A 55,835-nucleotide genomic window follows, 5' to 3' on the forward strand; every position below is an offset into this window, starting at 1 on the left:
GAAGGGGGTCCCTTTTGCACGCCGATAGGGGGTCCTTTTTGGACGCCGATTGACACATCCGCAGCAACCGAGGTTGTCGATGCTCTGAGCCACGAAGCGGCGGAGCTAGAGGCATTTCACTCCAACTACGCGATGAAGGCCCGCACAGGGGCTGCGTACGGGGTCGCGGACGCGCACTTAGAACAGGCGCTGATGGACTTGCGCCTGTTGCTGAGCGAAAGCGAAGAAGAGGCTTGGCAAGCAGCACAAGATAGGTGGCGTGAGTACCGCACGGCGCTCGAAGTCTGCGCTGCGCTAGAGTTTGAAGGCGGCACTCACGCCTCACTCGCTCAGATGATGGCGGGACTGAGCGAAACCGAGCGCCGCACTTTGGAAATACGCGCTCAGATAGAAGAGCGCTCTTCCTGCTGACAAACGTGTATGATGAGCCGTCGGGGCCGCAGAAAGGGCATGCGCCGCTCTCGTGGTGCCACAGGTAAGAAAGAAGCTCTTGGTCGGGGCGACAGGATTCGAACCTGCGACCCCCACACCCCCAGTGTGATGCGCTACCAGGCTGCGCTACGCCCCGACCGAGCGGCGGCCATTACGCGTGGGCGCGCGGGGATGCAAGCGAATGTGTGGCGGTACCGTCCGAGCGGAGCGGAAGGCGAGCCATGCCGCTCTGCCCGCCCGCACGATGCCTGTCCTTAGCCGCCGATCAGGTTGCGCCAGTGCTGGCCGTCCCAGGCGTCGATTCTCATCGCCGAGGGCGCGTGCGCGCGCAGCGCGCGGCCGAATGCCTTTTGGTGGTCGGCCTGGCCATGCGCGGCCAGCGCCTCGGGCGACGACCAGCGCTCGGCAACGCGGACGAGATCGGGGTCGGCGGCATCGAAGGCGAAACTATATTCCTCGCAGCCGTCCTCGGTCAGCACGGTCGCGACATGATCGGCGAGGAGCTTCGCGGCCTTCGCGCCCTCACCCTCGCCCAGCTTGATCGTACCCATCACCAGGATCGTCATCGGCTTGTCCTCTCCGGTTCGGCGCGTGTCCGCCGCCCTTCGCAAACGGGCATATCGGTGCGCGCCGGTTGCGCCAACCCCCGCCTGATGGTAGCGGCCGAGACTTCCTGCGCGTGGGGCTTCCTCACGCGCACCCCCGGTTTTGCATGGAAACGATGCTCATCTCCCCAGCTTACGCGCAGGCAGCCGGCGGCGCCGCATCCGCGAACGGCGCGCTCGGCGGCATTCTCGGCCTGGCGCCCCTGTTCCTTATCTTCATCGTCTTCTACTTCTTGATGATCCGGCCGCAGCAGGCGCGGGTGCGCAAGCTGCAGAACGCGGTCGCGGCGGCGAAGAAGGGTGATTCGGTCGTCACCGCGGGCGGGCTGGTCGGCAAGATCACGCGCGTCGAGGATGCCTTCGTCGAAGTCGAGATCGCGCCCAACACCCGCGTGCGCGTGGTGAAGGCGACGCTGGCGGAGATCACGCCGCTCGGCTCCAAGCCCGCCAACGACTGAGCGGGATACACGACGATGCTCGATTTCCCGCGCTGGAAGGTCGTCTCGATCTGGGCGTTCCTGGCCGTCTTGGTCGCACTCGCGATCCCGAGCGTGGTGCCGGGATTGAACGCGCGCCTGCCGGTCAAGATACCGACGATCAACCTGGGGCTCGATCTGGCAGGCGGCAGCTACCTCCTGCTCGAGGCCGACACCAACGACGTTGCGGCGACGCGGGTCGAGGCGATGCGCGAGCAGGTGCAGACCGAAATGCGGCGCCAGAACCCGCGGATCGAGATCGGCGACATCTCCAGCCGCGGCGGGCAATTGTCGTTCCTGCTGCGCGACCCCACCCAGGTCGACGCCGCGCGCGAGCGGTTGCTGTCGATCACCGGCGGCGGCGCGGGCATGACCGGCCAGCGCGAGTGGGACATCCAGGTCGTCGACACTAGCCGTTTCGTGCTGACGCCGACGCAGGCGGGCCTCGCGCAGGCAGTCGACCGCGCGATGCAGGATGCGACCGAGGTCGTGCGCCGCCGCATCGACGAACTGGGCACGCGCGAACCGACGATCATCCGTCAGGGGTCGAACCGCATCGTCGTGCAGGTGCCGGGGCTGGGCAATCCGCAGGCACTGAAGGACCTGCTCGGCAAAACCGCCAAGCTCGAGTTCAAGCTGGTCGACGTCAACGCCGACCCGGCGCAGCTCGCCAAGGGGCAGGCGCCGGCGGGCAGCCAGGTGCTCCCCTATCCGAACAATCCGCAGGGCGTGCCCTTCATCGCGGTGAAGCGCTCGGCGATCATCACCGGTGACATGCTGTCGGACGCGCGGCAGGAGTTCGACCAGCAGACCAACGCGCCGCAGGTGTCGATCACCTTTGACGCGCAGGGCGGCCGCCGGTTCGCGCGCACGACGCAGGAGAACGTGAACAAGCCGTTCGCGATCATCCTCGACAACAGCGTCATCTCCGCGCCGAACATCAACGAGCCAATCCTGGGCGGGCGCGCCGCGATCAACGGCGGGTTCACGACCGAGAGCGCCAACGCGCTCGCGATTGCGCTGCGCTCGGGCAAGCTGCCGGTCGCGTTGAAGGTGGTCGAGGAATCGACCGTCGGCCCCGATCTGGGCAAGGATTCGATCCGTGCGGGCATCATCGCTTCCGCGGTCGCGGTCGCGCTGGTGGTCGCGTTCATGCTGGTGACCTACGGCCGTTTCGGCGCGTATGCGAACCTCGCGGTCGTCATCAACGTGTTCGTCATCCTGGGCGTGCTGGCGCTGATCGGGGGCACGCTGACGCTGCCGGGCATTGCGGGCTTCGTGCTGACGATCGGCACCGCGGTCGACGCCAACGTGTTGATCAACGAGCGCATCCGCGAGGAATTCCACCGCGGGCGCAGCGTCGTGCAGTCGATCGAGCTCGGCTACAAGGAAGCGAGCCGGACGATCTTCGAGGCGAACGTGACCCACGCGATCTCGGGCATCATCATGTTCCTGCTGGGCTCGGGCCCGGTGAAGGGGTTCGCGGTGGTGCTGCTGATCGGCATCGCGACCAGCGTGTTCACCGCCGTCACCTTTACCCGCATGCTTGTCGCCGGTTGGGTGCGCCGCACCAAGCCCAAGACGATCAACATTTGAGCCGGGCGGACCCATGAAACTCCTCAAGCTCGTCCCCGACAATACCAACATCGATTTCGTGCGGCTGCGCGGGATCGCCTTCGGGCTGACGCTGCTGCTCAGCGTGATCGCGGTCGGGCTGACCGCGTACAAGGGGCTGAACTTCGGCGTCGATTTCGAAGGCGGCCTGATGATCGAGGAGCGGTTCGCGACACAACCGCCGATCGACCAGGTCCGCAGCGTCATCGAGCAGCAGAACGTCGGTGATGCCAACATCCAGCCGATCGGCGACGGCACCACGCTGTCGATCCGCCTGCCCGTCCAGTCGGGCGGCGACGAGGGCGCGACCAATGCCGCGGTGAAGAAGGTCGAGGCCGCGCTCGCCGCCAAGTTCCCGGGCGCGACGTTCCTGCGTTACTCGACCGTGTCGGGCAAGGTATCGGGCGAGCTGGTGCGCAACGGCGCGATCGCGATCGTGCTCGCGATCCTGGGCATCGGCCTGTTCGCGATCTTCCGCTTCGAATGGCAGTTCGGCGTGTCGACGATCGTCGCGATCGTCCACGACCTGCTGATGACGCTCGGCTTCTTCGCGCTGACGCAGTTCGAGTTCGACCTGAACATCGTCGCGGCGGTGCTGACCATCATCGGCTACTCGATCAACGACAAGATCGTGATCGACGACCGCATCCGCGAGAACATGCGCCGTTATCGCAAGATGGAAATGCGCGAGATCATCAACCTGTCGGTCAACGAGACGCTGCCGCGCACCGTCATGACTTCGGTGACGATCCTGCTTGCGCTGGGCGCGCTGCTGTTCCTCGGCGGGCACGTGCTGCGCGGGTTCACCGCGGCGATGATCCTGGGCATCTTCGTCGGCACCTATTCGTCGATCTACGTGTCGTCGTCGCTGCTGATCTCGCTCGGCCTGCGCGCCGAGCCCGAGGGCGGCGCAGCACGGCCGGGACGTGGCGGCATGGAGAATGCCGAGCGCGTCGGCCCGCGCAACTGACGCTGGCGGGTAGCGGGCGATGGTGACGCGGGGCGGCGGATCGATGCGAATGGACCGCGCCGGCGCGGCGGGTCCGCTGATCCGCGCGATGGGGCCGAACGGCTTTCGTGTCGACGAGAACGTGTACACCGCGCTGACGCTGACCCCGACGCGCGCCGACGGCTGGTCGCCGCCGCCATTGGCCGAGCTGACCGAGGGTGATCTCTCCGCAATCCTGGCGGGCACGCCCGAGTTCGTGCTGCTCGGCACCGGCGCGAACCTGGCGCGGCCGCCGCGAGCGCTGATCGCCGCGCTGGAGGCGCGCGGGATCGGAGTCGAGCCGATGGACAGCCGCGCCGCCGCGCGCGCCTGGGGCGTGCTGCGTGCCGAGGACCGACAGGTGGTGGCGGCGCTCTACCCGATCGACGCGTGAGCCGCCGCCGCTCGCGGCGGGTATGGGACAGACGCGGGTAATTGTGGCACGATCGGGGCGCGCTCGAACGTTTCTACGGTCGCGTCGACCCGAGCCGCTCGTTGATCAGACCCGTCGATGATCGGCGATCAGCCGCGATAGATGGTCGTAGAGTGCCTCGGTGTTGGCGGCCCAGGTAAACCGCTCGGCATGACGCCGGACTGCTGACGGTGCGGGCGGGTCGGCGAGCAGGCTGCGCAGCACCTCCGCGAACCCCGTCGGGGTGCGCGCGACGATCCGACCTGCCGCCCTGTTAGTCACCACCTCGCGTGCGCCGCCGGCGTTGGGGATGACGATCGGCGTCCCGCAGGCGAGCGACTCGATCCAGGCATTGGCGAGCCCTTCCGACGACGAGGCGAGCGCGGTCGCATCGGCAGCGGCGAGCCAGCGCGGCAGATCGGCGTGCGGCACGCTGCCGAGCAGGCGGACGCGTTCGCCCAGGCCGCGCTCGGCCACCAGCCGCTCGAGCCGCGCGCGCTCCGGCCCCTCCCCCGCGATCGCGAGCGTGACGCCGGGCAGGTCGGCCAGCGCGTCGATTACGATGTGGTGCCCCTTGCGCGGGATCAACGCGCCGACCGACACGACCAACGCCTGAGAAACGCCGAGATCGCGTTTCGCCGCGTCGCGGTCGGCAGGTGCGAAACGGTCGAGGTCGACGCCGGTATGATGAACGCGAATGCGCGGCGCGGGCAAGCCCAGCGCCACCATGTCGTCGCGCATCGCCGCGCTGACCGCGAGCAGACCGTCCGCCTGCTGCCCGGCGCGCCGCACCAGGGCAGCAGTCGCAGAGGCGCGGCCCCAATGGTGGATGTCGGCACCGCGCGCCTTGATCGAGACGGGCACGCCGTAGCGCCGCCCGAGCGCGACTGCAGCGGGGCCGTCGGGAAAGAAGAAGCTCGCGTCGATCACCTCGAATGCGAAGTCGTCGCGGATGCGATCAAGAATTGGACGCAGCGCGCGCGCGAGGGCCGCGGCGTGGAAGCGGCCCGCGGTCGCCGGCACGGCGACGAAGCGCGGTCGTTCGACCGGCAACCCGCGCCAGATCTCACGCCGCGGTAAAGCGGCGAGTGCACGGTAGTGCGGGTGGCGCGACAGCGGCCACGGCGGCAGGCCGACCGGTGCGACGACGCGCAGGTCCACCGCCGGGTGCGCGGCGAGCCCGAGGGTCTGGCGTTCCACGAACACGCCGAAATTGGGTCGGGTCGCATCGGGGAACAGGGTGGAGAGCGTGAGGACGCGCATGAGGGCTCGTCTAGCGCGGGCGGGTTAACACGGCGGTATTGGCGCGGTGGTCGGGCGTCAGACGCCGTTGCGGCAACGACGATGCCGAAGAGTGCATCAGTCCTGAATGTTGGAATGGGCCGCGGTAATGGCGAAGGTCAAGGCGTTGATCTGAGATGCGATTTCACACGATCTGGTGAGAACAAAGTCGTTCGCGGGTCAGGCCTACCCACCGCGAGCTTTTGCCGGGGACGAAGGTCGACTCTGGATCGTCCGGCTCATCAACACGGCCATCACCCGACCGTGAACGCGAAAGGCCCGGACGTTTCCGCCCGGGCCCTCGGTTACAGCATCGATGCGCTTACTTGTTCTGGTAAGTGCCCGAGAAGCTGCTGTTCAGGTTGGTGTCGGTGCTGCTCGAGGCCGAGGTTGACGACGCGCTGGTGCCGGTCGTGCCGGTGCTGCCCGTTGACGAACCCAGCGTCGATGAGCCCTGCCCACCCATGGTCTGGCCCGACGTGCTCTCACCGCTGCCGTAGCCGGTCGCGGACGACGATTGCGAGCGCTGGCCGGTGCGGTCGCTGGTGCGATCACCGTAGCCGAACATCGCCTGCTTGTTCTCTTCGTCGCGCCACTGCTTCTTGGCCTCGTCCGCGGTCTTGGACAGTGTCACCTTCTTGTCCTCGACCGACTGGATCCAGCTCGACGGGATCGAGTGGTGCTGGCCGCCCGCATCGACGTCGTTCTTGGTCAGCAGGATGCGGTCACCGCGCACTTTGTCGACGGTGCCGACGTGACTGCCGTCCGAGCCGACGACTTCGGCATGTTCCTTCACCTTGTCGAGCGAATCGCGCTGCGTCTGGCGGTTGGTGCGCCACGAGCTGAATTCGTTCTGGAACTTGGTGCGGTTCTCGCTGCGATACTCATCATAATCGCGGTCGAGCGCCGCGATCTGGCCCGAACGCCAGTGATGATAGTCCGAGTCGCGATCGCTCGATCCGCGCTGGTTGTACTCGCGCTCGTCGTAGCGGTTGTCCATCTCGCGGCGACGCTCGGCGTCCTCGTCACCGAACCACGAGCGGACCTCGTCGCCGGCGCGCGCGAAGAAGCCGCGGTCCTGATAATCATAGCCCTGCGGCGCGCGGCCGTAATTGCCACCACGCTGCGAGTCGCCGCGGTCGTTGCCGCCGTAGCGGTTCTGCTCGTCGCGGCCGTAGCTGCGGCTGCGATTGTCGTCGTCCCAGTGCTTGCGATCGCCCACGTCGACAAAACGGCGTCCGTCCGAGCCGTAGCTGCCATGATAGTCGCTGCTGGCCGAACCATATTGGTTCGACTGGCCGTAGTCCGAGCGGCCGTACTGGCTCGATTGGCCGTACTGGCCCGACTGGCCGTACTGATTGGACCGGCCGTAATCCGATTGGCCGTAGTTCGAACGCCCGCTGTTCGAGCGGCCATAGTCCGACCCGCCGTAGTTCGAGCTGCCGTAGCTGGAGCGGCCATAGTCCGAACGGCCATCGCGTTCGTCGCGGTCGCGATTATAGTCGCGCGCGTAACCGGCGTTGCCGTATTCGCGCTGGCCGTACGAGCTCGACCCGTACGAACCCGAGCCATAACGGTCGTTGTTGCCGCGATCGTTCCGGTCGTTCCGGTCGTCGTCACGGCCCAACATGCCGGCCGACTGATAGTCGCGCGCGCTCGAATAGCTGTGCTGGCGACCCGAGCCATAGTCACGGCCATAGTCCTGCGTTTCGTCGCGATTGTAATAATCGCCCTGCGGGTTGGTGCCGCGCGGGTAACGTTCGTAGCCCATTAGGTCCTCCTTGCTGGACAGCAACGCGCCGGTTGTCTGCGTCGTATGCAAGGGCAGAAAGTCTCGGATCGGAGCTTCGTTCCTGCCGTTTCGGCCACGTAACGGGCACTCGTCGCATGCCGCGCTCGTTTGATCCACATCAAGAATGCTTATTGACCGAGGTTAGCGGGGCGTCGGGTGCTCACACGCCCTTGCGCACGGCGCGGCATCCCCCGATGTTGCGCAGTGGAAGGAGCGTGCATGATCGTCGCAGGGCTGCGGACACCGACAGGCGGTTACATCCGTCCATCACGCCGTCTGTGCGACGAGGCGCGACGATGAGCGGGCATCCGACCCGCGACGCGGTTATGAGCACCGATCTGCCGCCTGCAATCCCCGCCGCGACGCTGGTGATCTTCCGCGACTTCGACCAGGGCCCGCCCGAACTGCTGATGGTGGAACGCGCGCAGAAGATGGCGTTCGCGGCCGGCGCGATGGTGTTTCCGGGCGGACGCGTCGATCCCGGCGACGAAGCGATGGCACGCGCGCTGACGCCGGGTGACGTTGAAGAGACGGCGGCACGGGTCGCGGCGATCCGCGAGACGATCGAGGAAGCCGGACTGCCGATCGGCCTAGCCCAGATGCCGACGCGCGACACCTTGGCGCAGATGCGGCAGGCACTCCACGCGGGCAGGCCCTTCGCCGAGGTATTACGGAACGCGGGCGTCACGCTCGATCTCGACCGGCTGGTGCCGTTCGCGCGCTGGCGTCCGGCGCACCGCCACATGCGGATCTTCGATACGCGTTTCTATCTCGCGCGGCTGCCGGCCGACGCGCCGGGCGCGAGCGTCGATCGTACCGAAAACGTGCGGCTCGCCTGGGCGAGCGCGCAAGCCGTGCTGACCCAGGCCGATGCCGGGCGGCTGTCGATCATCTTTCCCACCCGCCGCAACCTGGAGCGGCTGGCGCAGTTTGCATCCTTCGACGAGGCGGTCGCGCATGCCCGCGCGACGCCGGTGCGCGTCGTGACGCCGTGGGCCGAGCAGCGCGAGGGAGAGGAACGGCTCTGCATACCCGAGGACCTCGGCTACCCGGTGACGTCGGAGGCGATCGACCAAGCGCTGCGGGGGTGAGTGCGGGCGCGCGAGTGATCCGCCGCACGCGCCATGCGCTCCGCACGCTGGTGGTCATCGGCGTGATCGGGCTGTTCGCGTTGGTCACGTGGGGCGTGCTGCGCGGGCGACCGCAGGACCTGCCTTGGACACCGCTCGACCTGGCGCAGCCGATCGGCGTGTTCACCGGGCGAAAGCTGACCGCATTGGGTGAGGATTTCGGCGCGTGTCGCGCGCTGCTCGACCGCGCGGGCGTGCGCTACACCGCGCTGCCACCGCGCGACGACGGCGCGCGTTGCGGATATAGCGACGCGGTGCGCTTCACCGGCGGCGGCGCGCGTGACCTCGCCTATACACCCGCCGGGCTCGGCATCGCCTGCCCGGTCGCCGCGGCGCTCGCCAAATGGGAGTGGGACGTGGTGCAGCCCGCAGCCGAGCGGCAGTTCGGGACTCGGATCGCGTCGATCGAGCATTTCGGCAGCTATTCGTGCCGGCGCATCTACGGGCGCGACGCGGGCAATTGGAGCGAGCATTCAACCGCCGACGCGGTCGACATAGCCGGGTTCCGGCTGGCGAATGGGCGGCGCGTGACCGTGGCGCGCGACTGGAACGGTGGAGAGAGCGAGACCGCGCGGCAAGATGCGGCGTTCCTGCGCGAGGTTCGTGACGGCGCGTGCCGACTGTTCGCGACGGTGCTGTCGCCCGACTATAACGCCGCGCATCGCGATCACTTCCACCTCGATCAGGCGAACCGCGACGCGGCTGGTTGGCGCGCGTGCCGGTGACTGCGATCACACTCGACGCGCGCGGTTGGCAGGAGTTTCGCGACATCTACGCCGCCCTACTTCCCGCGCTCGGCGCACCCGACTGGCACGGCCCCAATCTCGACGCGGTATACGATGCGCTCGTCGCGGGACATTACCGCGTGGCGCCGCCGTTTGTGGTGACGATCCGCGAGGTCGACGCGGCGAGCGCGGCGGTGCGCGCCTATCTGCCGCGGCTCGTCACCGTGTTCGACGATGCGCGCGCGCAATATGGCATTGACGCGCGACTGGTGCTCGCGTGAGCGATCAGTGGAGCGGCGCGCCCGCCTCGACCTTCTCGACCCAGTGCGGGAAGAACGCGGGTTGGCGCGATGACCAGCCCGACGCGGTCGCGGCGGCCTCGCTGATCGATTGCAGCAGCTTGCGGCGCAGTTCCGGATGGAGGTGCGGCAGCGCCGCCGCCGAGCAGAAGGCCGCGGGCAGCCACGGCCGCACGCGCGCGCCGATCAGCCGCTCGTAGAGGAAACGGTAAGCGGCAAAGCTGAGCAGCCGCCCCTGCCCCAGATCGAACGCCGAGGTGACGACGAGGGGGGCGAGGAACGGCTCCACCGTGTCGAGCCCGCTGTCGTCGGGCACCGCGGCGCGCAGATCGTCGAGCCGGCGGTAGTGACGCGCCTGCGCGCGGATCGAAGCCGCCTCGACCACGTCGCGCGACCAACGCAGCATCGCGTCCTGCCGGTCGAGCCCGACATCCAGGCTGCGCCGGATGTAGCGCTGCGTCGCCGCCGGGAAACTCGCGAATTCCTTCATCTCTGCCAGCGTCATCGCGCCTTCCGCCGGCTTCATCCTCGCGCTCATCGCTCAACCCCGCCCGATCACCCATGCCATGCGGGGCATCATGCGCCAGGATGGTTAACGCCAGCCTTAACGATACGTGCGCCGCGTCATAAATCCATCATGTGCGATGCCGCAGCGCAACATAAATGCGGTAAAACGAGCGGCCGGTTATCTTTAATTGTCCTACGCTGGGTCGCGCGAGCAACAGTGATCGTCGGAGATGTCACCGCAAACGAAAAAGGGCCGGCGCGGCGCCGACCCTTCCTCGTACCAAATCGGGCGCGGTCAGGCGTCGCGCTGGCGCTCGGCCTCTTCCGCGGCGTCGAAGCCCGACGAGGCTGGGGGCTCGTCCTTGCGACCGGGGATCGTCGACGAGATCGGATCAGACGCATCCATCGATTCGTCGAGACCCTCGTCGAGCTTGGCATCCTCGTTCGACGGGTCTTTTTGCAGCCGCTTGTTGATCATCTTGTCCTGGCCGGCATCCTGGCGCGCGTCCTTGCTACCACCCGCATTGCCTGCCTGCGTCCCCTGGTCCGGGGCCACCGACATGCTGTCGAGCGCGCGATCGTCGATCGGGTTATCGGACACCTGAACCTCCATCCATGTTTCGACACAACAACGACGTGCGCGCCCGCCTGTTCCTAGAGGCGGGTCACCGTCACGCGCTGCTGCTGGAGCCAGGCGCTGCCGAAGATCGTCATGAACGCGATGTCGGTCGCGTCGCGCCCGACGCAGACGCGCGCGATCTCGTCCGGGTGCGCCATTCCGGTCGGGTCGACCAGCCGCCACGCGCCGCCGAGCCACAGTTCGACCACCGCGTGGAAATCGGGCGGGTCGACGCCCGGCGCATAAGCGGCGACGCAGCGCGCCGGGATCTCGCCCGCGCGCGCCAATGCGACGAGCAGGTGCGCGTAATCGCGGCACACCCCGCGCCGCTCGGCAAAGGTGTCGAGCGCGCTGCTGCGCCCGTCGCTGCCCGCGCCGTCATAGTCGAGATTGCCGCGCACCCAGTCGGTCAGCGCGACCGCGAGATCGCCGCCGCGCAGGAAATGGTCGAAGCGGTGCGACTCGCAATATCGGCTGGGAAGCAGATAGGGGATCGTTTGCGGCGGCAGCAGCGCGGCCGGGGTGTGCGGCATCGCCGCGAGCGAGGGCGTGACGCGGTCGATCCGCACCACCGCACGGTAATGCGCGACGAGCCGGTATTCGGCGGTCGCCCAGGTGCGCTGACCGATCCCCTCCTCGCCCGCGACCGCGCGGATCGGATGATCGCTCTCGATGATCAGCGACTGTTGTTCGAGCCGCTGGTCGGGGAGTGCCGCCGCCTCGATCTGGAGCAGCACGTCGGCGCGCTCGGGAAAGCCGTAATCGAGATAAGCGTCGATCGAGAGGCGCACGCAGATGATCTTTCAAAGGTAGGCGCACAACAAACGGGCCCGGCGGTTGGCCGCCGAGCCCGCACATCTTTATTCCGCTGCTATGCCTGGATCAGTCGCGGCCGGAGCCGAACAGACGCAGGATGAACAGGAACATGTTGATGAAGTCGAGGTACAGCGTCAACGCGGCGAGCACCACGGCCTTGGACACCAGTTCACCGTGGCCCGCGACCTGGAAGTACATGCTCTTGGTCCGCTGCGTATCATAGGCGGTCAGCCCTGCGAACAGCAGCACGCCGACCAGCGAGATGAGGAGGCCGAGCGGGCCCGAGTTGACGAACATGTTGATCAGGCTGGCGACGATCAGGCCAACCAGACCGATGATCAGGAACGTGCCGAACGCCGACAGGTCACGCTTGGTGGTGTAGCCGTAAAGGCTAAGCGCCGCGAAGCCCGCGGCGGTCGCGAAGAACGCCTGCGCGATCGCGACCGGCGAGTAGACGAGGAAGATCGTCGACAGCGACAAACCCATCGCAACCGCGAAGCCCCAGAACATCGCGCGCAACTGGCCCGAGCTGAAGCGGTTCTGCCCGAAGCTCATCGCGAACACGAAGGCGAGCGGGGCAAGCACGATCACCCAGCGCAGCGGCGTCTGGAACACGGCCGCGGCATAGCCCGACAGTGCGAAGCCCAGCGCGACGATGCCCGTCAGCAGCACGCCCGAGGTCATGTAGTTGTAAACAGACAGCATGTACGACCGGAGACCCGCGTCGTAGGCGGCGTCCCGCGTACCGGCCTGCGCCGCCCCGAAACGGGCGGTAGAGGACCGAGGGTCCGACCAGTTTGCCATTGTCAATTCGCTCCTTCGTCCGGCATGGAACACCGGATCAACGTTGAATATCGCGCGCGGGCTCCGTCTTTTCAAGCGAGCGCCGGGCTCCATCCCGCCGATGGCAACGGTTCGTTACATGCCCGGCGATCGCGCCCGCTGGAGGGACCATGCACCGCCTGTTCGTCGCCTTGCGCCCGCCCCCCGACATCCGCGACGCACTGGTCGACGTCATGGACGAACTGCCCGGCGCGCGCTGGCAGGACGAGGAGCAGTTGCACGTCACGCTGCGCTTCATCGGCGAGGTCGAGCGACCGCAGGCGGAGGATATCGCGGCTGCGCTGGGCACCGTGTCCGCGCCCGTGGTCGAGGCGCGGGTCGACGGGGTCGGCACGTTCGACCGGCGCGGGCGCGTCGACACCTTGTGGGCGCGGATCGTGCCGGCCGAACCGCTCGCCGCGCTCCACCGCAAGGTCGATCAGGCGCTGGCACGCGCGGGCGTCGCACGCGACGAACGGCGCTACCTGCCGCATCTGACGCTGGCGCGGTTCGGGCGAGGAAGCAGCGACGCGGGCGCGATCGCGCGCTGGGTCGCGGGCCATGCCGCGCTGACGACCGCCGCGTTCACGCTGCCGCATCTGATCCTGTACGAGAGCCACCTGGGCCATGAAGGCGCGCGCTACGAACCGGTGGTGCGCTGGCCGCTGGCGCCTGGCGTCGACGCCCGCTAGGCTCGCGATCAAACGACGCAAAGGGGTTGGGGATGGCGGGGCCAACAGCAACGGGGCCGCAAATGGCGGCCGAGGTTCGCCAGAGCGAGGTGCGCGCGACCGGTTACGCCTGGTACGTGCTGGCGCTGCTGTTCGTCGTCTACATCCTGAACTTCGTCGACCGGCAGGTGATCTCGATCCTGGCCGAGGACATCAAGCGCGACCTGCACCTGAAGGACGAGGACCTGGGATTCCTCTACGGCACCGCCTTCGGCGTGTTCTACTCGCTGTTCGGCATCCCGCTCGGGCGATTGGCGGACAGTTGGTCGCGCGTGCGGCTGATGACGATCGGGCTCGGACTGTGGTCGACGATGACTGCGCTGTCGGGCTTTTCCTCGTCGGGCGCACAACTGACCGCGGCGCGGATCGGCGTCGGTGTCGGCGAGGCGACCGCGTCGCCCTCGGCCTATTCGCTGATCTCCGATTATTTCCCCAAGAAGCTGCGCGCCACCGCGCTGTCGATCTACTCGGCGGGCATCTACGTCGGCGGGGGATGCTCGCTGTTCATCGGCGGCGCGATCGTGCAGCGCTGGAATGCGGCCTACCCGACGGGAGGCCCGCTGGGGCTGGTCGGGTGGCAGGCGGCGTTCCTCGCCGTCGGGCTGCCGGGGCTGGTGCTGGCGGTGTGGATCGCGACCCTGCGCGAGCCGATCCGCGGCGCGGTAGAAGGCCTGCCCGAGCCCGAGCGGCATCCGGCACCGTTCCGCGCGTTCTTCGACGAACTGGTGACGATCCTGCCGCCGCTGACGCTGATCGGCGCGCTACGCGGGGGCCCGCGCGCGCTCTTGGTCAACCTGCTCGGGCTCGGCGTCGTCGTCGTCGCAGTCACGGTGTTGCTGAGCGCCGGTGAGCCCGCGCCGCAATGGTTGGCGGTCGGCACCGGCTGCTACGCCGTTTTCTCCTGGGCGTGCGCGCTCAGACGGCGCGATCCCGCGACCTTTGCGCTGATCATCGGCACGCCCGCCTTCGTCTGCACCGTCGTCGCCTACGGGCTGAACGCCTTTCTCAGCTACGCCGCGAGCTTCTGGGCCGCGCCGTACGCGATGCGCGTGCTGGGGGTCGAGCCGGCGACCGCTGGGTTGATCTTGGGCGGGGTCGGCGCGCTGTCGGGGTTCCTGGGCGTCACCGTCGGCGGCGTGATGGGCGACCGGTTGCGGCAGCGCAACCCGGCTGGGCGACTGGTGATGGTGATCACGGGCGCGGTTCTGCCAGTGCCGTTCCTGGCGATGGGGTTCACCACCGGTTCGCCCGCCGTGCTCTACCCCTGCCTGTTCGCGGCGCAATTCTTCGCCAGCCTGGCGCTCGGGTCGGCGGCGGCGACGACGCAGGATCTGGTGCTGCCGCGGATGCGCGGGGCGGCGACCGCGACCTTCTTCATCGGCACCACCCTGCTCGGCCTCGCGCTCGGACCGTATCTCGCCGGTCGGGTGTCGACGCTGTCGGGCAGCCTGTCGACGGGCATGTTGTCGCTGCTGCTGACCGTGCCGATCACGCTTGCCGCCGCGGTCGCGGCCTATCGCCTGGTCCCTGCCGCCGAGCGCACGCGCGAGGAACGCGCGCGCGCCGCGGGCGAGGTTATCTGACTCGCCGGACAGACGGATGATCGGGCGCGCGCCACAGCGGGCGAGCGCCCGCGCGTCAGGCGGGCTGGAACACGCCGCAGGCGATACGATCGCCCGAATTGCCCGACGGATCGGTCATCAGGTCGTCCGCCTTGGCGTGGACGATGAAGGCCGCTCCGTCGGCGTCCATCAGCCCGGCCATCGTCGCGCCCGGCACCGTCGCGCCAATCGTGCCGCGGCCGCCCGAATCAACCACGAGATTGGGCAGGTCGCCCTCGTGCGGGCCCTGCGGGTTCATCGCACCATGCTTGCGCCCGGTCGGGTTCCAGTGACCGCCCGCGGTGGTGAACGCGGGTGCGTCGCAGCGGCCGACCGCGTGGACGTGGACGCCGTGCGTCCCGACCGGCATCGACATGCCGTCGACGGTGAAGCGCAGCCCCCCCGCCACCTCGGTCGCGGTGGCGCGGCCCACGTCGGTACCATCCGCTGTGCGTAGGCTCGCCACCGCCTTTGCACCGCCCGCCATCGGCGTGCCCGTCGCCATCTCCTCGCGCGCGCACGCGCCGAGCGCGAGGGTCGTGCCCGCCGCGATCATCAATGCCAGCCGCATCACCTTCTCCCTGATTGAACCGGTTCGGGAGCGAAACGGGTCGCCGGCCTCAGCGTTCCCGCGCGCCCGCTCCCACCTGCCCACTCCCGCGCGCGTCGATCAGTGCCCGCGCCCGACCAGCGCGACGATCCGGCACGCGCTCGCCGCCCCTTGCGCGATCGCGACCACCAGGACGAGGTTCAGCAGAACCAGCTCGGTCAGGAAAAACCACAAGGGCGAGCCCGCGATCATGCTGAGCCCGAGCAGGATCGTGCGCGGATTGGCGCCGATCACCGCCAGCACGGGCAATGTCCGCGTGCCCGCCGCGCGCGCCAGCTCGGCGATGCGGGCGCGCTCGGGCGCGTCGTGCTCGGCGCTCACCACCAGAGCGTCGACGCGGCGCGTCGCGCCCGACATCGTGTTCCACGCCCGCAGATACGCCCGCGACAACGCGCCGCCGAGCCCCGGCTGCGGCGCGCGCTGGTTCTGCAGCCACGGCACGTCATAGACCCACCATTGATAGCTGCGCCGCGCGCTCTCGGCATACACCGACTGCACCGCGCGCGACACGCCCGCGCCCAGCGCGATCACCCATGCGACCCAGCCGAGCGACCCGTCGAGCTGCGCGGCGAGCAGCGCGTAAAGGATGCCGTGGCCGAAATAGTCGCACATCCCGTCGACCACCTCACCGCGCGGCGACGCCCGACCCGACAGACGCGCGAGCATCCCGTCCGCCCCGTCGACGACGTGCCACGACAGGTGCAGCAGGAAACCGATCGCGATCCCCCAAGCACCGCCCACCAGCGTGTAGAAGACGCCCGCGGTGACCACCATCACCGCACCGAACACCGATACCATGTTGGGCGTGACGGGCGTCGGAACCAGCGCGCGGGCCAGCGCGCCCGCGATCGGATGATAAAGCGCGGCGTTCAGAAAACCTTGCAGTTCCCGCGGCTTTCCCGCCACAGTGGGTCGAAATTCGTCCACGCTTTCCCTCGTGCAGACGCGGCCGCGATGGTGTACGATCACCCTTTGCTTGACAGCCGCAACGGTTCTGTCACGGAGCGGCAAACTTTCTGTCTTGTGCCGGACGTGCCCGGCAAGTGGGGATCAATGAATACCATCAAGGTCGCGGTTATCGGTGTCGGCAATTGCGCCAGCAGTCTGGTGCAGGGCAAGTACCATTATACCGGCAGCAACACCGCCAGCGGCCTGATCCACGAGGACATCGGCGGCTACAAGGTCGGCGACATGGAGTTCGTCGCGGCATTCGACGTCGACAGCCGCAAGGTGGGCCTTGATCTCGGCGAGGCGATCTTCGCCAAGCCGAACTGCACCAAGGTGTTCCACGCCGACGTGCCCAAGACCGGCACGATCGTGAAGATGGGCGCGAAGCTCGACGGCGTCGCCCCGCACATGTTGACCGCCGCCAACGACCGCGGGTTCGAGATCAACGACACGCGCGACGCGGAAAAGGCCGAGATCGTCGCCGAGCTGAAGAATTCGGGCGCGGAGATCCTGGTCAACTTCCTGCCGGTCGGCAGCCAGGAAGCGACCGAATTCTACATGGAATGCGCGCTCGAGGCGGGCCTCGGCGTCGTCAACTGCATGCCGGTGTTCATCGCCTCGCGCCCTGAATGGGAAAAGAAGTTCGCCGACGCGGGCCTGCCGATCATCGGCGATGACGTAAAGGCGCAGGTCGGCGCGACGATCGTCCACCGCGTGCTCTCCAACCTGTTCGGCCAGCGCGGCGTGACGATCGATCACACCTACCAGCTCAACACCGGCGGCAACACCGACTTCATGAACATGCTCGACCGCAACCGGTTGGCGAGCAAGAAGGAGTCGAAGACCGAGGCGGTGCAGGCGGTGATCGCCGAGCGTCTGGCGGACGAGAACATCCACGTCGGTCCGTCGGACTATATCCCGTGGCTGGGCGACAACAAGCTGTGCTTCCTGCGCCTCGAAGGCGATCTGTTCGGCGGCGTGCCGATGAACCTGGAACTGCGCCTGTCGGTCGAGGACTCGCCGAACAGCGCGGCGGTGGTCGTGGACGCGATCCGTTGCGTGAAGCTTGGCCTCGACCGCAAGGTCGGCGGCGCGCTCGCCGGCCCGTCGGCATTCTTCTGCAAGCACCCGCCCGAGCAGGTGACCGACGATGTCGCGGCGCAGATGACCGACGAGTTCATCGCCGGCCACGAAGCCCGCATCGCCGCCGAATAACGGCCACGGTCGCGCGGGACTGATCCGATGCACGCCGTGATCGTCGCGGCCGGCTATGGCAGCCGGCTGCGCGCGGTGTCGCCGTCGAAACCGCTGACCCCGGTCGCGGGCGTCGCGCTGATCGACCGCGTCATCCTCGCGGCGCGCGACGGCGGCGCGAGCGCGTTCACCGTCGTGACAGGTCACGAGGGCGAGGCGCTGGAGGCGCATCTGGCGCAGGCGGCGCGGACCTATCGTGTCAAGATCACCTGCGTGCGCACCGACGATTGGTCGCGGCCGAACGGACACTCGGTCCTGACCGGCGCCGCGGCGGTCGGGCGCGAGCGGCATCTGCTGATGATGGCGGATCACCTGTTCGATCCCGCACTGGTCGCGAGCGTGATCGCCGCGCCCGCCGCCGCGCTGGTGCTCGGCGTCGATCGTCGATTGGACAATCCGCTGGTCGATCTCGACGATGTGACGCGGGTGCGCACCGCCGCTGACCGGGACGGCGACCGGATCGTCGCGATCGGCAAGCACCTGCCCGATTACGACTGCTACGACACCGGCGTGTTCGCGGTCGATGGACGGTTCCACGACGCGTTGCGCGCCTCGATCATCAGCGGCGGCGCGGGATCGATCTCGGCGGGCGTCGAGGCGCTGGCGCAAAGCGGTGACGCCCGTGTCGTCGACGTAGGGAACGCCTGGTGGCTCGACGTCGACGATCCGCGCGCGCTCGCCCAGGCCGAAGACGCGCTCGCCGGCCGCGCGCACGGGCTGGCGGCCTGATCCGCCCGACCTGACCGACCAGCCTGATCGCCTGGCCTGATCGGCTGCGCCGGATCAGCAAGAATATGTAACCGTTGCGGCCGGAACGCCGCGGGCGCGGTGGCGATTGGAATGGCTGATCCATGTTGAGGCCATCCGCCATGAACCGACGCGAAACCCGTGCCCGCACCTTTTCCGGCTGGCCCGTGCTCGCCGTGCTCGCGATCCTGATCGCGGGCGTGCTCTATCTGACGCTCGCGCGGCGGGAGCCGGCGGCGCGCGTCAAGCCCGCGACCGGCTCGGCGCAGGCGATGGCGCTCGCCGCCGCGCGCGACGATGCCGCGTCCAAGCAAGCGGGCGATCCATCTAGGCAATAGCACGCACGCGCGATTGCGACGGCCGCGCGCCCGATCTAGGCAGGGGCAACCATCAGGAGAGCCCCCATGCGCGAAGCCGCTATCGTATCCACCGCCCGCACCGCGATCGGCAAGGCATATCGCGGCGCGTTCAACGCGACCGAGGCACCGGTGCTCGCCGGGCACGTGATGAACGCCGCGGTGGAGCGCGCCGGGATCGACCCCGCGCGGATCGACGACGTGTTCTGGGGCGTCGGCAATCAATGGGGCACGCAGGGCGGCAACGCCGGGCGGATGGCGATCTTCGCCGGCGCATTGCCGCATTCGGTGCCGGCGTTCACGCTCGACCGCAAGTGCGGTTCTGGGCTGACCGCGGTGGCGCTCGCCGCGCGTTCGATCATCGCGGGCGACATCGACGTCGCGCTGGCGGGCGGCATGGAGTCGATCAGCTACACGGTCACCAAGGACGCACCGCGCTTCGTCAACGAAAGCGTCACGAGCAAAGTGCCCGCCGCCTACATCCCGATGATCGAGACGGCCGAGATCGTCGCCGAGCGCTACGGCATCACGCGCGCCGCCCAGGACGAATATGGCGCGATGAGCCAACAGCGCGCCGCGCGCGGACTGGAGACAGGCGCATTCGCCGAAGAGATCGTGCCGATCACGGTCGAGAAGGCGATCTTCGACAAGGCGGGCAACAGGACCGGCACCGAGACAGTCACCGTGACGCAGGATGAGGGCATTCGTGCGGGCAGCACGGTCGAGGCGCTGTCGGGGCTCAAGACCGTGTGGGCGGGCGGCGAGTTCACCGGGCCGGGCAGCAACGTGACCGCGGGCAACGCCAGCCAATTGTCGGACGGCGCCGCCGCGCAGATCGTGATGGACCGCGCGACCGCCGAGGCTGAGGGCAAGGACATCCTCGGCATCTATCGCGGCTTCCAGGCGGCGGGGTGCGAGCCCGACGAGATGGGGATCGGCCCCGTCTTCGCGATACCGAAGCTTTTGGAGCGCTCCGGGCTGTCGGTCGGCGACATCGGGCTATGGGAGTTGAACGAGGCGTTCGCGTCGCAATGCCTCTACTGCCGCGATCATCTCGGCATCGATCCCGACAAGTACAACGTCAACGGCGGCGCGATCGCGGTCGGGCATCCGTTCGGCATGACGGGCAGCCGGTTGGTCGGCCACGCGCTGATCGAGGGTCGCAAGCGCGGGGTGCGCTACGTCGTCGTGTCGATGTGCACCGCAGGCGGCATGGGCGCGGCGGGATTGTTCGAGATCGTCTGACGGATCGGCTGTGCCGGCGGCGCGTTTGAGCGGCATGAACGACAAGATGCGCAACACCGACCGCCGGAACCCCGACGCGCCGCTCGACCATGCCGAGGTCGATCACGAACGCTCGCACCAACCCGCGCCGTTCAACCGGCCGGAGGGCTATACCGGCCAGGATTACAGCGTCGAGGACGAGCGCGCGCGCGGTGCGCGGGCTCCCTCCGGCACCGTTGCCGCGCGCCCCGGCGAGCATGTGCGCGACGCGGCACCGGTTCCGCCCGACAACGGCCAGCGTGCGTCGTTCGATCCGGCGACGGGCGAGGTGCACGGCAGCGGTAGCGGCGCGGGCGGCGGCAATCCCGGCGAGGCGTTCGACGACGACAGCACCGGCGAGGAGCCGGGCCTGTCCGGCGGCGCAAGCGCGAGCCAGCCGCCGCAGCGTTGAGCTGAGTGTCCGGCGGGTCGTTGACCCTGCCGCGATAACGCTGCGGCAGCGAAGTACGCAGCACATCATGCCGCTTCCCGAACCGCTCGCGAAAACGATCACCGCCGTCGCCTTGGCACTGCGCGACGCAGGCGATCCGTGGTGGATCATCTCCAGCGCTGCAGCCGCGCTCCACGGCGTGCAGCCGATCACGGTCGCCGACGTGGACGTGATCCTCAGCCCAGACGACGCGACCCGAGTGTTCCCGCAACTGGGTATCGCGCCCCTGCCGCCCTCCAACCACCCGCGCTTCCGCTCGGCGGTGTTCGGCCGCTGGCTGGTGCCGCCGCTCGCCGTAGAGTTCATGGCCGTGTTCGAGCTGCGCGATACTGACGGCCTTTGGCGTCCGGTCGTGCCGCAGACGCGTGAAGCGGTGTCGCTGGGCCAGACCACCGTGTTCGTTCCAGCACGTGCCGAGTTGCGTGCGATGTTCGCGCGGTTTGGCCGCGCGAAGGACCACGCACGGATCGCATTGCTCGATCAGATCGGCTGATGCCGCGGCGAGATGCGCACGACCACCGGCGACGTAGCCCTGCCATCCAGCCGGTAGTTTTGCACCCGTCATCCGCGCTACGCCACGGAACCGCCCCTCTCCCCCAACCGTTCGCGCGGCTCACTTCGAGCGGGAAAACAATCACCTATGTCCGACGACGCGCCCGCTGCCGCCATGCTGATCGGCAGCGCCCCCGCCGCCCCGATGCTTGAGACCGGGGAGATCGCGGCGGCGGCGGCCGAGCTGCTGGGCAGCGGCGACGTGCTGATCGCCGCGGTTGACGAGGCGCGCGGTATCGCCATCGCCCACGCGCTCGCCGCGGCCGCGCCCGACGCGTGCGTCTTGTTCTGCCCAGGCAGCGACGCGTTGCCCGGCGACGATGCCCCCGCCTCCCCCGCCAACGTCGGACAGCGCGTCTCGGCGCTGCGCCAGTTGCGGCTGCTGACCGCGAAAAAGAAGCGCGCACCCGTCGCATGCGTGACCACCGGTGAGGCGCTGGCGCGCGCTTACCCGCCGCCGCAGGCGTTCGAGGCGACGCCGCCGACGGTCGAGCTGGGCGCCGCGATCGACCTGTCCGCGCTGTCCGACGAACTGCTCGAGCTCGGCTATCTCGCCGACGAGCGTGTCGACGAGCCGGGCGAGATCGCGCTGCGCGGCGCGGTGCTCGACGTCTTCCCCGCCGACGCCGACCTGCCGCTGCGCATCGAGGTGGCCGACGGCAAGATCGCCAGCCTGCGCTGCTACGACCCCGCCGACCAGCGCACCGTGGGCGAGATCGAGCGGCGCGAGCTCGGCCGCGTGTCCGAGCCGAAGCTGGGAAAGGAGCGCACGACGCTGCTCGACCATCTTCCGAGTGCGTGCGTCGTGATCGGCCCCGCGGCCGACGAGCGCCGGCGGCGCTTCCTCGCCCTGTCGGCCGACGCGGAAAAGCGCCGCCCCAGGCGCGCGCTGAAGGACGTGATCGACGAGGCCGCATGGGCGGCGGCGATCGAGGTGGCCGAGCAGGTGACGATCGAGCGGGTCGGCGAGTTGCCGCCGCGCTTCGTCGAGGGCAAGGCACCGCTGCGCGCCTTCGCCAAGGCAGCGCGCGCGGCGTGGGACGGTGGAACACGCGTCGTCCTGATGGGCAGCGCGCGCGACCTGCGCTTCCTGCGCCGCCGCGTCGCCAAGGCGGTGAAGCGCGAACCCCACCAGGTCACCTCCTGGGCCGAGGTCACGAAGGCGACGGGTGACGCCTTTCTGCTGCTGGAGATGGCGACCGATCGCGGGTTCCGGCGCGACGGCGTGCTGGCGGTCGCCGCCGCCGACCTGCTCGGCAGCCGCGCCGAGCGCGACACGACCTCGACCGGGCCGGCGGACGCGGCGCTGTTCGACTTCGGCGAGATCCGCGTCGGCGACGTGGTGGTGCACGAGGAACACGGCATCGGCGTGGTCGCGGGTCTGGAGCGCATGACGCACGACGAGGGCAGCACGACAGGCGACGCGATCAAACTGACCTACGCGGGCGAGGCGACGCGGCTGGTGCCGGTCGCCGAGGCGGACCGCATCTGGCGCTACGGCGCGGAGGCCGACGCGGTGACGCTCGACAAGCTCGACGGATCGAGCTGGCAGAAGCGCCGCGGCGAGATCGAGGAGACGATCGCCAAGGACGCGGCGGCGCTGACCGATCTGGCCAAGGAACGGGCGGAGCGCGACGCGCCAGTGCTCGCGCCCGACACCGCGGCCTATGAGCGGTTTGCGGCGGGCTTCCCCTTCACCGAAACGGCGGATCAGGCGCGCGCGATCGAGGCGGTGCGCACCGACCTCGCCTCGGGCAAGCCGATGGACCGGCTGGTGATCGGCGATGTTGGTTACGGCAAGACCGAGGTCGCGCTGCGCGCCGCCGCGCTCGCCGCATTGGCGGGCGGACAGGTCGCGATCGCCGCGCCGACGACGGTGCTCGCGCGCCAGCACCTGGAGAGTTTCGCCAGCCGCTTCGAGGGAACAGACGTGGTGGTCGCCGGCCTGTCGCGGCTGTCGAGCGCGGCGGAGAAGAAGCAGGTCAAGGCCGGCCTGGCCGACGGGTCGATCCACGTCGTCGTCGGCACCGGTGCGGTCGCGGGCAAGGGCGTCGCGTACAAGAACCTCAGCCTCGTCATCATCGACGAGGAACAGCGGTTCGGCGCGGCGGACAAGCAGCGCTTGCGCGACCTGTCGGCGGGGCATGTGCTGTCGCTGTCGGCGACGCCGATCCCGCGCACGTTGCAATCGGCGCTGGTCGGATTGCAGCAACTCTCCGTCATCGCAACGCCCCCGGCGCGGCGCCAGCCGATCCGCACCGCGGTCGCCAGCTTCGACCCCGAGGTGATGCGCGCAGCGCTGCTGCGCGAAAAGGCACGCGGCGGGCAGAGCTTCGTCGTCGTGCCGCGGATCGAAGACATGGCACCGCTCGCCGAAAAGCTCGAACGGCTGGTGCCCGAGCTCGACCTGCTCCAGGCACACGGCAAGATGGCGGCGGCGGAGATCGACGACGCCATGGTCAGGTTCGGGCGCGGCGACGGCGACGTGCTGCTCGCGACCAACATCATCGAGGCGGGATTGGACGTGCCGCGCGCGAACACGATGGTGATCTGGCGCGCCGACCGCTTCGGGCTGTCGCAACTGCACCAGCTACGCGGGCGCGTCGGGCGCGGCAGCCGGCGCGGGCAGGTGCTGCTGTTCACCGAACCCGACCACGAGATCGCGCCGCGTACCCTCAAACGGCTGCGCACGCTGGAAGCATTCGATCGATTGGGCGCGGGCTTCGCGATCAGCGCGCGCGATCTCGACATGCGCGGTGCGGGCGACCTGTTGGGCGAAACGCAGGCCGGGCACATGAAGCTGATCGGGATCGACCTCTACCAGCAATTGCTCGAGGACGCGCTGCGCCGCGCGCGCGGCGAGGAAGCCGACCGCTGGACGCCCGAACTGCAATTGGGGGTCGAGGGTTGTCTGCCCGAAACGTGGATCCCCGACGAGGAACTGCGCGTGTCGATCTATGGTCGGATCGCGCGGCTGTACGACGCCGAGGCGCTCGACGCGTTGGAGGAGGAACTGGAGGACCGCTTCGGTGCGATGCCCGACGAGGCACGTACGCTGATCGCGGTCGCGCGGCTGCGCGCCGAGGCGCGCGCGGCGCAGATCCAGCGCATCGTCGCGGGACCGGCCGCGATCGCGCTCGAACCACGCCCACGCGTCACGCTGTCGGCGGAAGCGCTGGAGGAGAAGAACGGCCGCTACCTGCTGCGCGAGCGGATCGAGGATGCCGACGAGCGACTGGCGAAGGTGCAGGAGGTGGTCGCAGCGCTGGCGGAATGAGGTGGCGGGTGGAGGGCGATGCCACGATCACCGCAACGCGTCGTTGCCCCACCTGACCCCCGCTCTAGTCACCCCGGACTTGATCCGGGGACCCGCTATTTAGACGGAGCGAGAGAAGGTAGCGTCATCCCGGATCGAGCCCGGGATGACAGGATGCCGCACGTTGGTACGCCATCTCGCGGTTCGAGAGGAAGCCGCGATCACAAATTCGCCTGTTCCTCCACCGGCAGGTCGGCACCCGGACCGTAGTAAAGCTCGGCACACTCGTTCCGCAGGCAACCGCCCTCGATCGTGATGTCGTCACGATACGCGTGGGTGACGAAGGCGAGCGTGTCGACGCCGTGCGCCTCGAAATACATCGGGTGCACGTCCGCGCCTTCCGCGCCGTAAACGACCCGCGTCACCTTGGACCAGATCGAGGCCATCGTGCACATGCCGCACGGTTGCAGCGTCGAATAGAGCGTCGCGCCGCGCAGTTCCATGTCGCCGATGCGCTCACACGCGCGACGGATCGCCATCATCTCGGCGTGGGCGGTCGCGTCGGGCAGTTCGTGCGTCTGGTTGCGCTCGGCTGCCAGCACCTGCCCGTCGCGCACGATCACGCAGCCGAGCGGCGAGGTCGACGGGTCCGAGCCCTTCGATCGCGCGACCTCCAGCGCCACGCGCATCCAGCGTTCGTCGTCCTCGGTCATCGATCATCCCCTTCGGGCACGATAACGTGCGGACGGATCGAAAGACGCGTCTCCGGTGGAGCGAAATGCCGCTATTCAACGCTCAGGCGGAACAAGGGTGTGACGCAGGCATAAAGCCCGACGCGGGTTCGCGGCGTAACGGTGCCGCAAACGCAGACGCGCTCCTGCCGGGGGGCGGCAGGAGCGCGTCGCGTTCGGTCCGTCGCTCGCGCGGAGGGGGGCTCAGGCGAGCGTCAGACCGACATCCACATTGCCGCGGGTGGCATTCGAATATGGGCAGATCTGGTGCGCGGCGTCGACGAGCTTCTGCGCCTCGTCGCGGTCAAGGCCGGGCAGATCGACGACCAAGTCGGTCGTGATCCCGAAGCCACCTTCCGAGCGCGGGCCGATGCCGACGGTCGCCGTCACCTTGGTCTCGGCAGGCACCTTGACCTTCATCTGCGCACCGGCCGCCTTCAGCGCGCCGATGAAGCAGGCCGAATAGCCGGCCGCGAACAATTGCTCGGGGTTCGCCCCCTCACCGCCCGCGCCGCCGAGCTCCTTTGGGGTCGACAGCTTGACGTCGAGCACGCCGTTTTCGCTGCGCGCATGGCCGTCGCGGCCGCCGGTCGCGGTCGCCTTGGTCGAATATTTGACATCGACTGCCATGTTCGTGCTCCTCGTGCTTCGTTACGGTGCGACATTGTGTATCGCGATAACTTTTAGATAGGCGCGCGATCCGGCCTTGTCCAGCGCTTTGTTTATCGCGATATCGGTTGCGAAAGCCGGCGCAATGGTCGGCACCGGAGTTCACCCATGTCCGCCCCCCTGCCGCTCGATCAGCAGCTCTGTTTCTCGCTTTATGCCACGTCGATGGCCATCAACCGCGCCTACAAACCCCAACTCGACTCACTCGGCATCACCTACCCGCAATATCTGGTGCTGCACGCATTGTGGGAGGAGGACGGACGCACGATCGGACAGGTCGCGGAGCGGCTGGCGCTGGAATCGAGCACGGTGACCCCGCTGGTCAAGCGGATGGAGGCGGCAGGGCTGATGACGCGGACGCGCAACCCCGCGGACGAGCGGCAGGTCCAGGTACGCCTGACCGAGCGCGGACGCGCGCTGCGCGAGGAATGCGGGTGTCTGGGCGAAACACTGGTTGCGCGAACGGGTATGTCGTTCGCCGAACTCGACCAGCTCAACCGTCAGGTACAGGCGATGCGGGACGCGTTACAGGCAGCGAGCGCCCCGAAGCGCGCGTAGCGCGCGGGCAGAGATCAATTCCGTGCCCGCGCGAGGAAGACGGCGTCAGCGGCAGACGCGCACTTGGCGATGGTTGCGCCACACCACCCGGCAGCGGCTGTTGCCGTAGCCGTTGTAGCCGTAGCGACGATGATCGCCGCGATAGTTGCGATCGTGCCGTCCGTAATCGCGATGGTACCGCGCGTCGGGGCCGCGATGGTGACCGCGGTAGTCGCGGTGCTCGGGCCCACGCCCCGGACGATGATCGGGTCCAGGACCGCGGTCGTGGTGGCGGTCGCCGCGCGGACCCCGCGCGTCGGCGGTTGCAGAAACGCCCAGGCTGGCGATGACGAGGCCGGAGGCGGCGATGATGCGAGGAAGCTTCATGGACTAATACTCCTTACCCGATAAGCGGACGCCAAACGCCTAAGCTGCACGATCGGCACACAGGCTGAACCCGATTGTAGGGCAAGGTACAGGTTCGCGGGCGCGGGCAGCCGACAAGCGAACACCCGCGCCGGTCGACCGACGCGGGTGTGTACGCTGCCCGAAGCGGGGGGCGGGTCGGGCAGCGGACCTGTTAGCGACCATGGTTGTCAGGTAGCGAACCGGTTCTCCGCTGTCCTCAGGCTGCGAACTGGTTCATCGTATTGTGCGCGCCGCCGGCCTTCAGCGCCGCTTCACCGGCAAAATATTCCTTGTGATCGTCGCCGATGTCGGAGCCCGACATGTTCTGATGCTTGACGCAGGCGATCCCCTCGCGGATCTCGCGGCGCTGCACGCCCTTGACGTAGCCGAGCATCCCCGCCTCGCCGAAATACTCCTTGGCGAGGTTGTCGGTCGAGAGCGCCGCGGTGTGATAGGTCGGCAGCGTGATCAGGTGATGGAAGATGCCGGCGCGCGCCGCCGCATCCTTCTGGAAGGTGCGGATACGCTCGTCCGCCTGCGCCGCCAGTTCGGTGTCGTCATAATCCACGCTCATCAACCGCGCGCGGTCGTAGGCCGAGACGTCGCGACCCGCGTCCACCCAGGCGTCGAACACCTGCTGGCGGAAATTGAGCGTCCAGTTGAAGCTGGGAGAGTTGTTGTACACGAGCTTGGCGTTGGGCACGACCTCGCGGATGCGGTCGACCATCGACGCGATCTGTTCGATGTGCGGCTTCTCCGTCTCGATCCAGAGCAGGTCGGCGCCGTGCTGAAGCGAGGTGATGCAATCGAGCACGCAGCGATCCGCCCCCGTTCCTTCCCGGAACTGGAACAGGTTGGACGGCAACCGCTTAGGCCGCATCAGCTTGCCGTCTCGGTTGATGATGACGTCACCGTTGACGCTCGACAGGTCGGTGATCTCCTCCGCGTCGAGGAAGCTGTTATACTGGTCGCCGATATCGCCCGGCTCCTTGGAGAAGGCGATCTGCTTGGTGAGACCGGCGCCGAGCGAGTCGGTGCGGGTCACGATGATGCCGTCCTCGACGCCGAGTTCGAGAAAGGCGTAGCGGCAGGCACGGACCTTGGCGAGGAAGTCGTCGTGGGGCACGGTGACCTTGCCGTCCTGGTGGCCGCACTGCTTCTCGTCGCTGACCTGGTTCTCGATCTGGAGCGCGCAGGCGCCCGCCTCGATCATCTTTTTCGCGAGCAGGTAGGTCGCCTCGGCATTGCCGAAGCCGGCGTCGATGTCGGCGATGATCGGCACGACGTGCGTCTCGTAGTTGTCGATCGCGTGAATCAGGCGCTGCGCCTCGATCTCGTTTCCGCCCTCACGAGCCTTGTCCAATTCGCGGAACATCATGCCTAGTTCGCGCGCGTCGGCCTGCTTGAGGAAGGTGTAGAGCTCCTCGATCAGCGCGGGCACGCTGGTCTTCTCGTGCATCGACTGGTCGGGCAGCGGCCCGAAATCGCTTCGGAGCGCGGCGACCATCCAGCCGGAGAGATAGAGGTAGCGGCCCTTGGTGGTGCCGAAATGCTTCTTGATGCTGATGAGCTTCTGCTGCCCGATAAAGCCGTGCCAGCACCCCAACGACTGGGTGTAGTTCGCCGGATCGGCGTCATAGGCGGCCATGTCGCGGCGCATGATGCCGGCGGTGTATTTCGCGATGTCGAGTCCGGTGTTGAAGCGGTTCTGGAGCCGCATCCGCGCGACCGCCTCGGCGTCGATGCCGTCCCACGTACCGTTCTGGCGCCCGATCAACTGGGTGATCTGGTTGGTATGGTCCTGGTAGGTCATGATGTTCCCCTTGGTATGTGGTCGGGGCGCGTAAAAATGGTCGCCGACGCGGGAGCCCCGCGCCGGCGATCCACCTTTCCTCCCCAGGAACTTGGTGCCGCCCGCTTGGCCACGGGCGGGTCGCGTCAGCCGAGCCGGCCGAGGCGATGGTAGAGGTTGGAGAATTTGGCCGAGCGGGGGTCGTCCGCGATCTGGCGGACGTAATTCGCGACGGCTTCCTTCATCAGCCCGAAGTCTTCGGTCGAGAAGACGGCACGGCTGCGCTGCGGTTCATTCGGCATGGACGTTCTCCTCTGGTGTTGATCTGCCCGGCGGGTCGATTGCCGTTGCGGAGGTAATAAGCCCGCGACTTGGCGTGCGTGAATAAGGATTGACAAAGTTTCTTGTCGCACGGTGCGCCGAACCCGCGTAAAAGCTGTCATGTTGTAAATCCGTTTACAGGTTGAGCGATGGCGCGCGAGCAGGTGATGGGCGGGCACGCGGTCAGGCGGCTGAGGCGGCGTACCGGGCTGACGCAGGCGGCGATGGCGGAGATGCTGGGCGTGTCGCCGAGTTATTTGAACCTGATCGAGCGCAACCAGCGCGCGCTACCAACGGGTTTGCTGGTCAAGATGGCGGAGGTGTTCGACTTCGATCCGCGCGCGCTGGTGGCCGGCGAACCCGGCGGCGGCGCGGAGGCGATCCGGCGGCGGTTGGCCGATCCGCTGTTCGCCGACCTGGAGATCGACCGCAGCGAGGTGGAGGAATGGCTCGCCGCCGCGCCGGGCGGGGCGGAAGCGTTCGCACGCGCGTTCGACCGCGGCGGTGTGGCAAGCGCGGCGGCGCCGGGCGACGGCGATGATCCGACGGTCGCGGTCCGACGCGAGATCGATCGATGGCGCAACCACTTCCCCGACCTGGACAGCGCAGCGGAAGCGGTCGCCGACGAACTGCGGCTCGCGGGCGCGGACCTCTACGGCGCGCTAACCGAGCGGTTGCGCGTGCGCCACGGCCTCGCGATCCGTATCCTGCCCGCCGAGGTGATGCCCGACCATTTGCGCCGGCTCGACCTACACGCCCGGCAGTTGCAATTGGGCGAGATGCTGTCACCCGCCAGCCGGACGTTCGCGCTGGCGTTCCAGCTGGCGCAGTTAGAGGCGCGGACAGAGATCGACGCGCTGGCCCGCGGCGCGGCGTTCGCGAGCAGGGTGTCGGAGCGGCTGTTCCGGCGGCACCTCGCGGGCTATTTCGCCGCCGCGGTGATGATGCCTTACGCTCGCTTCCTGCGCGCGTGCGAGGGGAGCGGCTACGATCTCGCCACCTTGCAGCACCGCTTCGGCGCGAGCGTCGAACAGGTCGCGCACCGGCTGACCACGCTCTCGCGCGTCGGGGCGCGCGGGCTCGCGTTCTTCCTGCTGCGGATCGACCGCGCGGGTCAGGTGTCCAAACGTTACGCCGGGGCGAGCGGCGCGGCGCTGGTCGCGACCGACGCGCGCTGCCCGCTGTGGCGGGTGCATCACGCGTTCGATCGACCAGGCACGTGGCAAGTGCAACTGGTCGAGCTGGAGGACGGCGCGCGCTGGTTCACGCTGCAGGTCGCGGTGCCGGGGACGCGCTCGATCGGGGTCGGCACGGGCGCGGTCGCGGCGGAGTTCGCGCTGTCGATCGGGGTGCCGGCCGAACAGGCGACTACGCTGGCCGCCGCGCGCGGACTCGACCTCGTCGGGACGGCGACACCGATCGGGCTCGGCTGCCGCCAGTGCCTGCGCGCCGAATGCCCGCAACGCTCGCTACCGCCCGCCGCCCGCGCGCTGGTGATCAACGAACGCGAGCGGCGCATCTCGGCGCTGAGCTTCGCCGGCGACTGAGCGCAACCGCGCTCAATTCAGGAGCGGCGACCCTGCGGCTTGCGCGGGTTGGTCGGCCGTGCGCGATGCGTCGGCGCGCCGCGATGGCCACCGATACGCGGGGCGCCACGCGGCGCGCCGTTGCCGCCGGGTGCGGGGCCGTTGCCCGGCACGATGCGGATGCCGCTCTCGTCCTCGCCGTCCTCGCTCGCGGTGCGCTGAACCGCAGCGTTGAACTTCGCCGCAATCGCGCTCGGCACCTGGAACCACGTCTCGTTCGGGCCTATGCGGATCGCGCCGATCTCGTTGCGGGTGATGTGGCCGCGGCGGCAGAGCAGGGGCAGGATCCAGCGCGGATCGGCATTCTGGCGCCGGCCGATGTCCATCGCGAACCATTGCGTGTCGTCGAAGCCGGGGCGGTGGCGGTCGGCCTGCTGCGCGCGCTGCGCCTCGGGCGTCGCGGCGACCAGCTCCTCGGGCTCGGGTAGGCGCGCGCGGTGCGCCTGGACGAGCATCGCGGCGATATCCTCGGGCGACTTCTCCGCGATCAGTCGCTGGGCGAGCGCGCGATCCTCGTCGTCGATCTCCACCGGTTCGAGCAACTGCGTGACCAACCGCTCGCGGTCGCTGGCGCGGATGTCGTCGGCGGTCGGCGGGTTGGTCCACTCGACGTTGATCTTGGCGCCGCGCAGCATCATCTCGACGCGGCGGCGACGCGGATAGGGCACCAGCAGGACCGCGGTGCCCTTCTTGCCCGCGCGGCCGGTGCGGCCCGAGCGGTGCTGGAGCGTTTCCGCGTCACGCGGCAGCTCGACATGGATGACGAGGCTCAAGGACGGCAGATCGATGCCGCGCGCGGCGACGTCGGTCGCGACGCAGACGCGCGCGCGCTTGTCGCGTAGCGCCTGCAGCGCGGCATTGCGCTCGTTCTGGCTATGCTCGCCCGACAAGGCGACCGCGGCGAACCCGCGCTCGACCAGGCTGGCGTGGAGGCGGCGGACGTTGTCGCGCGTGGCGCAGAACAGGATCGCGGTCTCCGCCTCGTGCAACCGCAGCAGGTTGATCGCGGCGTGCTCGATATCGGCCGGCGCGACGGTCACCGCGACATAGGAGATGTCGCCGTGGCCGCGATCCTCGCCCTTGGTCTCGATCCGGAGCGCGTCCTTCTGATACCGGCGCGCGAGCGCGACGATCGGCTTAGGCATCGTCGCGGAGAACAGGAGCGTGCGGCGCTCGTCCGGGGTCGCGTCGAGGATTTCCTCGAGGTCCTCGCGAAAGCCCATGTCGAGCATCTCGTCCGCCTCGTCGAGCACGACCGCGCGCATTGCCGACAGGTCGAGCGCGCCACGCTCCAGATGGTCGCGCAGGCGCCCCGGCGTGCCAACGACGATGTGCGCGCCGTGGCTGAGCGCACGGCGCTCACGCGAGGCGTCCATGCCGCCGACGCAGGTGGCGATGCGCGCGTGGGTGGGCGCATAGAGCCATTGCAGCTCGCGACTGACCTGCAGCGCCAGCTCGCGCGTCGGCGCGATGATGAGCGCGAGCGGGGCGCCCGGCGCGGGGAGCGTGCCCTCGGGCATCAATTCGCCCGACATGGCGAGGCCAAAGGCGACGGTTTTACCCGAACCGGTCTGCGCCGAGACAATCAGGTCGCGGCCCAGCGCCTCGGGCTCGATCACCGCCACCTGGACCGGGGTGGGAGCGGCATAACCGCGCGCGGACAGCGCCTCGGCGAGAGGCTGGGGAAGGTTCGGGAAGGTCATGGGGCTTTCAAAATTGGGTCGGTGCGCGTTGGCTGCAAGGGCAGCACGCCTGTTCGGCGCTCGCGCATCTTCGTTCAGGACAAGTTCGGGCTGGTAGCGGTAAGACGCCGCTGTGTCGAGCAGGAACCCAGTGTCGCGCAATAGCCCCGTGTCTAGCAGGAGCCGGGTGTCGTCCAGAAAGGCCAGAAAGGCCAAAAAGGATCACGCGCGGCGCGTCGCCGCAACGATCGTGGCGCTGTTGGCGGCGGCGGCGCCGGTAGCGAGCGCCGCGCAGGTCGCGAGCGCCCCGCCCGACGTTCCGCCGGTGAGCGTGGCCGCACCAACGCCGGTCGCCCGCCCCACTGCCCCGCCCCCGCCTCTCCCGATCGCCCCCCTGTCGCCTGCCCGGCAGAGCGCGCCGGACGCGATCGCGCAGGATGCGGGCGAATATGCACGGCTGTTCGACGTGACGCTCGCCGAAGCGCGCGCGCGCTTGCTGGCACAGGAGGAAACCGTGCCGGTCACCGACGCGATCGCGATCGAGCTGGCCGACCGGCTGGCGGGCATCGCGATCGAGCATCGCCCAACGTTTCGCATCGTCGTGCTGCTGACCGGCGACGCGCCGGTGCCCGCCCGCACGGTGCTGGCGGGCGGGATGACGGTGCCCATCGTGTTCCGCACCGGCGCGGCGGTGACGCGCGGCGCGCTGGAACTCGCGCTCGCCTCGCACCAGGCAGAACTCGCCGCGGCAGTGGCGCATCCGCCCGGCATGGGGATCGACCTGGCGACCGGCGAGCTGGTGGTGATCGTCAACCCGAGCGATGCCGACCGCGAAGGCATGGCGGCGCTGACCAGTCGACTGTCGGGAATAGCGGGCGTGCCGGTCCGCGTGCGGACCGATCGCGTGGTCGCGAGCGCGAACATGGCGGCGGAAGGCGGCGCGCGCGTCGTCGGCGTCGATCCCGCGGACGGGCGGCGTTACGCCTGCACCACCGGCTTCGTCGTGACCGACGGCGCGCGGACCGGCATCGCGACCGCGGCGCACTGCCCCGACGAGCTGAGCTACATCGGGCCGAACGGCGAGCGGCAGGTCCTGCCGTTCGTCGGGCAATGGGGCTGGGGCTATCAGGACGTGCAGGTCAATGCGAGCGACGTGGCGCTGTCGCCCAGCTTCTTCGCCGACACGGCCAAGACGGTGTCGCGCGGGGTCGCGGGCCGGCGTGCGCTGCCGAGCACGCGGGCGGGCGACGTGGTGTGCCACCGCGGCGAGCGAACCGGCTATAGCTGCGCGCCCGTCGAACTGGTGTCGTTCGCGCCCGCGGGACAACTCTGCGGCGGCGCGTGCCTGCCGACGTGGGTGACGGTCGCAGGACCGAAGTGCCAGGGCGGCGACAGCGGCGCGCCGGTGTTCCTGGGCAATCGCGCGTTCGGGCTGGTCAAGGGCGGCAGCTATCGCAGCGATCGTAGCTGTGCGTTCTATTTCTACATGTCGACCGACTATCTGCCGACCGGCTGGCGGTTGCTGGAAGAGGTGCCGACGCCCTCGCCGCCACCCGCGCCGGCCCCGCCGTCGACCTATCCCGCACCCGCGGCACGCTGATGTAGATTATGTCGAAACATTGCTGGAGCGCGGAACGTGGTCGACGGCGATCACGTTCTCCGGGCGTAACGAAGGAGTGTTTCGATGTTGTGGACGATCGCCGTGATCCTGCTGGTTCTGTGGCTGCTGGGCTTCAGCCTTCACGTCGCGGGCGGGTTGATCCACATCCTGCTGGTGATCGCGATCATCGTCGGACTGGTGCAGCTGTTCACCGGCCGCAGGGTGTAGCGCGGCTAGCGGATCGGGATGGAGGCGGTCGGGCCGACGACGGTCTTCCACTCGTCAACGTGCCACGCGGTAACCAGTCCCTGGGTCACATACGGGTCGCGCGCGACGAACGCCTCCGCCGCCGCGGCGGAGGTGAACAGCAGCAGCGCCTGCGTCGGCGCGTCGCCCACCGCGCCGCCCAGCAGCAGGTCGCCCGCCTCGCTCGCCGCCCAGGCTAGTGCCAGATGTTCGCTACGCAGGCCCGCGCGCCGATCGAGGTAATCGGGCGCGAGGTCGTAGCGGAGCAGCCAGTGGGTCACGCGCCCGGTCCTCTGCTCAATCGGCGAACAGCAACACCGGGGTTTCGAGCAGCTTCTTGAGCGCCTGGACGTAGCTCGCCGCGTCCCAGCCATCGACGACGCGGTGGTCGCAGCTGATCGACAGGTTCATCAGCTTGGCGCGGATCACCTCGTCGGTCCCTGCACGGAAGACGGGGCGCTCGACGATCTTGTTGGGGCCGATGATGGCCACTTCGGGCCGGTTGATGACCGGCGTCGTCGCGATGCCGCCGAGCGGGCCGAGCGAGGTCACGGTGATCGTGCCGTTGCCGAGTTCATCAGGCTTCAATTTGTTCGCGCGCGCCGCCTCGGCCAGCCGCGTGATCTCGGCGGCGAGTTGCCACACGTTCTTGTCCTGCGCGTCGCGGATGACGGGCACGGTCAGCCCCGCGTCGGTCTGCGCCGCCATGCCGAGATGGACCCGGCCCGACCGCGTCACCACGCCCGCCTCGTCGTCGTAGCGCGCGTTGAGCATCGGAAAGTCCGGCAGCGTGCGGCAGATCGCGACGATCATCAGCGGCAGCATCGTCAGCTTGGGCCGGCTCCCGCGGTTGGCGTTCAGGTCGGCGCGAACCCGCTCCAGCTCGGTCACGTCGATCTCGTCGACGTAGGTGAAGTGCGGGATGTGGCGCTTCGACGCCGCCATGTTCTCGGCGATACGGCGACGCATGCCGATGACGCGGACCTGCTCGTCGTCGCGCGCGCGGCTGGTGTGCGGGGCATGATAGCCCTGCCCCGAGCCGTAGCGGAGATAGGCGTCGAGGTCGGCGTGGCGCAGGCGGTCGCCCTCCGCCTTCACCTCGGCAAGATCGATGCCGAGATCGCGCGCGCGGGCGCGGACCGCGGGGGAGGCGAGCACGGGACGTGCGGGCGTGGCGGGCTGCTCGATCGCGGGCGCACGCGGCGCGGGCGCTGCGGCCTCGTAGGCCGGGGTCTCGCCGCGCGCGTCGGCGACGCCGGGGTTCTCGGCCTCGACGTTGTTCGTCTCGGTCGCCGGGGCCAGTTGCGGCTGCGGGGTCGACGAGGTGTCGGAGGCAGCGGCTGCGGGCTTAGCCGGCGACAGGTCGCTGCCCGTCTCGTCGGTCGGCTGCGCGACCGCTTCGGTTTCGCCGCTCTCGGCCGCGTCGGTCTCGATCACCACCAGCGCGGCGCCGATCGACACCTGGTCGCCGACCTCGCCCGCCAGTTCGACGACGGTGCCCGACACCGGCGATTCCATCTCAACGGTCGCCTTGTCGGTCATCATGTCGGCGAGCTGCTGGTCCTCCTCGACGCGGTCGCCGACGGCGACGTGCCACGCGACGATCTCGGCCTCGGAGATGCCTTCGCCGATGTCCGGCAGCTTGAAGGTGAAACGCGCCATCGCCCTTAGTCCTTCAGAATCTTCTTGAGTGCCTGTCCGATACGGACCGGCCCCGGGAAATACGCCCATTCGAGGCTATGCGGATACGGCGTGTCGAACCCGGTCACGCGCTCCACCGGTGCCTCGAGGTGATAGAAACACCGCTCCTGCACCAGCGCCGACAGTTCCGCGCCGAAGCCCGCGGTCCGCGTCGCCTCGTGAACGATCAGGCAGCGTCCGGTCTTCTTCACCGACGCCTCGATCGTCTCGATGTCGAGCGGGACGAGCGTGCGCAGGTCGATGATCTCCGCGTCCACACCGGTGTCGGCGACGACCTGCGCGCAGACGTGCACCATGGTGCCATAGGCGAGCATCGTCACCGCCTCGCCTTCGCGCACGAGGTTCGCCTTGCCCAAGGGTATCTTGTAATAACCCTCCGGCACCGCGCCGGCGGGATGCTTCGACCAATTCTCCGCCGGGCGATCCCAGTGGCCGTTGAAGGGGCCGTTGTAGATGCGCTTGGGCTCGAAGAAGATCGTCGGATCATTGTCCTCGATCGCCGCGATCAGCAGCCCCTTGGCGTCATAGGGGGTCGAGGGGATCACCGTCTTGATCCCCGACATGTGCGTGAACAGCCCTTCGGGCGACTGCGAGTGCGTCTGCCCGCCGAAGATGCCGCCGCCGAACGGCGAGCGCACCGTGATCGGCGCAGTGAACTCTCCGCTGGAGCGATAACGCAGCCGCGCCGCCTCGCTGACCAATTGGTCGAGTGCCGGGTAGATGTAATCGGCGAACTGGATTTCGGGCACGGGCCGCAGGCCGTAGGCGCCCATGCCGACCGCGACGCCGATGATCCCGCATTCGGTGATCGGCGTGTCGAACACGCGCGTCTTGCCATATTTCTTCTGCAATCCCGCGGTCGCGCGGAACACGCCGCCGAAATAGCCGACGTCCTCGCCCATCACGACCACGCCCGCGTCGCGCGCCATCATGACGTCCATCGCGGAGTTGATCGCCTGGATCATGTTCATGCGGGTGGTGTCGCCCGCCTGATCGGTTCCGGTCTGTTCGATCTCGGCCTGATCGGTCCCGGCCTGTTCGTTCATGGCAGCTTCCGTTTCAGCCATCGTCACTTCCTCGCCCACGGCCGACCGCTCGCTTCTTCCTCGTCGATCATCTGCTGGCGCTGCTCCTGCAAGTGCCAGGGCATGTCCTCGAACACGCCGTCGAACAGCGTGTCGAGCGGCTGGTGCAGGCCGTGGCCGAGGATGCCGTTCTTCTCGGCCTCTTTCTGCGCCGCCTTCACCTCTTCCGCGACCTCGCGGTCCATCGCCGCGTGACGCTCGTCGTCCCACTCGCCGATCGCGATCAGATGGTCCTTCAACCGCGTGATCGGATCACCCAGCGGCCACGCCGTCGGCTCGCCCGCCGAGCGGTATTGCGTCGGATCGTCGGAGGTCGAGTGCCCCTCGGTGCGATAGGTGAAATGCTCGATCAGCGTCGGCCCCGCATTGGTGCGCGCGCGCTCCGCCGCCCAGGCGGTCGCGGCATAGACCGCGAGCGCGTCATTACCGTCGACGCGAAGCCCCGCGATCCCGTAGCCGACCGCGCGCGCGGCGAACGTCGTCGCCTCGGCACCCGCGAACCCCGAGAAGCTCGAGATCGCCCACTGGTTGTTGACCACGTTGAAGATGACCGGCGCGCGGTACACGGTCGCGAACGTCAACGCGGAGTGGAAATCGCCCTCCGCCGTGCTCCCCTCGCCGCACCAGGTCGCCGCGATCTTGGTGTCTCCTCGCGACGCCGACGCCATCGCCCAGCCGACCGCCTGCGGATATTGCGTCGTCAGATTGCCCGAGATCGAGAAAAAGCCGAACCGTTTCTCCGAATACATGATCGGCAGCTGCTTGCCCTGCAGCTTGTCGCCCTTGTTCGAATAGATCTGGTTCATCATGTCGACCATCGGGCAACCGCGCGCAATGAGCAGCCCCTGCTGGCGATACGACGGAAAGCACATGTCCTCGTCGTCGAGCGCGTGCGCGGCGGACACCGCCACTGCCTCCTCGCCCAGCGATTTCATGTAAAAGCTGGTCTTGCCCTGGCGCTGCGCGCGAAACATGCGTTCGTCGAACGCGCGCACGGTCGCCATGTGGCGCAGCATCCGCCGCATCTTGTCGGGCGAGAGTTGCGGGTTCCACGGGCCGACCGCCTGATTGTTCTCATCCAGCACCCGCACCAGCGTATAGGCGAGATCGGTGAACTGGCTCGCGGCCTCGGCGGTGTCGGGTCGGCGCGCCGCACCCGCGGGTGGCACCTCGACGTCGGCGAAGTCGACCGCGTCGCCGGGACGGAACTTCGGCTCCGGGACATGGAGCGAGAGGCGGGGCAGATTGGTACGGGCGTCGCTCGCCACGGGACTCTCCATCATGCACTCGTTGGTGAGCGCTTCGGACTGCCTTAGGCGCATTTGTAATTATATTTCAAGGGCACTCGCCCGATCCGGGTGGCAGCCCCTCGCGCGATCGATCCGGCAAGGTGCAGCAAGATCGTAACGGTCTGCCATGCATCGACGGCTGCCTCGCATGCGTTGCCGCAATATCGTCGGCAACAAAGCTGCGGTGGACCGGGGACGGTTGTCATGCCGCGGCGATCGCCCGCAGAAAAAATATCCACAGCCAAATGCCCGGTGTGGGACGAACACCGTCGCCCGGCGGATTGACACGCGTGAGTTCACGAGAACAAAATAGGAACAAGTAACGCAACGAGTCGTATCACCACCGTGTCACAGCCGGAACCATCCATGGATACGCAATCGAGCGTGCTGGCGCAGCTGCGCGAAACGCTGCGCGCGATCGAAGGCGACGGGCACCGCCGGCGGCCGGTGCTGCCGTTCGGTGTCGGCGGGATCGACTCGCGGCTCGCCAACAGCGGGCTGAGGCTCGACGCGCTGCACGAGATCACCGCGGCGACGCCGTCGCTGGGCGACGACGCCAGCGCGACGTTGTTCATGGCCGGGATCGCGGCACGTGCCTGGGGACCGGTGCTGTGGGTGGTGCGCCGCCGCGACCTGTTCGCGCCCGCGCTCTACCAGGTCGGGCTCGCGCCCGAACGCGTGCTCTATGCCGAGGCCGCCGACGATGCCGAGGTGCTGGCGCTGATGGAGGAAGGATTGCGCCACCGCGCACTCGGCGCGGTGATCGGCGAGGCACGCCGCGTCGGCATGCCCGCGACGCGCCGCTTGCAACTCGCCGCCGAGGGTGGGCGCACGATCGCGCTGCTGATGAAACGCCACGCGCGCGAGGGCACGGACACGCTCGGCGCGCCGTCCGCCGCGGTGACGCGCTGGCGCGTCGGCTCCGCACCCTCGGCACCCCTCGCCACCCCCGGCATCGGGCGCGCGCGCTGGCACGTCTCGCTCGTCCGCCAGCGCGGCGGCGAACCTTTTCAACTCACAGTGGAGGCCAGCGATGAAACGGGTCGCATCGCTCTACCTGCCAACTTGGTCGATCGACCGCGTGCGGCGGGCGGAGCGGCAGCATACGCCGCCGCCTGAACGCGGCACGGTCGCAGGCGCGGAGCTCGCCGCACTGAAGCGCGCGAGCGATGCCGAACAGGGCGGCAAGCAGTGCGACGCGCCGCGCAACAGCGGCTGGCGCCCCGGCGCGCGTTGGGCCCGTAGCGAGGCATCGGCCGCGGACGCGCGCCCGTTCGACAGACCGCTCGCCGGCAAGGACGAACGCGCGGGCGGGGCAAGCGCGTGCTGGGCGGGCGAGACGCGCGCCGACGTCGAACGGCGGATCGCGCGCATGGAGGCGCACCAGCGCCCGCCGATGCGCGAGATGGGTCGCCGCAGCGAAGCGGCGGAGCACGCCTTCAAACGGTTGCCCGGTGACGACGGCAACAAGGCAAGCGGCTGGCCCGAACCCGGCACCGCAGCCGGCATGGTCGCGGTCCGCTTCGGCGGCGAAGGCATGCGCCCGACCTCCGTTCAACGCCGGCGCGACCCGGTTGTCGCGTCCGAGCCGGCATCGCCGCGCGACAATGCGTCGTCACCGGCGCTGCCGAGCAGCCCGGCTGCATCCGGTGCACTACCCCGGCACGTCCGTCGATCACGAGAGCATGGCTTATCAGTCGCGGACACAGCGCCAGTCACGATGATGCAGCCGCACGCGCGGCCGCTCCGGCTCGTGGGCACGGATGCCGATGGTCGCCCGGCTCCGGCGACGCAGGATTGCCCGGCGACGACCGGACCAGTCGCCGCCGCGGGCACGTCGCACGAGCACGTGCAGACCGCCTTGCCCGCGCTTCGCCCGGCCGTCGCCGCGATCCGCTATCCCGGCGACGGACCGCATCCCGACAAGCTGAGCGGGAAGAAGTCGGGCGGCGGCAAGGGCGTGGGCGAGCGCCGCGTGACCGCTGGTCGCATCGGATCGAACGACGCGGGCGCGAGCGTGCTGCCGGTTTCGCCCTTTTTCGACACCGGGCGCAGCACCGCGGGCACGCTCGCGCGCGTCTGCCCCGCGGATGGCACGTTCGACCCCGCCGGTCCGACACGCGCGTGGTCGGGCAACGGCGCGCAATCCGCCCCACACCACGCGCCGCTCGTCACCGTGCACAAGATCGGCAGCCGGATCGAGGTCGCCGCCGCCTGCCCCGCCGCGCGGCTGCTGGGGATCGATCCCGGCATGGCGCTGACGCAGGTGCGCGCCGCCACCCCCGAGGTGCGCGTCCGCGACGCCGATCCGGCGGGCGACCGTGCCGCGCTCGACGCCCTCGCGGTGGCGCTGGCGCGGCGCTGGTCGCCGTGCGTGTCGGTGTCGGATGCGCCACCCGCGGCGACCGGCGGCGAGGCTGGCGGCGGTGAGGCCGGGCTGTTCATCGACCTGACCGGGGTCGCGCACCTCCAGGGCGGCGAGGAGGCGATGGCGCGCCGGATCGTGCAACTGCTCGCACGGCTGGGGATCGCCGCGCGCGTCGGCATCGCCGATACTCCGGCGGCGGCCTGGGCGCTGGCGCGGTTCAACCCCGGCCCGGTCACCGCGCTGCCGCCCGCGCACGGGATCGCGCCCTTCGCCGATTATCCGGTAACCGCACTCCGGCTAGAGGCGAGTGCGGTGGAGTTGATGCGCCGTCTGGGGATCGACCAGGTCGGCGCGCTCGCCGCGATGCCGCGCGCGCCGATGGCGCGCCGCTTCGGACACGGCGTCGCAACCCGGCTCGACCAGTTGATCGGCGCGGTCGCGGAGCCGGTCGCGCCCGTCATCCCGCGCGATCCGGTGATGGTCGAACAGCGCTTCGCCGAGCCGATCCTGACCGCGGAGCCGATCGCCTATTGGATCGCGCAACTGAGCGACCGGCTGGTGCAGCGCCTGGCGCAACAGGGGCGCGGTGCGCGCGCGTTGGTGCTCGCGCTGACGCGCGTCGACGGCGCGGTGCAGGCGGTACGCGTCGGCTTCGCGCGCGCGACGCGCGACGCGCCGCACATGCTGCGGCTGCTCGCGCGGCGGATCGAGCTGATCGATCCGGGTTTCGGGATCGAGATCATGGCGCTCCACGTGACGCGCGACGAACCGCTCGGTGCCGAGGCACTCGCGGGCGATCTGGAGGAAGCGGTGCCCGATCTCGCCGCGCTGGTCGACGCGATCGTCAACCGGATCGGCGAGGCGCGGCTGTGGCGCACGTGCGCGGTCGAGAGCGACGTGCCCGAACGCTCGGTCGCGGGCGCCGCGCCGCTCGACCGCGCCACGAACCCGCACGCGCGGCTGGTCCGCGACGATGTGCGCCACCTCGACACGCGCGGGGCGGCGCACCCGTGGCATCCGCGCTGGCCGCGCCCGGCGCGGCTGCTGCGCCGGCCCGAGCCGATCGACCACGTCATGGCCGAACTGCCCGATTCCTATCCCAAGCGGTTCCGCTGGCGCGGGCAGATGCACCAGGTGGTGCGCGGCGACGGGCCCGAGCGGATCGCGGGCGAATGGTGGCGCCGCGTCGCCGAGCGCCAGGCGGTGCGCGATTATTTCCAGGTCGAGGACGAGGCAGGCCAGCGTTTCTGGCTGTTCCGCCGCGGCGACGGGCAGCGCCCCGAAACCGGCGACATGACGTGGCATCTGCATGGCACGTTCGGGTGAGATCGCGCGCCACCGCGGCGCGTGCGGTCCGCGCGCCGCGGTGGCGCCATCTACGCGCGGGGCGGAGCGCGATGTAGCCGCCACGCGCCGTGTGCGCGGCCACCTCCCCCCTCGCGGTCGATCATGCGCGGCACGGGTGCGCCGCGCGTGACCTACAGCGAGCTTCAGGTCACGACGCATTTCTCGTTCCTGCGCGGTGCGTCGTCGTGCGAGCAGTTGTTCGCAACCGCCGCGGCGATGGGGATGCCCGCGCTCGGCATCACCGACCGCAACTCGGTCGCGGGCGTGGTGCGCGCGCTCTACGCCGCCGACGAGGTGCGCCGCGACACCGGGCTGGTCATCCGCTCGATCCCCGGCTGCCGGCTCGACCTGGTGTCGGGCGATTCGCTGCTGGTCTGGCCCGAGGATCGTGCCGCCTGGTCGCGGCTGACGCGGCTGTTGTCGCTCGGCAAGAACCGCGCCGACACCAGGCACGGCGAAAAGGGGCAGTGTTTCCTCCACTGGGAGGATGTGGCGGCGCACGCCGACGGGCTGGTCGCGGCGCTGGTGCCGGGCGACGGCGTTTCGGCCGATGAACCGGGCGGCGCGGGCGTGCCGCCGGCGCGCGCGCTGCGCTGGATGGCCGATCTGTTCGGCGCGCGCGGCCACGTCTGCCTGACGCATTGGCATCGCCCTGGCGAGGAACGACGCCTTGCCGACACCGCACGGATGGCGCGACGCCACGGCCTGACCCCGCTTGCCACCGGCGACGCGCTGTTCCATCACCCCGACCGGCGCATGATGCAGGACGTGCTGACCGCGATCCGCGAGAAATGCACGATCGACGAACTGGGCTTCCGCCGCGAACGCAATGCGGGGCGCCACCTGCACCCGCCGGCCGAAATGACGCGATTGTTCCGCGCGCACCCGGACGCGCTCTCCGCGGTGGAGGCGGTGGTGGAGCGCTGCACCTTCTCGCTGCGCGACCTCGATTACCAATATCCCGAAGAGATCGTGATGAACGGCCGCACCGCGCAGGAGGCGTTGGAGCGGCTGGCGCGCCAGGCGCTCGCGAATCGTTTCAACGGCGCGCCGCCCGCGGCCTATACCAGGCTGATCGAGCACGAACTCGCGCTGGTCGGGCGGATGAACTACGCCGCCTATTTCCTGACGGTGAACTCGATCGTCACCTATGCGCGTTCGGTCGGCATCCTGTGCCAGGGCCGCGGATCGGCGGCCAATTCGGTGATCTGCTTCGTGCTCGGCATCACCTCGATCGATCCGGTCAAGCACCAGTTGCTGTTCGAGCGCTTCGTCTCGGAGGAACGCCGCGAACCGCCCGACATCGACATCGATTTCGAACACGAGCGCCGCGAGGAGGTGATCCAGTGGATTTACGAAACCTACGGCCGCGACCATGCCGCGCTGACCGCGGTGGTCAGCCGGTTCCGCACGCGCGGCGCGATCCGCGAGGTCGGCAAGGCGCTGGGCCTGCCCGAGGACATGACCGCCGCGCTCGCGGGTCAGGTATGGGGCTGGTCGAGCGAGGGCGTGCCGACCGAGCATGTCGAGGCGCTCAACCTCGATGCAGGCGAACCGCGCCTGGCGCTCGCGCTCGAGCTCGCACGCGACCTGATCGGCACGCCGCGCCACCTGTCGCAGCATCCCGGCGGTTTCGTGCTGACGCGCGCGCCGCTCCACGACCTCGTCCCGATCGAGCCCGCCGCGATGCCCGACCGCCACGTGATCGAATGGGAAAAGGCCGATATCGAGGAACTCGGCTTCATGAAGGTCGATATCCTGGGGCTCGGCATGCTCGGCTGCATGCGGCGCGCGTTTGACCTGCTCGCCGCACACAAGAACACCGCGCTGACGATGGCGTCCGACGACCTCCAGCACGACGATCCCGCCACCTTCGCGATGATCCAGGAAGCGGACACGCTGGGCGTGTTCCAGATCGAGAGCCGCGCACAGATGAGCATGCTGCCACGCATGAAACCGAAGGAATTCTACGACATCGCGATCCAGGTCGCGATCGTGCGGCCGGGGCCGATCCAGGGCGACATGGTCCACCCGTATCTGAAACGGCGCGAAGGACTGGAGAAGGTCGAATATCCCAACGACGCGCTCGCCGCGGTGCTCAGGAAAACGCTCGGCGTGCCGTTGTTCCAGGAACAGGCGATGCAGGTCGCGATCATCGGCGCAGGCTTCTCCCCCGGCGAGGCGGACCAGCTTCGCCGCGCGATGGCGACGTTCAAGATGACGGGCGGCGTCGGCCCGTTCCGCGATCGCTTGATCAAGGGCATGCGGAAGAACGGCATCACCCAGGCGTTCGCCGAGCGGCTGGTCAAGCAGATCGAGGGGTTCGGCAGCTACGGCTTTCCCGAAAGCCATGCGGCGAGCTTCGCCAAGATCGCCTACGCCTCGTCGTGGATGAAATGCCACCACCCCGACGTGTTCTGCGCCGCCCTGCTCAACGCGCAGCCGATGGGTTTCTACGCGCCCGCACAGATCGTGCGCGACGCGCGCGCGCACGGCGTCGTGATCCGCCCGGTGTGCGTGATGGAAAGCGAATGGGACACGAGCCTGATGGGTTTGATGGCGCCCCCAACCCTACCCCCGTCCCCACGCACGCTCCTGCCGCTCAGGCTCGGCCTGCGCGTGGTGCACGGTTTGTCGGGAGAGGACGCCGGACGCATCCTGACCGCGCGGGCCGAGCGGCGCTTCTCCTCGGTCGATGATCTGTGGCGCCGCTCGGGCGTGCCGCTCGCGTCGCTCGAAAAGCTCGCCAAGGCGGACGCGTTCGCCGGGCTCGGGCTCGACCGGCGGCAGGCCTTGTGGGCGATCCGCGGCCTGGGCGAGAAACCGCTGCCGCTGTTCGCGGGCATCGAGACGCGCGAGGCGTCGGTCACGCTCACCCGGCTGACCGAGGGGCGCGAGGTGGTGGAGGATTACCGCGCGATGCAATTGTCGCTGCGCGCGCACCCCTTGCGCTTCCTGCGCGGATTACTTTCCGAATGCGGCATGGTGCCGTGCGATACGCTGGAACACCGCAACGGCACCTGGGTCGAAGTGGCGGGCATCATCCTGGTGCGGCAGCGTCCGGGCAGCGCCAAGGGCGTGCTGTTCCTGACGATCGAGGACGAGACCGGGGTCGCGAACGGCATCTTGTGGCCCGACCGGTTCGAGGCGCAGCGCCGCACCGTCATGTCCTCCGCGATGGTGTCGTTGCGCGGGCGGGTGCAAAAGGAGGGTAAGGTGACGCACGTCATCGTCGACCGCGTGACCGACCTCACCCCGATGCTGCGCACCGTCGGCGACATCGACCTGCCGCGCCTCACCGCGCCCGCGGACGGGGTGACGAGCGGCGGCACCCCCGATGCGCGCGATCCGCAATGGCGACCGCCCGTCCGCTCGGACTATCATTTCCGCGACCGTGCCGAGCCCGCTATCCCGATCAAGAGTCACGATTTCCATTGATCCGCAGGATAGCGATGGCGGGTCCGTTGCGGCCCGGCTATGCACGTGACACCACGTCCCCACTCTCCCCGCGAGCCCATGCATCCCGACCCGACGCCGACCGGTCCGCTGCCGCGCGCGCTGCGCTTTCTGGCGGGCGGGGGCGCGGCGACCGATCTGATCCTGGCGCGCGACTGGCGCGAGCATCCGCTGGGCGAGCCCGCCGACTGGCCGGTCGCGCTCAAGACCGCGCTCAGCCTGATCCTCAACTCGCCCGAATCGATGATCCTGAGCTGGGGCCGCGAGGACCTGTTCTTCTTTTTCAACGAAACCTATTTCCCGCTGCTCGGCCCCCGGCTCGACTGGGCCATGGGCGCGCGCTTCGACGAGGTCTGGGCCGATGCGCTCGAACAGGCGATGCCGATCGTGCGCGACGCGTTCGAGGGCCGCAGCCAGCGCTTCACCGACCTGCCGTGGAAACTCGACACCGATCGTGGCGCGGCGGACACGTGGTGGACCTTCTCCTATTCGCGTGTTCTGGACGAAGCGGGCGAGATCGCCGGGCTGTTCATCTTCACCAACGAGACAACGACGCGCGTGCTCGCCGACGCGGCGCTGCGCGAGAGCGAGGAACGGCTGCGGCTGGTGATCGAGGGCGCGACCGATCACGTCATCTTCACCACCGACCCCGGCGGGGTCATCACCAGTTGGTCGGCGGGTGCGCAGGCGGTGCTCGGCTGGACGCCCGCGGAGGCGGTCGGTCGGTCGGCGTCGATGATCTTCACACCCGAGGATCGCGCCGCTGGCGCCGACGTGCGCGAACTGATCACCGCCGCGCGGGACGGTTGCGCCGCCGACGAGCGCTGGCAGATGCGTCGCGACGGCACGCGCGTGTACCTGAACGGGTCGGTCCATCCCCTGCCCGCCGACGCGCAGGGGCAGGAACGCGGCTTCATCAAGATCGCGCGCGACGAAACGCAGCGCCGCGCCGCGCGCAAGCAATTGGAAGAACTCGCCGCGACGCTGGAGCGCCAGGTCGCCGAGCGGACCGCGGATCGCAACCGGTTATGGCAATTGTCGAGCGACCTGATGCTCGTCGCGCGCTTCGACGGCACGATCGAGGCGGTCAATCCGGCGTGGACGCGCATGCTCGGCTGGGAGGCGCACGAACTGGTGGGTCAAAGCTTCCTGCCGCTGACGCACCCCGACGACATGGACCGTACCGCCGCCGCCGCGGCCGGGATCGGCGCGGGTGAGGCACATACGCGCTTCGAGAATCGGTATCGGCACAAAGACGGCAGCTACCGCACCGTTATCTGGGCGGCGGGCCCCGGCGACGGGCTGATCATCGCGATCGGCCGCGACGCCACCGAGGAGCGCGCGCAGGCCGACATTCTGGCGGCGACCGAGAGCCAGTTGCGCCAAGCACAGAAGATGGAGGCGGTCGGCCAATTGACCGGCGGCTTGGCCCACGATTTCAACAATCTGCTCACCGCGGTGACGGGCGGGCTCGAACTGCTCGATCACCGCATCAAGGCGGGGCAGTACGACAAGCTCGATCGCTACATGACAATGGCGCGCACCGGCGCGCAGCGCGCGGCGGCGCTGACGCAGCGGCTGCTCGCCTTTTCGCGTCGGCAGACGCTGGCGCCGACCGCGACCGACGCGGGCGTGCTGGTGGCGGGTTTGATCGACATCATCGACCGCACGCTCGGCCCCGCGATCGAGCTGAGCGTCGAAACCGGGCGCGACCTGTGGCCGGTACTGGTCGACGCGCCGCAGCTCGAGAATGCGCTGCTCAACCTGTGCATCAACGCGCGCGACGCGATGCCCGATGGCGGCCGGCTGGCAATCGTAACCGAGAACGTGACGCTCGACGCGCCGACCCCCGCGACGCAGGACCTGCCCGCGGGCGATTACGTCGCGCTCCACGTCGCGGACACCGGCACCGGCATGTCGCCGGACGTGATCGAGCGCGTGTTCGACCCGTTCTTCACCACCAAGCCGATCGGCGAAGGCACCGGGCTGGGTTTGTCGATGATCTACGGCTTCGTGCGCCAATCGGGCGGGCAGGTGCAGGTGCGATCGGTGGTCGACGAGGGCACGACGATGTCGCTGTTCCTGCCGCGGCTCGTCGGCATGGACGGCACGGCGGTCGCACCGACCGTATTGGTACCGCACGCGCCCGAGCAGTCGGCGGCGGAGGAGCGCGGGCGCACGATCCTGCTGGTCGAGGACGAGGCCGCGATCCGTGACCTGGTGAGCGAGGTACTGGGCGATGCGGGCTACCGCGTGCTCTCCGCACCCAACGGGCCGAGCGGGGTGGCGATGCTGCAGGGGGCCGGGCCGGTCGACCTCCTGATCACCGACGTCGGGCTGCCCGGCGGGCTGAACGGGCGCCAGGTCGCCGATGCGGGACGCGCGCTCCGCCCCGCGCTGCGCGTCTTGTTCGTCACCGGCTACGCCGCCAACGCAGCGATCGGCGCGGGGCAGCTCGAACACGGCATGGCGGTCCTGACCAAGCCGTTCGACACGCATGACCTGAAGCGGCGTGTGGCGGAGATGCTGGCGGACTGAGCCTGTGCGGGACACGGCGGCAACCCCCTGCGACTGGACTCTCAGGCAGTTTCAATTATATACCAAGCGTTATGGAAATTGCCGTCACTGATGCACCTGCCACGACGCCGTGCGCCGCGCCCAAGGGTCGCCCGCGCGAATTCTGCGTCGACACGGCGCTGACCGCCGCGCTGGGCGTCTTCTGGTCAAAGGGCTATGAGGGCGCGACGATGGCGGATCTCACCCAGGCGATGGGGATCACCAAACCGAGCATCTACGCCGCGTTCGGCAACAAGGAAGCGTTGTTCCACAAGGCGCTCGACCTCTATGAGGCGGAGAAGCTGGCGTATACGCGCGAAGCGTTGCAGCAGCCGACCGCACGCGCGGTGGCGGAACATCTGATGCGCGGTGCGATCGCGGCGCAGTCGAACGATTGCGGCCCGGGCGGCTGCCTGCGCGTCATCACCTCCAGCGCGTGCGGCAGCGAGGGCGAATCGATCAAGGCGGACGTGATGAAGCGCCGCGCCTCGTCGCAGGCGGCGTTGGTCGAGCGGTTCCGCACCGCGCAGGCCGAAGGCGACCTGCCCGCGCATCTGGAGCCCGAGGCGTTGACCGCGTACATCTACGCGCTGGTCCAGGGCATGGCGGTGCAGGCGGGGTCGGGCGCGACGCGCGCCGATCTGGAGCGCGTGGTCGACACCAGCCTGGCGATGTGGCCGACGCGCTGATCGTGGTCGATCGAATTATTTTACCGCTCGGTATACAAAGCTGTTGACCTGAGCCGCGGCGGTTTCTATACCGCTGAGTATAGAAACGGTAGCTTACCTTTACCGGCGAGCCACCATCCACCCACGACCGGTTCGCCGATCGTCATCAACGCCGCTGTGCGGGGCGCTCCGTTGCGCGCCGCCGTGATAGAATGAACCCGGACATGGCGCGGCCATGATCGCGGTCCCGCGTGCGCGCACGCGACAGGGAGTTTACCATCATGGCCTATATCAACTTCGCGAGCCCGCACGACCAGCTGCTCAGCCCCGCCCCCCGTCACGATCCGTTGCCGGTCGAGGCACCCGCGACGCAGCTCAGTGCGCTTGAGTGGTCGGTGGTCGCGATCGCGCGCAACGATCGTTTGTCCAGCCTGCGTGCACCGTCGCGCATCTCGGTCGCGATGGGCGGGCTGTTCGGCGCGCGCCACAATCCGCGGCTCGCCGATCCGAAGCTGGAGGCGCTGCGTCGCATGGCGGTGCTAAGCTGGCACCATGGCTATACCGTGCCGACCAGCGCGCTGACCGCCTTCACCGACGCAGGCTACACCATGGCGCAATATGAGACGCTGCTCGGCAGCATCGCGTCGGCACGCGTCGCGCGCAAGCCGCAGGCCTGAGGCTCAGGCCCGCTCCCACGCGAGTTCCTTCAACGGCACCGCGGCGTCGGCCAGCGCCGCGGGGGTGATCACCGCCCCGCCTTCGACCAATTTTCGTCCCTGCACGTAATCCTTGACCGCGTTGACGCAATCGAGCGCGACGACGCGACCTTTCTTCAAATAAACGACCGAGAAGCTGCGCGCCGCGGGATCGCCACGCAGCACCGCCTGATCGAACCCCGCCGACAGGCCGACCGTCTGCAGCTTCAGATCATATTGGTTCGACCAGAACCACGGCACCGCGTGATAGGATGCGGGCGCGCCGACGATCGCGCGCGCGACGACGTTCGCCTGATCGTTGGCGTTCTGCGCCGATTCGAGCCGGATCGCGGCACCATCCGCGAAGTCGTTGGCGTGGAGCGCGCAATCGCCGATCGCGAACACGTCGCTCAGGCTGGTGCGACAGGCCGCATCGACCGCGACGCCGTTGCCGCCTCGCGCGCCCGCTTCGAGCAGCGGCGAAACCGCGGGCACGATGCCGATCCCGACGATCACCAGGTCGGCGGCGATCTCCTCGCCGTCCGACAGTCGCACCGCTGACACCCGCCTGCCCTCGCCCAGAATACAATCGACCGCGACGTTCAGCCGAACGTCGACGCCGTGTGCGCGGTGCTCATCCTCGTAGAAGCGCGACAGGGCTTCGCCTGCCACACGCGCGAGCACGCGGTCCTGCGCCTCCAGCAGCACCACCTGCTTGCCGAACGTCGTGAGCACCGCGGCCGCTTCCAGCCCGATGTATCCGCCGCCGATCACCACCGCGCGGCGAACGCCCGCCAGCTCCGCCATCATCCGGTCGGCGTCGGCGCGGTTACGCACCGTGTGGATGCCGTCCAGATCGTGACCGGCGCAGATCAGCCGCCGCGGACTGCCGCCCGTCGCCCAGACGAGCGTGCCATATTCGACCGTGCGGCCGTCGGCGATCGTCACCCGGCGCGCGGCGGCGTCGACCGTCGTCACGGCATGACCGAGCGCGAGCGTGATCGCGCGGTCGCGCCAGAAGCTTTCCGGGCGGATCAGGATACGCTCGAACGGCTTGTCACCGGCGAGATATTCCTTCGACAGCGGCGGCCGCTCGTACGGCAGATCGGGTTCGTCGCCGATCAGCAGGATCGATCCGGCGAACTTCGCCTGCCGAAGCGCGATCGCGGTCTGCGCACCGCCGTGCCCCGCCCCCACGATCACGACGTCGTATTGCTGCACCGGCCCCTCCCCTGCTTTGCGCGCCGGTACCTAGTCGCAAGCGCCGCCACCGGACAACCCGCCCGGCCCACGACCACCTGCGGGGTAGCGAGGGGGCGCGAACAAGGTTAACCCAGGTTTCTGATGTGACGGCAATCAGGGACGCCCATGCCTGCCACCGCGACCACCGGCCTCGACGCGCTGACCGCACGCGAACGCGAAGTGCTGCGCTTGTTCGCGCAGGGACTGGAAGGCCCCGAGGTGGCGCGCGCGCTCAACCTGTCCGCCAAGACGATCGAGACCCACGTCCGCAACGCACGCGCCAAGCTGGGCGGGGTGCGTCGGCCGGCCGCCGCGCGCATGGTGGCGGAGGATGAGCGCGCCTCGAAAACTTTGCTCGATCAGCCACTTACCAGTCCAGCGCCTACCAATCCGTCCCCTAAGGCAGCGACTGGTATCCCGCTGCCGGCCGGTTCGCCGCATCTGGAGCCGGTCGATGCGTTGGGGGGCGACGCGGAGATGGTGCGGGAGGATCGGGCGATCTTCCTGCACCTACCCACGTCCGCCCCGCACCAGCTCACCGGCAGCAACACGGCGGATCGCGATTCGTCCACGCTGACCAAGTTGCTCTCGATCGCCGCGCTGGGGTTCGCCGTGATGGCGGCGCTCGCGCTGGTCGCACCGGTGACCGACGGACTGCAGCGCTGGGCCGACGTGATTCACCGCCACAGCAGCAACTAGCCGGATCGCCCCCGCGCGCTTCCGGTCAGGCACGGGAGTTACCGCATGTCGCATCTCCGCCATCAGATCGCGCTCGACGTCGGCGCGTCGTTCCTGCCCGCCAAGCGCCAGGCAATCGACGCCGCCGCCGCCAGTTTCGAATGCGTCGCCACGCTGTTGAAGGCCCGCCAGCGCGCGCGCTTCGCCCCCGATGAGGCGGGCGACGTCGTGGCACTGGCGGTCGAGGCCGCGAACGCATCCTATGCGGCGCAGGACGCGCTCTACCGCGTCCACGCGCGGCTGGCCGAATATCGTGCCGACTGGCAGATCGCGCCGGGCGCCGTCGGTCCCGACGACACGGTCGAGCCAGAGCGGACCGCGCCCAAGCTGTCGCTCGCCGCGCACGCCGCCTGAACGTCGCCCGCGGGCGACGCGCGTATCGGGGCTTGACCCGAGCGCGGCCACGGTGATGGGACAGCATCGATGCCGTGGTACGTCGCCTTGTTCTGGATCGTCAGCGCGTTGCTGGTCGTCGCCGCGTGGATACGCGGTGGATGGCCCGAGCGGGTGATCACGACCACGCTGCTGGTCGGCGTGATCGCGACCCGCATCGCGCGCTCGCCGCTGGCGATCCGCTACCACCACGTCGAATGGCGCATTCTGGTGATCGACCTGGTCACCTTCGCGATCTTCGTCTGGGTGGCCGTGAGATCGAACCGCCGATGGCCTCTCCTCGCCGCCGCGCTGCTGGTGCCCTCGTTGCTGGCGCATCTCGGGCGCCTGATCAATCCGACGTTTCACGCCAACGGTTACTCGATTGCGGGGCTGACGACCTATCTGCTGCTGCCGGTGATGGCGGCGGGGATCTGGCGCGCGCGAGCAACGAGGGAGACTGCGTCAGCGCGCGAACGCGGGAGTGCGCGCGGCAGTTAAGCTACATCCTGCGCGACCTGCCAGACGCGCAGCATGAAGCCTGGGCGCTCGCCGCCGAGTTCGAGACCGTGGCGGCGACGCTTGCCGCGACCCCGCACCGCATCCACGCGGTGGTGCGCGACGGCGCATCGGTCAGCGCCGCGCTCGCCTCCTTTGCCGAAACGCTGAGCGACGTACTGGAATGCCGGGTCGAGGATCGTCCGCTGGTGTCCGATTCGGTGGCGCTGCGCGACCTGCTCCACGCGCAGATGGCGTTCCTGCCGCGCGAGGAGGTACGCGCGCTGTTCCTCAATGCGCGCAACCGCCTGATCCGCTGCGAAGTGGCGGCGCGCGGGACGATCGATGCCTCCGCGATCCATGTGCGCGAGTTGATCCACCGCGCGCTCGACCTCGGCAGCACCGCGCTGATCCTGGCGCACAACCATCCCTCCGGCGATCCGACGCCGAGCGCGCACGACGTAACGCTGACCCGCGCGGTGATCGCCGCCGCCGCGCCGCTGCGCATCGCGGTGCACGATCACGTCATCGTGGCGCGTGGCGGGCAGGTCAGCCTGCGCGCGGCAGGGCTGATCTGATGCGCTGCAACCGCGCGCTCGACGTCATGGTGGTCGAACAGATGCTCGATCCCGAATTGCCGCTCAGCCTGTACGAGCGGTTGCGCACCGCGATGACGGTGCGCTCGATCCCGCACGGTGCGCAGGCGCTGCGGTTGATCGAGGCGGGCGCCGCACCCGACATCATCGTCGTCGACCGCCGCGCACCGGGCGTCGATCTCGTCGCGATGCAACGCCTGCTGGAGTTGCGCACCGACACGGCGCCGACGCGCGTGTCGTTCATCGACGCCGAACGCGCGCTGCTGTGCGCCGGCGACGCGGACGAGCCGATCGCGTTGCTCCACGATCTGGGCACGACACTCGACCGGCGCGACGAGGCGGACAGCGACGCGCACGATTGCTGAAGCGCGACTGGTTGGGCACCGTTGCTGCCCGACTGTAACGCTGCGTTGCAGCAAGAAAACGTCACGTCATGCTCATACAATGGTGGTCCAGCGCGGCTAGGCGTGGCGGGCACAGCAGGAGTTTGCCGTCGATGCACGAACCCAACCCGCGCCACCGTAGCCTGATCGAGTCGCTTCGCGCGTCATTGCTGATGCTCGGGTTCGGGCTGAGCGTGCTCGCCTTCCTGATCGCAATCGATCGCCCCGAATGGTTCCACCTGCGCCCGGCGACCGGAACCGCGGCGGCGATGGCGCACGCCGCCGCCCCGGCCGATCAAACGCGTACCGTGATGAGCCGGATCAGCGGCTGAGAAGGTTCAGCGGCTGCGCCCGACCGCGCAGCCGCTCAATCCGCGGCGACGAGCCGGCGGAAGCGATCGATCGCACAACTGGCGCCGCTGCGCGCGCGGATCACGTCGCGGCCGGCGCAGATCTTTCCGTCCTTGGTCGGCTTGAGATAGAAACCCGAGAAGAAGTTCATCGCCGGGCATTCGTCGTCCAACTTGGCGCGAACGCGCTTGATGCCGTCCACGATCAGGTCGACGTCACTCTCACCGCCGATCGCGGCACCGGTCAGCGACTTCATCTCGACGCAGCGCGGCCCCTTCTTCTCGCGCCACACCGGCACCGCCACGCGGCTGCGCGCGGGCGAGACACGCGGGATGCGGATGATCAGCCGCTCGTGGATGGTCAGTTGCGCGAGCTCCTCGCCCATCCACGTCGGTGCGGTTTGCGCCGACACCAGCACGGGCGCCGCGACCGCGAGCAGCGCGGGCGCGAGCAATGTCGAACCGAGCGGCGAGGAAGAGCGGGCACGCGTGGACATTGGTGCGCCTTCGTTGCGTTGGACCATTTGAACCTTCGATGAATTCGCCGCAAGACAAGCACATGACAGCAGCGTCCGACCGTCTCGTCGTCGACCTTTCCGCCCATCTGCCAGCGCGCGCGATCGTGACCGATGCCGACGCGATCGCACCGTGGCTGATCGACTGGCGGCGGCGCTACCACGGCCGCGCCACGCTGCTGCTCGCGCCAGAGGATAGCGCGCAGGTGCAGCAGGTGGTGCGCGCCGCGCGCGCGCACGGCGTGCCACTCGTGCCACAGGGCGGCAACAGTTCGATGGTCGGCGGCGCGACCCCGCCCGCCGACGGCAGCGCCACGATCCTGTCGCTCAGACGCATGAAGCGGGTGCGGCGGCTCGACGCGGACGCCGGGCTGGCGGTGGTCGAGGCGGGCGTCATCCTGGCCGACCTGCACGAGGCAGCGCTGGCGGTCGGGCAGCGGTTCCCGCTGACACTCGGCGCGCGCGGCTCGGCGACCGTCGGGGGATTGGTGTCGACCAACGCGGGCGGGACGCAGGTGCTGCGGTTCGGCACGATGCGCGGGCTCGTCGCCGGGCTGGAGGCGGTGCTGCCCGACGGGTCGCTCCACGACGGACTGTCGCCGCTCAAGAAGGATAACCGCGGTTACGACCTCAACCAATTGCTGATCGGCGCGGAGGGTACGCTCGGCATCGTCACGGCAGCCGCGCTGCGACTGGTGCCCGCGGTTGCGGCGCGCGCGGTCGCCTGGGTCGCGCTCGGCTCGCCCGACGACGCCTTGGTGCTGCTCAAGCGGTTCCAAGCGGCGAGCGACGCGGTGGAGAGTTTCGAGCTGTTGCCGGCGGAATCGCTCGACGCGGTGCTCGCCTATCTGCCGGATGCGCGCGCGCCGGTCGCGACCCGCGCGCCCTGGCACGTACTGGTCGAGGTGACCGCCCCCGTGTTAGCCGCCAGCCCCGCATCGATCGTCGAACGCGTGCTCGCCGCCGCGCTCGACGACGGCCTGATCGCCGATGCCACGATCGCGACGAGCGAGAAACAGGCCGAGGCATTCTGGCGGATGCGGGAATCGATCTCGGACGCCGAACGCGCCACCGGACCGGCCGCGCAGCACGACATCTCGGTACCGGTCGAGGCGATGCCGCGCTTCATGGTGGAGGCGGCGGCAGCGTGCGAGGCACGCTTTCCCGGTACCCGCGCCTCCGGCTTCGGACATCTGGGCGACGGCAATGTCCACTTCCACGTCCGTGCACCCGCCGGCACCGACCCGGCGGATTGGTACGGCGCGCAGGTGCCCGTCGTCTCTGCCTTTGTCCACGATCTGGTGGTAGCAGCGGGCGGATCGATCTCGGCCGAGCACGGCATCGGCCAGATGAAGATCGCCGAACTCGCGCGACTGTCGTCACCCGCGCGGATCGGCGCATTGCGCGCGATCAAGCAGGCGTTCGACCCCGACTGGCTGTTCAACCCGGGCAAGCTGATCGCGCGCTGAACGTCGCAGCGATTACGCGGTCGGCTCGAACGTGCTTGCGTGCGCCACCCGCACCGAATAACCCGCGAAAAAAGCAGGCCTGCGCGGGAACCTTTCGCGCGAATATCAAAACAAACACACCTGGAGACACGTTCAATGGCCAGCGCGCCGCAGCTTCCGCTCTTCTACAATGGCCTGGAGCCGCTCTCGAGCGAGGCCCATGCGAACTACCGCATCCGCCCGGCGAACGTCGCGCCGTTCCTGGCGCAGCAGCACGCCGTGCCGTTGACCGTTGAGGAATTCCCGCTGGTGCAGCGTTTCATGCCGATCGTCTTCTCGGTCGGTGACGACGCGATCCCGATCGGACTGATGGGACTGAACGAGGGCGTCAACGTCTTCGTCGACGACGAGGGCAAGCTGCTGAGCGAGGATTTCTACGTTCCCGCCTACATCCGCCGCTACCCGTACATGCTCGCGCGGTTGAACCCCGACGCGCAGGAGCTGTCGCTGTGCTTCGACCCGACCTCCGACACGATCGGCCCGTTCGAGGACGGCGAGCCGATGTTCCAGGACGGCAAGCCGACCGAGATCGTGCAGAATGTCCTGCAGTTCACCGAAAGCTTCGAGCAGGCCGGCGCGCGCACCAGCCAGTTCATGAAGGAACTGCGC

56 protein-coding genes and 1 tRNA gene (1 of these 57 running past the window's edge) are annotated in these 55,835 nt (G+C 68.9%); 35 read left to right on the forward strand and 22 right to left on the reverse strand.

From position 1 onward, the window contains the following. Positions 1-411, forward strand: a 411-nt coding sequence (locus Q0579_RS03760; RefSeq protein WP_298809241.1) for a lysozyme inhibitor LprI family protein, incomplete at its 5' end; no start/stop codon positions are given. Between the two features lie 80 nt (positions 412-491). Here Q0579_RS03760 and Q0579_RS03765 read toward each other — a convergent pair. Together Q0579_RS03765 and Q0579_RS03770 are read right to left on the reverse strand one after the other, a co-directional pair. Next, a tRNA-Pro gene (locus Q0579_RS03765) sits at positions 492-568 on the reverse strand. Positions 569-686: 118 nt separating this feature from the next. Beyond that, on the reverse strand, positions 687-998 hold the full coding sequence (locus Q0579_RS03770; protein WP_298809243.1) for a putative quinol monooxygenase: 312 nt from the start codon (positions 996-998) through the stop codon (positions 687-689). Between the two features lie 155 nt (positions 999-1,153). Between Q0579_RS03770 and yajC the strand changes: the two genes are divergently transcribed. Genes yajC through Q0579_RS03790 form a run of 4 tightly spaced genes read left to right on the forward strand, consistent with a single transcriptional unit; the run spans position 1,154 to position 4,509 of the window. Then, positions 1,154-1,495 (forward strand): preprotein translocase subunit YajC, encoded by a 342-nt coding sequence (gene yajC, locus Q0579_RS03775; protein WP_298809245.1) that lies wholly within the window; start codon positions 1,154-1,156, stop codon positions 1,493-1,495. Positions 1,496-1,510: 15 nt separating this feature from the next. Then, positions 1,511-3,109: a protein translocase subunit SecD gene (gene secD / locus Q0579_RS03780; RefSeq protein WP_298809247.1), complete on the forward strand. Its 1,599-nt coding sequence runs from the start codon at positions 1,511-1,513 to the stop codon at positions 3,107-3,109. A gap of 13 nt (positions 3,110-3,122) precedes the next feature. Then, entirely contained in the window at positions 3,123-4,097 is a 975-nt protein-coding gene (gene secF / locus Q0579_RS03785) for a protein translocase subunit SecF (RefSeq protein WP_298809250.1), read from the forward strand. 43 nt (positions 4,098-4,140) lie between these two features. Next, complete coding sequence (locus Q0579_RS03790) at positions 4,141-4,509, forward strand: MTH938/NDUFAF3 family protein (protein ID WP_298809436.1); 369 nt, start codon at positions 4,141-4,143, stop codon at positions 4,507-4,509. Positions 4,510-4,614: 105 nt separating this feature from the next. On the opposite strand, the gene Q0579_RS03795 is transcribed toward Q0579_RS03790, so the two are convergent. Further along, on the reverse strand, positions 4,615-5,790 hold the full coding sequence (locus Q0579_RS03795; RefSeq protein WP_298809253.1) for a glycosyltransferase: 1,176 nt from the start codon (positions 5,788-5,790) through the stop codon (positions 4,615-4,617). A gap of 340 nt (positions 5,791-6,130) precedes the next feature. Then, positions 6,131-7,579 carry a DUF2171 domain-containing protein gene (locus tag Q0579_RS03800; protein WP_298809255.1) on the reverse strand — a complete coding sequence of 483 codons (1,449 nt, stop codon included), beginning with the start codon at positions 7,577-7,579 and terminating at the stop codon, positions 6,131-6,133. 317 nt (positions 7,580-7,896) lie between these two features. Here Q0579_RS03800 and Q0579_RS03805 point away from each other — a divergent pair, with 317 nt between their 5' ends. From Q0579_RS03805 to Q0579_RS03815, 3 genes are read left to right on the forward strand one after another with little or no spacing between them, the layout of a single operon-like run. Further along, entirely contained in the window at positions 7,897-8,691 is a 795-nt protein-coding gene (locus Q0579_RS03805; RefSeq protein WP_298809257.1) for an NUDIX domain-containing protein, read from the forward strand. Positions 8,692-8,708: 17 nt separating this feature from the next. Then, a complete protein-coding gene (locus Q0579_RS03810; RefSeq protein WP_298809437.1) occupies positions 8,709-9,455 on the forward strand; it encodes an extensin family protein in 747 nt (248 codons plus the stop codon). Beyond that, on the forward strand, positions 9,452-9,736 hold the full coding sequence (locus tag Q0579_RS03815) for a barstar family protein (protein ID WP_298809259.1): 285 nt from the start codon (positions 9,452-9,454) through the stop codon (positions 9,734-9,736). The genes Q0579_RS03810 and Q0579_RS03815 overlap by 4 nt, the downstream gene beginning before the upstream one ends. A 4-nt stretch (positions 9,737-9,740) precedes the next feature. Here Q0579_RS03815 and Q0579_RS03820 read toward each other — a convergent pair whose 3' ends face one another. From Q0579_RS03820 to Q0579_RS03835, 4 genes are all read right to left on the reverse strand, one after another. Then, complete coding sequence (locus Q0579_RS03820; protein WP_298809260.1) at positions 9,741-10,292, reverse strand: hypothetical protein; 552 nt, start codon at positions 10,290-10,292, stop codon at positions 9,741-9,743. 264 nt (positions 10,293-10,556) lie between these two features. Further along, complete coding sequence (locus Q0579_RS03825) at positions 10,557-10,862, reverse strand: hypothetical protein (protein WP_298809262.1); 306 nt, start codon at positions 10,860-10,862, stop codon at positions 10,557-10,559. Between the two features lie 53 nt (positions 10,863-10,915). Next, on the reverse strand, positions 10,916-11,671 hold the full coding sequence (locus Q0579_RS03830) for a transglutaminase family protein (protein ID WP_298809265.1): 756 nt from the start codon (positions 11,669-11,671) through the stop codon (positions 10,916-10,918). 91 nt (positions 11,672-11,762) lie between these two features. Next, the gene (locus Q0579_RS03835; protein WP_298809267.1) at positions 11,763-12,500 is read right to left on the reverse strand and encodes a Bax inhibitor-1/YccA family protein; all 738 of its coding nucleotides are present in this window, start codon (positions 12,498-12,500) and stop codon (positions 11,763-11,765) included. A gap of 149 nt (positions 12,501-12,649) precedes the next feature. Between Q0579_RS03835 and thpR the strand changes: the two genes are divergently transcribed. Both thpR and Q0579_RS03845 read left to right on the forward strand, forming a co-directional pair. After that, positions 12,650-13,210, forward strand: a complete 561-nt coding sequence (gene thpR / locus Q0579_RS03840) for an RNA 2',3'-cyclic phosphodiesterase (protein WP_298809270.1) — start codon at positions 12,650-12,652, stop codon at positions 13,208-13,210. A 62-nt stretch (positions 13,211-13,272) separates the two neighbouring features. Further along, complete coding sequence (locus Q0579_RS03845; RefSeq protein WP_298809272.1) at positions 13,273-14,832, forward strand: MFS transporter; 1,560 nt, start codon at positions 13,273-13,275, stop codon at positions 14,830-14,832. Positions 14,833-14,887: 55 nt separating this feature from the next. On the opposite strand, the gene Q0579_RS03850 is transcribed toward Q0579_RS03845, so the two are convergent. Continuing rightward, positions 14,888-15,421: a superoxide dismutase family protein gene (locus Q0579_RS03850; RefSeq protein WP_298809274.1), complete on the reverse strand. Its 534-nt coding sequence runs from the start codon at positions 15,419-15,421 to the stop codon at positions 14,888-14,890. Between the two features lie 99 nt (positions 15,422-15,520). Further along, positions 15,521-16,387 carry a CDP-alcohol phosphatidyltransferase family protein gene (locus tag Q0579_RS03855; protein WP_298809277.1) on the reverse strand — a complete coding sequence of 289 codons (867 nt, stop codon included), beginning with the start codon at positions 16,385-16,387 and terminating at the stop codon, positions 15,521-15,523. Positions 16,388-16,513: 126 nt separating this feature from the next. Here Q0579_RS03855 and Q0579_RS03860 point away from each other — a divergent pair, with 126 nt between their 5' ends. From Q0579_RS03860 to Q0579_RS03890, 7 genes are all read left to right on the forward strand, one after another. Continuing rightward, a complete protein-coding gene (locus Q0579_RS03860; RefSeq protein ID WP_298809279.1) occupies positions 16,514-17,623 on the forward strand; it encodes an inositol-3-phosphate synthase in 1,110 nt (369 codons plus the stop codon). Between the two features lie 27 nt (positions 17,624-17,650). Then, entirely contained in the window at positions 17,651-18,391 is a 741-nt protein-coding gene (locus Q0579_RS03865; RefSeq protein ID WP_298809280.1) for an NTP transferase domain-containing protein, read from the forward strand. A 140-nt stretch (positions 18,392-18,531) separates the two neighbouring features. Continuing rightward, entirely contained in the window at positions 18,532-18,747 is a 216-nt protein-coding gene (locus Q0579_RS03870; RefSeq protein WP_298809282.1) for a hypothetical protein, read from the forward strand. A 66-nt stretch (positions 18,748-18,813) separates the two neighbouring features. Continuing rightward, entirely contained in the window at positions 18,814-20,010 is a 1,197-nt protein-coding gene (locus Q0579_RS03875) for an acetyl-CoA C-acyltransferase (protein WP_298809284.1), read from the forward strand. Positions 20,011-20,044: 34 nt separating this feature from the next. Beyond that, a complete protein-coding gene (locus Q0579_RS03880; protein ID WP_298809286.1) occupies positions 20,045-20,440 on the forward strand; it encodes a hypothetical protein in 396 nt (131 codons plus the stop codon). Positions 20,441-20,507: 67 nt separating this feature from the next. Then, the gene (locus Q0579_RS03885) at positions 20,508-20,972 is read left to right on the forward strand and encodes a hypothetical protein (protein ID WP_298809288.1); all 465 of its coding nucleotides are present in this window, start codon (positions 20,508-20,510) and stop codon (positions 20,970-20,972) included. A gap of 147 nt (positions 20,973-21,119) precedes the next feature. Further along, the gene (locus Q0579_RS03890) at positions 21,120-24,308 is read left to right on the forward strand and encodes a TRCF domain-containing protein (protein WP_298809290.1); all 3,189 of its coding nucleotides are present in this window, start codon (positions 21,120-21,122) and stop codon (positions 24,306-24,308) included. Between the two features lie 200 nt (positions 24,309-24,508). Here Q0579_RS03890 and Q0579_RS03895 read toward each other — a convergent pair whose 3' ends face one another. Continuing rightward, positions 24,509-25,000: a nucleoside deaminase gene (locus tag Q0579_RS03895; protein WP_298809293.1), complete on the reverse strand. Its 492-nt coding sequence runs from the start codon at positions 24,998-25,000 to the stop codon at positions 24,509-24,511. A gap of 222 nt (positions 25,001-25,222) precedes the next feature. Continuing rightward, positions 25,223-25,648: an organic hydroperoxide resistance protein gene (locus Q0579_RS03900; RefSeq protein WP_298809296.1), complete on the reverse strand. Its 426-nt coding sequence runs from the start codon at positions 25,646-25,648 to the stop codon at positions 25,223-25,225. A gap of 147 nt (positions 25,649-25,795) precedes the next feature. Here Q0579_RS03900 and Q0579_RS03905 point away from each other — a divergent pair, with 147 nt between their 5' ends. Beyond that, positions 25,796-26,245: a MarR family transcriptional regulator gene (locus Q0579_RS03905; protein WP_298809299.1), complete on the forward strand. Its 450-nt coding sequence runs from the start codon at positions 25,796-25,798 to the stop codon at positions 26,243-26,245. Between the two features lie 45 nt (positions 26,246-26,290). On the opposite strand, the gene Q0579_RS03910 is transcribed toward Q0579_RS03905, so the two are convergent. The 3 genes from Q0579_RS03910 to Q0579_RS03920 form a co-directional block, all read right to left on the reverse strand. Beyond that, positions 26,291-26,611, reverse strand: a complete 321-nt coding sequence (locus tag Q0579_RS03910; protein WP_298809300.1) for a hypothetical protein — start codon at positions 26,609-26,611, stop codon at positions 26,291-26,293. Positions 26,612-26,849: 238 nt separating this feature from the next. Continuing rightward, entirely contained in the window at positions 26,850-28,445 is a 1,596-nt protein-coding gene (locus Q0579_RS03915) for an isocitrate lyase (RefSeq protein ID WP_298809302.1), read from the reverse strand. A gap of 125 nt (positions 28,446-28,570) precedes the next feature. Beyond that, positions 28,571-28,726, reverse strand: a complete 156-nt coding sequence (locus Q0579_RS03920) for a hypothetical protein (protein ID WP_174191678.1) — start codon at positions 28,724-28,726, stop codon at positions 28,571-28,573. 168 nt (positions 28,727-28,894) lie between these two features. Here Q0579_RS03920 and Q0579_RS03925 point away from each other — a divergent pair, with 168 nt between their 5' ends. Then, complete coding sequence (locus Q0579_RS03925) at positions 28,895-30,292, forward strand: short-chain fatty acyl-CoA regulator family protein (protein WP_298809305.1); 1,398 nt, start codon at positions 28,895-28,897, stop codon at positions 30,290-30,292. Positions 30,293-30,309: 17 nt separating this feature from the next. Here Q0579_RS03925 and Q0579_RS03930 read toward each other — a convergent pair whose 3' ends face one another. Then, the gene (locus tag Q0579_RS03930; RefSeq protein WP_298809306.1) at positions 30,310-32,034 is read right to left on the reverse strand and encodes a DEAD/DEAH box helicase; all 1,725 of its coding nucleotides are present in this window, start codon (positions 32,032-32,034) and stop codon (positions 30,310-30,312) included. 166 nt (positions 32,035-32,200) lie between these two features. Here Q0579_RS03930 and Q0579_RS03935 point away from each other — a divergent pair, with 166 nt between their 5' ends. Beyond that, positions 32,201-33,613 carry a hypothetical protein gene (locus tag Q0579_RS03935; RefSeq protein WP_298809308.1) on the forward strand — a complete coding sequence of 471 codons (1,413 nt, stop codon included), beginning with the start codon at positions 32,201-32,203 and terminating at the stop codon, positions 33,611-33,613. A gap of 84 nt (positions 33,614-33,697) precedes the next feature. Then, complete coding sequence (locus Q0579_RS03940; RefSeq protein ID WP_298809310.1) at positions 33,698-33,841, forward strand: lmo0937 family membrane protein; 144 nt, start codon at positions 33,698-33,700, stop codon at positions 33,839-33,841. Between the two features lie 5 nt (positions 33,842-33,846). Here the strand turns inward: Q0579_RS03940 and Q0579_RS03945 are convergent, their stop codons facing one another. The 4 genes from Q0579_RS03945 to Q0579_RS03960 form a co-directional block, all read right to left on the reverse strand. Then, entirely contained in the window at positions 33,847-34,140 is a 294-nt protein-coding gene (locus Q0579_RS03945) for a YciI-like protein (protein ID WP_298809312.1), read from the reverse strand. 16 nt (positions 34,141-34,156) lie between these two features. Then, positions 34,157-35,521 carry a dihydrolipoamide acetyltransferase family protein gene (locus Q0579_RS03950; protein ID WP_298809314.1) on the reverse strand — a complete coding sequence of 455 codons (1,365 nt, stop codon included), beginning with the start codon at positions 35,519-35,521 and terminating at the stop codon, positions 34,157-34,159. Between the two features lie 5 nt (positions 35,522-35,526). After that, positions 35,527-36,531: an alpha-ketoacid dehydrogenase subunit beta gene (locus Q0579_RS03955; RefSeq protein WP_298809439.1), complete on the reverse strand. Its 1,005-nt coding sequence runs from the start codon at positions 36,529-36,531 to the stop codon at positions 35,527-35,529. Between the two features lie 98 nt (positions 36,532-36,629). Next, positions 36,630-37,928 carry a 3-methyl-2-oxobutanoate dehydrogenase (2-methylpropanoyl-transferring) subunit alpha gene (locus Q0579_RS03960; protein ID WP_298809316.1) on the reverse strand — a complete coding sequence of 433 codons (1,299 nt, stop codon included), beginning with the start codon at positions 37,926-37,928 and terminating at the stop codon, positions 36,630-36,632. Between the two features lie 372 nt (positions 37,929-38,300). Here Q0579_RS03960 and Q0579_RS03965 point away from each other — a divergent pair, with 372 nt between their 5' ends. From Q0579_RS03965 to Q0579_RS03990, 6 genes are all read left to right on the forward strand, one after another. Continuing rightward, positions 38,301-39,053 carry a protein ImuA gene (locus Q0579_RS03965; RefSeq protein WP_298809318.1) on the forward strand — a complete coding sequence of 251 codons (753 nt, stop codon included), beginning with the start codon at positions 38,301-38,303 and terminating at the stop codon, positions 39,051-39,053. Then, on the forward strand, positions 38,968-41,628 hold the full coding sequence (locus Q0579_RS03970) for a DUF6504 family protein (protein WP_298809321.1): 2,661 nt from the start codon (positions 38,968-38,970) through the stop codon (positions 41,626-41,628). The genes Q0579_RS03965 and Q0579_RS03970 overlap by 86 nt, the downstream gene beginning before the upstream one ends. Before the next feature lie 123 nt (positions 41,629-41,751). Continuing rightward, positions 41,752-45,087 (forward strand): error-prone DNA polymerase, encoded by a 3,336-nt coding sequence (locus Q0579_RS03975; protein WP_298809323.1) that lies wholly within the window; start codon positions 41,752-41,754, stop codon positions 45,085-45,087. Between the two features lie 78 nt (positions 45,088-45,165). After that, positions 45,166-47,643 carry a PAS domain S-box protein gene (locus tag Q0579_RS03980; protein WP_298809325.1) on the forward strand — a complete coding sequence of 826 codons (2,478 nt, stop codon included), beginning with the start codon at positions 45,166-45,168 and terminating at the stop codon, positions 47,641-47,643. A 71-nt stretch (positions 47,644-47,714) separates the two neighbouring features. Continuing rightward, positions 47,715-48,350 carry a TetR/AcrR family transcriptional regulator gene (locus tag Q0579_RS03985; protein WP_298809328.1) on the forward strand — a complete coding sequence of 212 codons (636 nt, stop codon included), beginning with the start codon at positions 47,715-47,717 and terminating at the stop codon, positions 48,348-48,350. 260 nt (positions 48,351-48,610) lie between these two features. Then, the gene (locus tag Q0579_RS03990; protein WP_298809331.1) at positions 48,611-49,006 is read left to right on the forward strand and encodes a hypothetical protein; all 396 of its coding nucleotides are present in this window, start codon (positions 48,611-48,613) and stop codon (positions 49,004-49,006) included. A gap of 3 nt (positions 49,007-49,009) precedes the next feature. Here Q0579_RS03990 and Q0579_RS03995 read toward each other — a convergent pair whose 3' ends face one another. Continuing rightward, positions 49,010-50,245, reverse strand: coding sequence for an FAD-dependent oxidoreductase (locus tag Q0579_RS03995; RefSeq protein ID WP_298809333.1), 1,236 nt, complete (start codon positions 50,243-50,245; stop codon positions 49,010-49,012). Between the two features lie 147 nt (positions 50,246-50,392). On the opposite strand from Q0579_RS03995, the gene Q0579_RS04000 reads away from it, so the two are divergent. From Q0579_RS04000 to Q0579_RS04025, 6 genes are all read left to right on the forward strand, one after another. Next, on the forward strand, positions 50,393-50,965 hold the full coding sequence (locus Q0579_RS04000) for a helix-turn-helix transcriptional regulator (RefSeq protein ID WP_298809334.1): 573 nt from the start codon (positions 50,393-50,395) through the stop codon (positions 50,963-50,965). Positions 50,966-51,010: 45 nt separating this feature from the next. Beyond that, positions 51,011-51,358 (forward strand): hypothetical protein, encoded by a 348-nt coding sequence (locus Q0579_RS04005; protein WP_298809335.1) that lies wholly within the window; start codon positions 51,011-51,013, stop codon positions 51,356-51,358. 69 nt (positions 51,359-51,427) lie between these two features. Continuing rightward, a complete protein-coding gene (locus tag Q0579_RS04010) occupies positions 51,428-51,877 on the forward strand; it encodes a hypothetical protein (RefSeq protein WP_298809336.1) in 450 nt (149 codons plus the stop codon). 68 nt (positions 51,878-51,945) lie between these two features. Beyond that, positions 51,946-52,452, forward strand: coding sequence for a DNA repair protein RadC (radC, locus tag Q0579_RS04015; RefSeq protein WP_298809339.1), 507 nt, complete (start codon positions 51,946-51,948; stop codon positions 52,450-52,452). After that, positions 52,452-52,835 carry a hypothetical protein gene (locus tag Q0579_RS04020; RefSeq protein WP_298809342.1) on the forward strand — a complete coding sequence of 128 codons (384 nt, stop codon included), beginning with the start codon at positions 52,452-52,454 and terminating at the stop codon, positions 52,833-52,835. Before radC ends, Q0579_RS04020 begins: the two co-directional genes overlap by 1 nt. A 131-nt stretch (positions 52,836-52,966) precedes the next feature. Then, entirely contained in the window at positions 52,967-53,185 is a 219-nt protein-coding gene (locus Q0579_RS04025; RefSeq protein ID WP_298809345.1) for a hypothetical protein, read from the forward strand. A 35-nt stretch (positions 53,186-53,220) separates the two neighbouring features. On the opposite strand, the gene Q0579_RS04030 is transcribed toward Q0579_RS04025, so the two are convergent. After that, a complete protein-coding gene (locus Q0579_RS04030) occupies positions 53,221-53,700 on the reverse strand; it encodes a hypothetical protein (RefSeq protein ID WP_298809348.1) in 480 nt (159 codons plus the stop codon). 62 nt (positions 53,701-53,762) lie between these two features. On the opposite strand from Q0579_RS04030, the gene Q0579_RS04035 reads away from it, so the two are divergent. Continuing rightward, positions 53,763-55,187 (forward strand): FAD-binding oxidoreductase, encoded by a 1,425-nt coding sequence (locus Q0579_RS04035; protein WP_298809351.1) that lies wholly within the window; start codon positions 53,763-53,765, stop codon positions 55,185-55,187. 135 nt (positions 55,188-55,322) lie between these two features. Further along, on the forward strand, positions 55,323-55,835 hold the 5' portion of the coding sequence (locus Q0579_RS04040; protein ID WP_298809354.1) for a SapC family protein. The gene runs 255 nt beyond the window's last position; the window shows 513 of its 768 coding nt (coding positions 1-513); the start codon lies at positions 55,323-55,325; its stop codon lies off the right edge, out of view.

Source organism: uncultured Sphingomonas sp. (genome assembly GCF_936927845.1).
Lineage (GTDB): Bacteria > Pseudomonadota > Alphaproteobacteria > Sphingomonadales > Sphingomonadaceae > Sphingomonas.

Bases quoted from the DNA above. Each gene is read 5' to 3' on its own strand.
- Q0579_RS03915 (WP_298809302.1), bottom strand. From the start codon at position 28,445: ATGACCTACCAGGACCATACCAACCAGATCACCCAGTTGATCGGGCGC.
- Q0579_RS04020 (WP_298809342.1), top strand. From the start codon at position 52,452: ATGCGCTGCAACCGCGCGCTCGACGTCATGGTGGTCGAACAGATGCTC.
- Q0579_RS03970 (WP_298809321.1), top strand. From the start codon at position 38,968: ATGAAACGGGTCGCATCGCTCTACCTGCCAACTTGGTCGATCGACCGC.
- Q0579_RS04030 (WP_298809348.1), bottom strand. From the start codon at position 53,700: ATGTCCACGCGTGCCCGCTCTTCCTCGCCGCTCGGTTCGACATTGCTC.
- Q0579_RS04010 (WP_298809336.1), top strand. From the start codon at position 51,428: ATGCCGTGGTACGTCGCCTTGTTCTGGATCGTCAGCGCGTTGCTGGTC.
- Q0579_RS03900 (WP_298809296.1), bottom strand. From the start codon at position 25,648: ATGGCAGTCGATGTCAAATATTCGACCAAGGCGACCGCGACCGGCGGC.
- Q0579_RS04000 (WP_298809334.1), top strand. From the start codon at position 50,393: ATGCCTGCCACCGCGACCACCGGCCTCGACGCGCTGACCGCACGCGAA.
- Q0579_RS03845 (WP_298809272.1), top strand. From the start codon at position 13,273: ATGGCGGCCGAGGTTCGCCAGAGCGAGGTGCGCGCGACCGGTTACGCC.
- Q0579_RS03835 (WP_298809267.1), bottom strand. From the start codon at position 12,500: ATGGCAAACTGGTCGGACCCTCGGTCCTCTACCGCCCGTTTCGGGGCG.
- Q0579_RS03885 (WP_298809288.1), top strand. From the start codon at position 20,508: ATGCCGCTTCCCGAACCGCTCGCGAAAACGATCACCGCCGTCGCCTTG.
- Q0579_RS03990 (WP_298809331.1), top strand. From the start codon at position 48,611: ATGGCCTATATCAACTTCGCGAGCCCGCACGACCAGCTGCTCAGCCCC.
- Q0579_RS03955 (WP_298809439.1), bottom strand. From the start codon at position 36,531: ATGAACATGATCCAGGCGATCAACTCCGCGATGGACGTCATGATGGCG.
- Q0579_RS04035 (WP_298809351.1), top strand. From the start codon at position 53,763: ATGACAGCAGCGTCCGACCGTCTCGTCGTCGACCTTTCCGCCCATCTG.
- Q0579_RS03930 (WP_298809306.1), bottom strand. From the start codon at position 32,034: ATGACCTTCCCGAACCTTCCCCAGCCTCTCGCCGAGGCGCTGTCCGCG.
- Q0579_RS03870 (WP_298809282.1), top strand. From the start codon at position 18,532: ATGAACCGACGCGAAACCCGTGCCCGCACCTTTTCCGGCTGGCCCGTG.
- Q0579_RS03820 (WP_298809260.1), bottom strand. From the start codon at position 10,292: ATGAGCGCGAGGATGAAGCCGGCGGAAGGCGCGATGACGCTGGCAGAG.
- secD (WP_298809247.1), top strand. From the start codon at position 1,511: ATGCTCGATTTCCCGCGCTGGAAGGTCGTCTCGATCTGGGCGTTCCTG.
- Q0579_RS03980 (WP_298809325.1), top strand. From the start codon at position 45,166: ATGCATCCCGACCCGACGCCGACCGGTCCGCTGCCGCGCGCGCTGCGC.
- Q0579_RS03975 (WP_298809323.1), top strand. From the start codon at position 41,752: ATGCGCGGCACGGGTGCGCCGCGCGTGACCTACAGCGAGCTTCAGGTC.
- Q0579_RS03860 (WP_298809279.1), top strand. From the start codon at position 16,514: ATGAATACCATCAAGGTCGCGGTTATCGGTGTCGGCAATTGCGCCAGC.
- Q0579_RS03850 (WP_298809274.1), bottom strand. From the start codon at position 15,421: ATGCGGCTGGCATTGATGATCGCGGCGGGCACGACCCTCGCGCTCGGC.
- Q0579_RS03910 (WP_298809300.1), bottom strand. From the start codon at position 26,611: ATGAAGCTTCCTCGCATCATCGCCGCCTCCGGCCTCGTCATCGCCAGC.
- Q0579_RS03865 (WP_298809280.1), top strand. From the start codon at position 17,651: ATGCACGCCGTGATCGTCGCGGCCGGCTATGGCAGCCGGCTGCGCGCG.
- Q0579_RS03880 (WP_298809286.1), top strand. From the start codon at position 20,045: ATGAACGACAAGATGCGCAACACCGACCGCCGGAACCCCGACGCGCCG.
- Q0579_RS03800 (WP_298809255.1), bottom strand. From the start codon at position 7,579: ATGGGCTACGAACGTTACCCGCGCGGCACCAACCCGCAGGGCGATTAT.
- Q0579_RS03795 (WP_298809253.1), bottom strand. From the start codon at position 5,790: ATGCGCGTCCTCACGCTCTCCACCCTGTTCCCCGATGCGACCCGACCC.
- Q0579_RS03805 (WP_298809257.1), top strand. From the start codon at position 7,897: ATGAGCGGGCATCCGACCCGCGACGCGGTTATGAGCACCGATCTGCCG.
- Q0579_RS03790 (WP_298809436.1), top strand. From the start codon at position 4,141: ATGCGAATGGACCGCGCCGGCGCGGCGGGTCCGCTGATCCGCGCGATG.
- Q0579_RS03770 (WP_298809243.1), bottom strand. From the start codon at position 998: ATGACGATCCTGGTGATGGGTACGATCAAGCTGGGCGAGGGTGAGGGC.
- Q0579_RS03905 (WP_298809299.1), top strand. From the start codon at position 25,796: ATGTCCGCCCCCCTGCCGCTCGATCAGCAGCTCTGTTTCTCGCTTTAT.
- Q0579_RS03920 (WP_174191678.1), bottom strand. From the start codon at position 28,726: ATGCCGAATGAACCGCAGCGCAGCCGTGCCGTCTTCTCGACCGAAGAC.
- Q0579_RS03875 (WP_298809284.1), top strand. From the start codon at position 18,814: ATGCGCGAAGCCGCTATCGTATCCACCGCCCGCACCGCGATCGGCAAG.
- Q0579_RS03960 (WP_298809316.1), bottom strand. From the start codon at position 37,928: ATGATGGAGAGTCCCGTGGCGAGCGACGCCCGTACCAATCTGCCCCGC.
- Q0579_RS03950 (WP_298809314.1), bottom strand. From the start codon at position 35,521: ATGGCGCGTTTCACCTTCAAGCTGCCGGACATCGGCGAAGGCATCTCC.
- Q0579_RS03925 (WP_298809305.1), top strand. From the start codon at position 28,895: ATGGCGCGCGAGCAGGTGATGGGCGGGCACGCGGTCAGGCGGCTGAGG.
- thpR (WP_298809270.1), top strand. From the start codon at position 12,650: ATGCACCGCCTGTTCGTCGCCTTGCGCCCGCCCCCCGACATCCGCGAC.
- Q0579_RS03890 (WP_298809290.1), top strand. From the start codon at position 21,120: ATGTCCGACGACGCGCCCGCTGCCGCCATGCTGATCGGCAGCGCCCCC.
- Q0579_RS04005 (WP_298809335.1), top strand. From the start codon at position 51,011: ATGTCGCATCTCCGCCATCAGATCGCGCTCGACGTCGGCGCGTCGTTC.
- Q0579_RS03965 (WP_298809318.1), top strand. From the start codon at position 38,301: ATGGATACGCAATCGAGCGTGCTGGCGCAGCTGCGCGAAACGCTGCGC.
- Q0579_RS03985 (WP_298809328.1), top strand. From the start codon at position 47,715: ATGGAAATTGCCGTCACTGATGCACCTGCCACGACGCCGTGCGCCGCG.
- Q0579_RS04025 (WP_298809345.1), top strand. From the start codon at position 52,967: ATGCACGAACCCAACCCGCGCCACCGTAGCCTGATCGAGTCGCTTCGC.
- Q0579_RS03940 (WP_298809310.1), top strand. From the start codon at position 33,698: ATGTTGTGGACGATCGCCGTGATCCTGCTGGTTCTGTGGCTGCTGGGC.
- Q0579_RS03895 (WP_298809293.1), bottom strand. From the start codon at position 25,000: ATGACCGAGGACGACGAACGCTGGATGCGCGTGGCGCTGGAGGTCGCG.
- secF (WP_298809250.1), top strand. From the start codon at position 3,123: ATGAAACTCCTCAAGCTCGTCCCCGACAATACCAACATCGATTTCGTG.
- yajC (WP_298809245.1), top strand. From the start codon at position 1,154: ATGCTCATCTCCCCAGCTTACGCGCAGGCAGCCGGCGGCGCCGCATCC.